This is a genomic window from Rhodococcus sp. NPDC057529 (assembly GCF_042802055.1).
Lineage (GTDB): Bacteria > Actinomycetota > Actinomycetes > Mycobacteriales > Mycobacteriaceae > Rhodococcus_F.
Genome location: NZ_JBHVEY010000011.1, coordinates 262,172 through 317,440, shown reverse-complemented (window position 1 = coordinate 317,440; position 55,269 = coordinate 262,172). Strand labels below are relative to the sequence as shown.

Here is a 55,269-nt window from a genome sequence, read left to right as displayed (position 1 = left end):
GGCGCTGGCGAACATCCTTTGGTTCGTCCAGCTGGGATTGTGCTCGATGTCGACGCTACCCGGCACCTCGTCCACGGTGCAGAACCTGGTCGAGCTCACTCCCGCGGGCGCCCTCGCCGACGCGCTCCACCAGGCGAACGACGGCAGCCTCGCGCTGTCGGGCCTCATAGTTCTGGCGGTGTGGGCCTCTGCTGCAACAGCATTGGCGCGACGGACGTTTTCCTTTTCCTGACCTTCTCGTGTTCGACCGAGCCGTACCGCGACCCGTTCATCTGGGAGAGATGCGACCTGAGGTCCACGGGAGTGTTCGGAATCGTCGCACAATCCGAGCGCAGAATGACAAGACGTGACTGCGTCGAATAGCACAGGATGTGAGTGCAGTCACAAAGCGGAACGTGTGTGTCCTACACCTCGGCACGGCACCGGTACCGCTCGATCTTCGGACACCTCGGACAAATTTTCCGTGGATGCACCGCAAGGCATTCGGAGATCACCGAATCCCGTCGGACTCCACCACTAGCTACACCGCGACCGGCTCGATGCGCGAGCCGGCGAACAGATAAGGAGATGAGATACATGACCGACAAGCTGAAGTTCTTCTCGCAGGAGTGGTGTGACGCCGCACGCGAGGCTGTCAACGCGAACCCGGATGTCCTCGCCGGATTCAAGGACGCGTCGTCGTTCACCAACAAGATGGAATTCGGCGTGATCGGCCGCGACGACGTCGCGAGCCACCTCGAATTCAAGGAGGGCAAGGTCGTCTCCTGGTCGCCGCGCGTCTTCGACCAGAGCGAGCTGTGGCTGGTCATCAACGGCAGCTTCGAAACCTGGCAGACCGCGGCCGCCGGCGAGGAAGAGGGCGGAAAGCTCCTCATGAAAGGTTTGATCAAGTTCGCCAAGGGGCCGATGTCCGCGGCGATCGAGAATGCCGGCGCCCTCAACGCGTTCCTGCGTACCTGGGGACAGATCCCCACCGACTGGGACGTGTAATCGACCGCCGTCAATTCGCTCACACCAGTTAGCCCCTCGCGCGGGACTCATGTCCCTGCTGGAACGAGTCCCGCGCGGGTCCGAACCGTCACCGAACACCATGCTTGGAAAGGCCTTGACCCATGACAACCGTCGAGAAGGGCTACGCCGTCACGATGTACGACGGCCAAGACGCCAACGGCGTCGCCGGTATCGTCGGGATGCTGCTCGGGCAGAATCTCGAGAACTTCCCGTCCCGCGTGAAGTTCGCGCGCCGCATCTCCCGGCCGGTGGCGATCTACAGCACCGACACCGAGACGGCCTGCACCATCATCTTCGGCAGTGACGAGGCCGTCGTCTACAACGACATCGTCGGCAAGCCCGCCGTCACGGTCATGGCGTCCGTCGATCAGATCCTCGATGTCTCCCAGCTGCCGATGAAGGCCGGTGGCCTGGTGCCGGTCGGATTCTTCACCGGCCGGGGCATGTCCGTTCTCGGGGAAATACTGAAACACAAGCTCGTCGTCAAGGGGCTGCTGACCCATACCGTGACAGCGCTGCGCACGATCGCGTTGGTCTCGGTCGTCGACGCATGACCGCGCTTTCGGGCCGAGGGCGCCCGTCAAGCCACGCCCTCGACGACCGCACCGACGTCTTCGAACTGCCGTACGTCGGTGACCCCGAGGCTTTCGAACCGGAACCGCCGCGGGCGTCGGCGAAGATGCACGTCGCCCGCGGGCTGCTCGTGCTCGCGTTGATCCCGATCGGCGCGTTCTACCTGTATCCACGGATCTACGACCTGACCGCGACGCCGTACCGGCTCGATCAGGCGGTGGTCTCGGCGGGCAATTACAACCCGGCCCTGGACCAGATCGTCGAGCACGAGAAGGTCACTCTCGCCGCGTTCGATTCGCTCGAAAAGATGAAGGCCTCGCTGGCGAGTGTGCTGAGCACCGACGCGGCGGTGACCGCGGAACTGAATACCTTGACCGGGCAGATCAGCGGCGATGTCCAGGCGACTCTGAATCAGGCCGGGGCGAACGTGACCGACCTGGTCGCTTCCCTCGACACCTTGACCGCGCACATCAATTCGCTGCAACCCGCGGCCGATGGTGCCACGGCGGCCGTTACCGGTAACCGGGCCACCTTGGATGCGATCCTCGCCGACGCCCGCTCGACCGCCGAGAAGGTCCACAGCGCCCGTCTGTCCGCGGAAGAATCCGCCAACGATTTGTCCGGAAAGTAGGAGATGTACCCGTGATTTTCTTCGGACGCCGTGGCGGTCCGGCTCGATTGGTGCTGTCGGTCGTCGCGGTAGGCGTGCTCGGCCTGCTCTCGTTCGTGGTGTTCAACCTCAACACCCGACTCGACAACCAGCAACGGGCCAACGAAACGAGTATCACCGCCTCCTCGGCGATTGTCGATGTGAACGACCGGCTGACCAATCAGCTGCAGCAGCTGACCGAGCTCACCCACACCGCGCAGACCGCGCTCGACTCCACGGCGGCGCTCGGCCCGTTGCTGGTCAAGCTGGACGAGGCGATCTCCCCGGCCGCGCAGATGCTGGCCAGTAACACCGAGGGGGCCCAGCTGACCAATGAGCAGTTGACGAACATTCAGGGCATCCTCGGCGAGGTTCAGAACACCGTGTTGCCACTGGTGGAATCCGCCCGCGCCTTCGGTGATCAGGGACAGCAACTGTTGGCGGTCGTGCAGGGCCTGGTCAGTGACCTGCAGGGGTCGGTCGCTGCGGCGCAGACGATCAACCAGATGCTGCCGCTGCCGGGCTGATCGACCTTCCCCTCCCCTGTGAACCGACAACCGATCGACGACTGGACGAGACATGAAGATGGGCACCGACCTGCCGGACGAGGCATATCCACGCCGCGGCCTGGCCCGATTCCAGCGTTTCGATGTTCCCGCATCAGCGCTGCCGTACCGCAAGGGCGTGATACCGCAACGACCGGACGTGCCGATGACCGTGGCCGCGGACAACGGCTTCACCGTGGCCACCGAATGGATGGGCCGATTGGCCGCGGTCCTGGCACTGATCCTGTTCGCCTTGGTCCTCATGGCCATACACAAAGGCAAGCTCGTACAGGACAGTGCCCGCACCATCGTGGACAATTTCCGGACCACCAACGAGTACTTCGCCCAGCGTGCCGACCTGACCGCGCCGGCGACCGCCCGCCGACAACTCGACGAACTCGCCGGGGTATTGGCGGATCTCAACACGGCCACCGCGACCGATGTCGACCACCTTGCGGCGCTGCTGCCGGATGCACGGGCGTTGCTCGCCGCCGGGCAGGGTGACACCGCGATCGCCGGGCAACTCGAAGGTGTGGCCACCACCCTGCAGGGGTCGGCTGCGTCCTTGCACCAGATCTCCGCGGACGCCAACACCACGGTCTCCGCTGTCAACAACGAACTCGCCACGGCCATCGACCTGGTCAACCAACTCAACGGTGAACTCACCCGCACGACCAACAAGCTGGCGCTCATTCCCGCCCAAGACGCCATCATTCCTGCACCGGGAGGCAACTGAATGATCACCAAGAAGGCATGGCTCGGGGTTGTCCTCGGTCTCGGCGTGGCACCGGCGGTGTTGCTGTGCGCCGTCAACGGGTTCCTTCCCGGTCTCGACGACGTCGTCGACCCTCTTGGTCGGCCATCTCAGCTCAGTCTCGAGGTCATCGACTCCGCCGGCCAGTTCGACACCCTCACCGGCATCCTCGTTCCCAAGCACGCCCAGCTCTCCGGAGACATCCAGACCCTGGGCCCGTTGGCCGACGACCTCGAGGGTCTCACCGACAAGGCCGGTGAACTGACCGGGCAGGCGAAAACTCTCAATTCCTCCACCGGCGATGTCAGTACGATCGCCGGTCCGCTTCCGGATCTGGTCGCGAATGTGACCGGTCGCGCCAATCAGGCCGGTCCCACCGTCGCGGGCCTGTCCACGGCGGTCGGGTCGGTGACGACTCAACTCGAGGCTGTCAACGATGGCTTGATCACGGTCGGAGGCACTCTGAGCACGCTCGGGCCGAAGGCCACCGCCATCGCCGCGACCCTGGCGAACGTGGAGGAGGAAGCACGCCACGTTCAGGAGTTGGGTCCGGTGCTCGCCGTAGTCGGACCTCCGGTCAACTCCCTCAACCTTCCAGCACTCGGTGTCGCACCCACTCCCACCCCGTAACGCTCGACGCGGCCACTCGGCCGCACCCGAGTGAAAGGCAGAACACAGACGATGTTTCGGCTCTCCTGGGCAATCGCCGCAGCCTTCACCATCGCGCTCCTGTGTGGCATCTTGATCGTCACACGCGACCTCGCCATCACCAACGACATCTTCAAAGACGGTGTGGCACAGGCGCAGACGGTGGACAAGACCACCAATGACGCATTGGCAGGTGCGCAAGAACTACCTCCCGCCAACGCCGCCATCAACCAGGGTCTGCCCGAGGTGGTGGGAGTCCTCGATTCCCTCACCCGTGCCGACCACACCCTCGGCGACCTCGGCACGCAACTGCAGGCACTCGGTGACGCCCTGACGGCCGCCGACGCCCCGCTGGGCGGCATCATCGACGCCGGCGCCGCGGCGACGGATCAGGCCAATGCCGCCGCCGTGCCGGCAGAACAGATCGTGCAGACCCTCGCCGACGCCGACGGCAAGGTACAGACATTGGGTCCGCTGCTGGACCAGTCCCTCGCCCTCGGCCAGGAAATCGACTCGAAACTGCGGATCGCGCTGATTTTGCCCGTCATCGGGGAGTAACTCGATCAGCTGGCATCCGGCCCCCGTGCTCACCGGTTGCCCACGCAGCACGGTGAGCACGGCGGGCGTCGCTCGTGCTCGTCGGAGGAGCACGAACGAGACCGCACCTCGTGCGGAAAACCTCACGCATCAACCATCCGGAGTACGACGGAGAACGACATGGATCCCTACGACCAGGCCCTGCTCGAGCACACCCTGAGGTGGTGCAACTACGGGGGCGGCGACGAACATATTTTCCCCGAGTTCGGACTCACTCCCGAGATGTTCTACCGTCGTGTCCTCACCGTGGTCGACAGCCGCAGCGAACTCGAGTTCCCCGCCAAGCAGTACCTCCGTGCGTACTGCTCCGAGAAAGTGACCAGTTCCGCTCGCCGCCGCAGGACCCACCCGTTCGGGCTCTGACCATCGGACAGCCCGCCGTCTACCTCTGGCGGAAACACCGGGGGCGGGTCGGACTCGGCACAGGAGAAATCATCATGGTGTTCGCAGCGAGAATGGTTGATGCCGAGCCCGGTACCCACCGCGGTGGATTCGAGCGGCGCCTTCGGGAATGTCGGGAGTTCTTCGCGATGCCCGAACTGTCGCATCTTCCGGCCACGCGATTGCGGCAGGCGCTCTACGAGTTGTATGCGACCGGAACGTACACCCACACCGCCGAGGAGTTGCTGATCGGCGCGAAGGTCGCATGGCGCAACCATGCTCGGTGCGTGGGCCGACGGCACTGGCGGACACTGAAATTGCTCGATGCCCGACACGCAACCACCGCGGAGGAGATCGCAACCGCATGTTGGAAGCATCTGCGCATCGCGACCAACGGCGGAGCGCTCCAATCGGTCATCACGGTCGGACCGCCGCCCCGCGCGGACGGTCGGGAGTACCGAATCCACAGTCCGCAACTGATCCGCTATGCCGGATACCGGCAACCCGATGGCAGCATCCTCGGCGACCCCGCCCATTTGGAGATCACCGATACAGCGCTCGAGCTCGGGTGGCGCGGGGCGGGGACGGCCTTCGACGTCCTGCCGCTGCTGGTCTCCACCCCGGATGAACCACTTCGCCACTTTCCGGTGCCCCCCGAACTCGTGCTGGAAGTCGACATCTCCCACCCCGACTATCACTGGTTCGGCGAACTGGATCTCAAATGGCACGCCGTTCCTGCTGTCTCGAACATGGACCTGTCCATAGGTGGCGTGATCTACCCGTGTGCGCCGTTCAGTGGCTGGTACGTCAACACCGAGATCGGTGCCCGCAACCTCTGCGACGAAGACCGCTACAACATGCTCCCCGCCATCGCCGCCGAACTCGGACTGGACACCAGTTCGGCCCGCACCCTGTGGAAAGACCGCGCCCTGGTCGAACTCAACCGCGCTGTCATTCACAGCTTCCGCACCGCCAAGGTCATCATGGTCGATCACCACACCGTAGCCGCGCAGTTCATCGACCACGTCGAACGCGAAGCCCGCGAGGGGCGCCCCTGCCCGACCGACTGGTCCTGGATAAACCCGCCGATGTCCGCCGGCTTGACCCCCACCTATCACCGGGTCTTCGACCGCCCCGATCCGACGGTACGACCCAATTTCCTCGCCCGACCACCGGGCGCCGGGTGTCCAGCCTCCGGAACGACGTGATCGATATGCAACCGCGTCCACCCGCTACCAGCGTCGCTTCCAAAGGCTGCAACTCATGACTTCCTCATCCAGACAGCGCCGACTCCGTGACCGAACTCAGGTTGTGCCGGACAGCAGGCGAAGCCGCGGGCGCGGAAATTCCTTCGAGCATTCCCTGCCGGATCGAATTCGCTGCACCCGCCCCTTGGCAGTGAGCGACGCGTCATGCTGAGAACAGACCTCGTATGTCCAATTCCGGACACCACGAAAATGGAGGTGGAAACAATGGAAACCCTGCAGAGGAAAATGGCTGGGCACGGCATCTTGATGATCTTCTCCACACTGATCGCGGGCCTTGTTCTATGGGCAAAGCTCCTCGGAGGATGGGAAGTTCGCCCCGGGAAGATCGTCAAATTCGATGTCCCGGGAACCGACGAAGGGTGGGCTCGCGCGCATACCGGTCCCGCTCTCAACGGCATGATGGTCATCGCCGCCGCGTCGGTCATGCCGCACACCGGTCTGCCCGCCAAGACCGCGAAACGTCTCGGATGGATCGTCGTCGCCGACGGTTGGGCGAACGTCCTGTTCTATTTCGCGTCGAACTTCACCGAGAACCGGTCGCTGAGCTTCGGCCCGAACAAGCACGGGAAGCAGAACATCTTCTCGACCATCGGACTGCTGCCCGCCTACGTATTCGGCGTCCTGGTCACCGTGGCGATGCCGATCATCGGATGGAAGGCTCTCAAAAACAACCAGACGGCGAACAAGATCCTCGAAAAGATCTGAGACGCCACCTCCCGCGACCAACGGGTAGCGGGAGGCACGAGTTCAGCCCAGTTAGGTCGTAGGAACTCCGTGGGCGCCGCCCGAACAGGGGTGGTGCCCGCGGGTCCTAGGCGGGCGTGAAACACGTTCCGCCGACGGATGAAACCCGTCACCGCTCTTCTTCTCGCCGAGGACCCCGTACCCGAGACCACCACAGTGGAATCGTCACCGGACCTCCTATCTCAGTATCGAACAAAGACAAAGGCAACGATTGTCGTGGATCCCCTGACGACTTCACTGGTCAAATCGAGCTTCAAATCCATTGGTGCGACTCCCGGGGGCGAAAACGCATTCGCGCAATCCTTCTATGCCATTCTGTTCGCCGCGCGCCCCGAGATCCGCCAGTACTTTCCGGCGGCCATGGACTTACAACGCGACCGCCTGATGCGCGCTGTCGGGTACGTCGTCGAGCGGCTCGACTCACCGGAGACCGTACTGCCGTTGCTCGCGCAGCTCGGACGTGACCACCGCAAGTACGACATCTCAGATGACCATTACGAAGCCGTGGGCGAAGCGCTGGTCACCGCACTGGCCGGCTTGGCCGGTCCTGAACTGTGGACCGATGAGACCGAACGCGCGTGGCGTAGTGCGGTTGAACTGATCGTTACCACGATGACGGACGCCGCGCACGGCGAGCCTGGACCGCCGACGTGGGTGGGCACAGTGCTAAACCATCGCCGCGTCCTCGATGACCTGGCGATCGTACGACTTCAACTCGACCAGCCGATGCCTTATGCTCCAGGTCAATACGTCAGCGTGCAGATACACAGCCGCCCGAAGATGTGGCGCTATTTCTCATTTGCGACCCCACCCAACTCAGACCGAATCGTCGAGTTCCATGTGCGACGAGTATCCGGCGGCTGGGTGAGCCCGGCGATCATCGGAGAAACCGCCGTCGGCGACACCTGGTTGCTCGGCGCCCCGCTCGGTGGCGTCGGCGTGTGGCAAAACCCCGAGCGGAGTCAACTGATGATCGCCGAGGGAACCGGGATCGCACCACTGCGAGCACAACTGATGAATATGCCTCGCCTCGACGGCAATCCTCCGACCCACCTGTTCTACGGCGGTACCTACCCCTACGACCACTATGATCTTGACGTGCTGTGGGCACTGTCTCGGACGAGTCCGTGGCTCACCGTCGTCCCCGTCGCAGAGAACCGTGACAATCCGTGGTGGTTTCCGGGAATATCCACGGTTCCGGCGGGGATGCACGAACGAGTCACCGGCCAAATCGGACGCGTCGTCGCCGAGTACGCGGACTGGGCCGACCACGACATCCAAGTCGTCGGCGCACCGTCCATGATCCGCACCACCAAGTACCGGTTGATGGCCGCGGGCATCGATTCTCGCGACATTCACCACGACCCGCTGTATTGAAGGAGTCCTGACTGATGCTCAGATACCTACTCGAGGCGGTGCTGGTCCTGGCCGGCCTCTCCCGAAATGGTGGCTATATCTGCCTCGACGATGCCGCCGCCAGTGGGTCGACCTCCGAATCCTCCGCGGCTCAGATCAACTGACGTCGACACCGACGCTCGGCCCTTCAGATGCGCGCGAGGCCTTCGGCCGCGGCCTCGGTGGCGACCGGGGCGGTCTCGGCCCACCACCGGTCGCTGAGGACTTCGACCTCCACGAGTCCCCGATAGCCGGCGCGCTCGCACTCGGCGACGAATTCGGTCATGTCGATGCAGCCCTCGCCGGGCATGCCGCGGCTGCTCAACTCACCGTGGATGGGAGTGACCCAGTCGGCGAGCTGGACGGAGAACAGCTTGTCGCCGGCCCGGGCGATCTGGTCTGGCAGCGCCGCGTCCCACCACACGTGGTACGAGTCGATCCCGATCCCCACCAGGTCGGAGTCGATGGACTGGACCAGGTCGTTCGCCTCCTGCAGCGACGTGATGACGGATCGGCTCGACGCCATCATCGGGTGCATCGGTTCGACGGCGAGCCGCACCCCGGCCGCTCGCGCGTAGGGCTCGAGTTCGGCGATGCCGTCCGCGACCTGCCTTCGGGCGCCTGCGAGGTCGCCGTACGCGGGGCCGCACACCAGGTACAGGCATTCCGCATTCAGGGCGTGTGCCTGATCCACGGCAAGCCGATTGTCGTCCATGGTCTTTCGTCGCAACGTGGCCGTCGGTTGCGGGAACATTCCGCCGCGGCAGATGCTGCTGACCCGCAGCCCCGACTGCCGCAGCCGGGTGGCCGCCGCGGTCAGGTCCAGGTCTCCGAGCACGTCCCGCCACAGGCCGACGCCGCCGAACTCCCACTTCTCGGCGAGGTCGGCCACCTCCGTGAATCCCGATCCCTTGACGGTGACGGAGTTCAGGCTGCACCGCGCGAGGTCCATGTCAGCGGATCCCGTGCACCGCGAAGTACGCCGAGGCGCGTGCGGCGGTGAAGTCGGGATCGATGAACAGGCCGATCGCGTCGGCGGCGCGGACCAGTTCGGCGAGATGGGTCAGGCTGCGCCCGGTTTCGAAGCCGCCGATCATCCGGAAATGGTCCTGCTTGCCGCCCAGGTACGCCAGCCACGCCACCCCGACCTTGTAGTACTGCGTCGGTGCGGCGAACAGCAGCCGGCTCAGGGTTTCGGTGGGGCCGAGGATGTTCCGGAAGCCCTGCTCGTCGCCGTCGTCGAGGCGGGCGAACGCGGCGGATGCGAACGGGCCGAGCGCGGCGAACGCACCGAGGAGGGCGTCGCTGGTGTGGGTGCCGTCGCCGGCGATCAGGTCGACGTAGTTGTAGTCGTCGCCGGTGAACACCCGGACGCCGTCGGGCATCCGCCGCCGCAGGGCGATCTCGAGGGCCGGGTCGAGCAGCGACACCTTGATGCCGCGCACCCGCTCGCGGTGGTTGCCGATGATCTGCAGGACGGTGTCCATTGCCGCCGAGGGGTCGGAGAATCCCCAGTAGCCGTCCAGTGCGGGATCGAACACCGAACCCAGCCAGTGCAGCACGACCGACCGGGTGGCCGCCGACAGCACCGCGTCGTAGACGGAGAGGTAGTCGTCGGGGCCGCCGGCCGCCCGGGCGAGGTGCCTGCTGGCCATCAGTACCACGTCGCCACCGGCGGATTCGATCGCCTCGACCTGCTCGAGGTAGGCGTCGCGGATCTCCTCCAGTGAGGGCGAATCGGTCTTCAGTTGATCGGTGGCGACACCCACCACTACCCGACCCCCGACCGACTTCGCCTCGGTGAGGGTGCGGACGGCGAGTTCGCGCGCGCCTGCCCAGTCGAGTCCCATGCCCCGCTGCGCGGTGTCCATCGACTCGGCCACCCCGAGACCCAGCGACCACAGGTCGCGGCGCAATTGCAGGGTGGCGTCCCAGTCGATCTGGTCCGCGGCGTTCTCGGCGGACGCGCGCAGCGGATCGGCGACCACGTGCGAGGCCGCGTACACCGCCCTGCTGGTCGGTGCCGCGGACCGGGTGTCCAGCCTGGCGGGCGCACCGAGCACGAGGGCGCCGGTCGAACGATCGAGGTCGGGAAGAACAATCGAGGCCATGAAAACTCCTGAAATCGCTTTCTTGCTGAAGTAGGGATCACGATATACCGTGATGAATAGCAAGGTCCAGACCGCATGAGGTCTGAGTGCAACCACAGAAAGCATTTTCCGACGCGGATCGGTCAGTAACGTCGACCGTCGCCGCGCCACCCGAAGGGAGCCACACCGTGGGCGCATCAACGCAGGTCACCGAACTGAAAGGTAAGGCCGCCATCGTCACCGGCGCGGCCGGAGGAATCGGATCCGCTATCGCCCGGGCGCTCGCGGCGCAGGGCGTCATCGTGGTGGGAGTCGACGCCGACCCGAAGATCACCGAGGTCATGGACGGGATCGGCGGGCACGGGCTGTGCGGGGATCTCACCGATCCAGCCTTCAGCGCCTCCGCCGTCGACCTCGCCCAGCAGGTGGCCGGAAGCCTTGACATCCTGATCAACGCGGCAGGCATCCAGCTGCGGACCCCCGCGATCGACGTGGAGGAGGACGGCTGGCAGCGGCTGGTCGACGTGAACCTGTCGGCCGTGTACCGGCTGACCCGGCAGGCGATGAAATCGCTGATCGCGTCGGGCGGCAGTGTCGTCAACATCGCCTCGCTGTCCGCCGACCGCGCAGTGCCCGGCATCGTGCCCTACGGCGCGACCAAGGCCGCGCTCACCCAACTCGGCAAGGGACTGGCGGTCGAACTGGGGCCGCAGGGCGTGCGCGTGAACACGATCGCGCCGGGCTACATCGAGACCCCGATGACCGCCGAAGTGCTCGGCCAGGAGGAGTTCCGCGCCCAGAAGCTGAGCCGGATTCCGTTGCAGCGGTTCGCCGACGGTGACGACGTCGCCGACGTCGTGCTGTTCCTCGTCTCCGACGCCGCCCGTTACGTCACCGGCGTCGTGCTGCCCGTCGACGGCGGGTACTCGATCACATGACCGACGCAACGACGATTCCGTCGGTCACCCTGAGCAACGGGGTCGTGATGCCCGCCATCGGATTCGGGGTGTTTCAGATTCCCGACGACGCCATGGGCACCACCGTCCTGCACGCACTGGAGGCCGGGTACCGGGCCTTCGACACCGCTCCGATGTACGGCAACGAACGCTCCCTCGGGCGCGCCCTGACCGATTCCGGCGTGCCCCGCGAGGAACTGTTCGTGACCACCAAGGTCTCCAACGAGGACCAGGGCCACCGGTCGACGCTCGACGCCGTCGAGAGCAGCGTTGCCCGCCTCGGCCTGGACTGCGTGGACCTGTGCCTGATCCACTGGCCGGCCCCCGCTCGTGGCGCGTACCTCGACACGTGGCGGGCACTCGAACAACTCCACGCCGCCGGCCTGGTCCGTGCGATCGGAGTCTCGAACTTCCAGGCCGATCACCTCGACCGGCTGCTCGAGGTCGCCGCCGTGCGTCCGATGGTGAACCAGATCGAAATACATCCACTGCTGCCCCAGCAGTCGATGGTGGAACTGCACCGGAGTCTGGGCATCCACACCCAGGCATGGGCACCGCTCGCCCGTGGCCGGCTGCAGGAGAACCCGGTCCTCACCGCACTCGCACGCCGGCACGATGTGTCCCTCGCCCAGCTCGTGCTGCGGTGGCATCTGCAGCGCGGCACCATCCCTCTGCCGAAATCGTCCTCGGCGGAACGGATCCGCGCGAACATCGACGTGTTCGATTTCGCGCTCGACGCCGACGAGATCGCGCAGATCTCCGCGCTGGACCGGAACGAGAGGACCGGACCTCACCCCGACGACGTCAACTGAACCAGGACCTGTCGTGGACCCGCCGATGAGTTCGTCCCGCTCTCGGAGTCTCTTCCTCGTTACCATCGTCGGGAGCGCAGGAGGAACCGAGTGAGTCAACTGCTGAGAGTCCAGAACTTCAACGTGTCGCGCGACGGGTTCGGTGCCGGCGACGGCCAGAGCCTCGAGAGACCGTTCGGTCACGCCGACCCCGGTGTCCTGTTCGCGTGGGCGGGTGCCACGGCGAGTTGGCACATGCGCACCGGTCCCGGTGGGAGCCGCGGCATCGACGACTACCTGATACGCGACTACGACCGCAACATCGGCGCCGAGATCATGGGCCGTAACAAGTTCGGTCCGCACCGCGGGCCCTGGGCGGATCACGAGTGGCGCGGCTGGTGGGGCGACGAACCCCCGTTCCACACCCCGGTATTCGTGCTGACCCACCACGTCCGTCCGTCGTTCACGCTCTCCGACACCACGTTCCACTTCGTCGACACCGATCCGGCCACGGTCCTCGAGCAGGCGCGGGAGGCGGCGCAGGGTAAGGACGTCCGGCTCGGCGGCGGGGCCACCACCATCCGCGAGTTCCTCGACGCCGACCTCGTCGACACCCTGCACGTGGTGGTGTCGCCGATCGAACTCGGATCCGGTGCGCGACTGTGGGAATCTCCCGACGATCTGCTCGACCGCTTCCATTGCGACGTCGTGCCCAGCCCGAGCGGCGTGACGCATTACCTGTTCTGGCGAAAATGACACCGGCGCATTTCGATATGGTGGAGGTATGAGGGCCCTACTCGTCCTGCTCTCGGTGCTGCTCGTCCTCGTGGCGGGCTGCTCCGGAAATGACGACCCGCCGTCGACGGGTGGTGACACCACCGGAACCAGAATCGCGGTCGGTGGCGGCGACGCCCTGCAGTGGGGCGACGGCGAATACGGAGTGGTGCTGGCCCACGGTGCCGTCTTCGACGCCGCCAGCTGGGAGAATCAGGCCACGGCGATCGCCGACCAGGGCGCCACCGTCATCGCCGTGGAGAACATCGCGCCGGAGTCGATCGCGGCCGCCGTCGCGAAACTCCACGACGACGGGCATGCCGACGTCGCGCTCGTGGGCGGAAGCGCGGGCGCCGACGCGATCCTGCAATTGGCCTCGCAGCAGCCCGGCCTGCCCGACCAGCTGGTGCTGCTCTCCCCCAACAAGGTCGTCGACGGCCTCGGCGACGAGCCCAAGCTGTTCATCGCCAGCGAAGACGAGCCCGTCGCCGACGTGTCGCGGCAACTCGCCGACAGCTCACCGGGCCAGAACAACGACGTGATCCTGCTGCCCGGGTCCGATCACGCGCAGAACATCTTCGACGGCGACAACGCCGACGCGGCGATGGGTGCGATCCTCGAGCGGCTGGCCGGCTGATTCCCCGGCGGACCTCAGTCCGCCCCGGCCTCGGTCAGCGCACGCGTGATGCTCAGTGCAGTGGTGTGCACGGCGGGCCCGACGCGCCGGATGTCGACCTTGCCGATCCACCCCGACGCCGAGACGGCGGCCACCGGCGGTCCGTCGTCGATGCGGACGGCGCTGGCGACGCACGCGACGCCGGGCGCCGACTCCTCGTGCTCGTAGGCGATGCCGGTCGACGCGATCCGCCGCAACTGACGCACCAGCGCCCCGGGCGCGGTGATGGTGCGCGGACCCACCCGCGACAGCCCGGCCGCGACCACGGCCTCGAACGCCGCGGGCGGTGATCCCGCGAGCAGAGCCTTGCCCACCCCCGTCGCGTGGGCGGGGAGACGCCCACCCACGCCGGACGGCAGCCACGGCACATCCCGCCCCGGGAGGATCTCGACGTACACCACCTCGGCCCCGTCGAGGATCGCCAGGTGCACCGTCTGCCGCGTCGCCTCCCGCAGGTCGGCGAGGAACGGCAGCGCCACCTCCCGGACCGAACGTCGCCGCGACGCGCGTTCCCCGAGTTCGAACAGCCGCAGTCCGAGCCCTACCTTGACGCCGCTGCGCTCGAGAAACCCGACGCCTTCCATCTCCTTCACCAACCGAGACACCGTCGCCTTCGGGATCCCGGTGCGCCGGGTCAACTCGTTGACACCCAGCGTCGTGTCGGTGGGACCGAACGCCGCGAGCAATTCCGATATCCGCCGGACCACCGAGGTCGGCTCGTCACCCGCCGAAGAAGTGTTCCGTTCTACGGGACTCATTCGTTGAGTATCACCATCGAGCCCAGCACAGTACAAGCAGCAACGCCCGCAACGTCCCACTCGAACCAGCCACAGCGAGGTCATCGATGCCCACCACTACCTCTACGGCCCTCCCGAATTCGTCGATTCAGGCCGCCGCGGAGCGGCTCACGGCCGCAACCGCCCGACCGTGTGCGCCCGTGCGGGACTTGCTCGGGACCACCGACATCGGCGCGGCGTATGCCGTGCAGCAACTGCTGACCGACCGGCGTCTCGCCGCCGGGGAGAAGATCACCGGCCGCAAGATCGGGCTGACCTCCCCCGCCGTGCAGCAGCAGTTGGGGGTGGACCAACCGGACTTCGGGGTGCTGTTCGCCGACATGGACGTCACCGCCCTGCCCGAGGTGCCCAGCGGCCGGTTGCTGCAACCGAAGGCCGAGGCCGAGATCGCATTCGTGCTCGGCGCCGACCTGATCGACGGCGACCTCGACGACGCCCAGATCCGCCGTGCCGTCGCCCGCGCCGCCGCCGCGCTGGAGATCGTCGACTCCCGCATCGCGGACTGGGACATCACCATCACCGACACCGTCGCCGACAACGGCTCCTCCGGGTTGTACGTCCTCGGCGAAACCTTGCTCACCCTGGACGAATTCGAACCCCGCGACGTCGTGATGCAGCTGTACTCGGGCGACGAACTCGTCTCCGAGGGCACCGGCGCCGCCTGCCTGGGCGACCCCCTCGCCGCCCTGGCCTGGCTCGCCCGCACCGCCCGCGACTACGGGCAACCGCTGCGCGCCGGGCAGGTCATCCTCTCCGGCGCCCTCGGCCCGATGGTCCCCACCCCGCCCGGCACCACCGTCCGCGCCGAACTGTCCACACTCGGCACCGTGACCGCCACATTCTCGAAGGAACAGTGACATGACCAAAACTAAGACCAAGGTCGCGATCATCGGCTCCGGCAACATCGGCACCGACCTGATGATCAAGGTCCTGCGCAACTCCGACATCCTCGAGATGGGCGCGATGGTCGGCATCGACCCGAACTCCGACGGCCTCGCCCGCGCCGCCCGCCTGAACGTCCCTACCACCGCCGACGGCGTCCAGGGGCTGATCGGTCTCGACACCTTCGCCGACATCGACATCGTCTTCGACGCCACCTCCGCCGGGGCCCACCGGGCCAACGCCGCCGCCCTCGCCCCCTACGGGAAGAAGCTGGTGGACCTCACCCCGGCCGCGATCGGCCCGTACGTGGTGCCGCCGGTCAACCTCGAGCAGCACCTCGACGGGGACGTCGACAACGTCAACATGGTCACCTGCGGCGGGCAGGCCACCATCCCCATCGTCGCCGCCATCTCCGCCGTCACCCCGGTCGCCTACGCCGAGATCGTCGCGTCCATCGCGTCGAAGTCCGCCGGCCCCGGCACCCGGGCGAACATCGACGAGTTCACCGAAACCACGTCGCACGCCATCGAACAGGTCGGCGGCGCCGCCCGCGGCAAGGCGATCATCGTCCTCAACCCCGCCGAACCACCCCTGCTGATGCGCGACACCGTCCTCGCCCTCATCGGCGACGCCGACCACGACACCATCCGCGCCTCGATCACCGAGATGGCCGCCCGCGTCGCCGAGTATGTGCCCGGGTACCGGCTCAAGCAGGACGTCCAGTTCACCCCGATCCCCGACGGCGAACCCGTCCACACCCTGCTCCCCGACGGCGCCGGACCGGTCACCACCAAGGTGTCGGTGTTCCTCGAGGTCGAGGGCGCCGCCCATTACCTGCCCGCCTACGCCGGCAACCTCGACATCATGACCTCCGCCGCCCTGCGCACCGCGGAATCCATCGCCCGACGCATCCAGACCACGATCCCCGCGGAGGTCGCACCATGACCAAGCTCTACATCCAGGACGTCACCCTGCGTGACGGCATGCACGCCGTCCGGCACCGCATCACCCCCGACGGCGTCGGCCGGATCGTCGCCGCCCTCGACGCCGCCGGGGTCGACGCCATCGAGGTCGCGCACGGCGACGGTCTCGCCGGCGGCTCCCTCAACTACGGGCCCGGCTCCAACACCGACTGGGAGTGGATCGAGGCCGCCGCCGACAACCTCACCCACGCCACCCTCACGACCCTGCTGCTGCCCGGTATCGGCACCATCGCCGAACTCGAACACGCCCACAAGCTCGGGGTCCGCTCCATCCGGATCGCCACCCACTGCACCGAGGCCGACGTCGCCGCCCAGCACATCACCAAGGCCCGCGAACTCGGCATGGACGTCTCCGGGTTCCTGATGATGAGCCACATGACCCCCGCCGACAACCTCGCCAAGCAGGCGAAGCTGATGGAATCGTATGGGGCGCACTGCGTGTACGTCACCGACTCCGGTGGCCGGCTCACCATGAACGGTGTCCGCGACCGGGTCCGCGCCTACCGCGACATCCTCGACCCCGGCACCCAGATCGGGATCCACGCCCACGAAAACCTGTCGCTGTCCGTCGCGAACAGCGTCGTCGCCGTCGAAGAAGGCGTCACCCGCGTCGACGCCTCCCTCGCCGGACACGGCGCCGGGGCCGGCAACTGCCCGATCGAGGCGTTCATCGCCGTCGCCAACCTCCACGACTGGGAGCACGGGTCCGACCTGTTCGCGCTGCAGGACGCCGCCGACGACCTCGTCCGGCCCCTGCAGGACCGGCCCGTGCGCGTCGACCGGGAAACCCTCACCCTCGGCTACGCCGGCGTCTACTCCAGCTTCCTCCGGCACGCCGAAACCGCCTCGAAGAACTACGGCATCGACGTCCGTACCATCCTCCAAGAAGTCGGCAAACGCGGACTCGTCGGCGGGCAGGAAGACATGATCACCGACATCGCCCTCGATGTGCTTCGCACCCGTGAGTACTTGTTAACCGCGGGCGGTTAACAAGTACTCACAAGGCGCCGAGTGCTTCGCATGCCTTTCGCACACCTTCGCCGTATGCGGGATCGGCTTGGGTGCAGTGGGCGATGTGGCGTTCGATGACGGCAACCGATGCCCCGGTGATGGCGCGGGCGGTGTTCTCGAACAGCACGGTCTGCTGCTCGGCGTTCATGCTGCGGAAGAGGTTGCCGGGCTGTTCGAAGTAGTTGTCGTCGTCTGCGCGGTAGTCGAACCGGTCGGCGACGGCACCCACTCCGAGCGGCGGCTCGGCGTAGCTGCGCTGGTCGGCGAACCGGCCGTGGGAATTGGGTTCGATACTTGGGATGCTGCCCTGGTTGCCGTCCACTCGCATGGCACCGTCACGGTGGAAGGAATTGACGTGTGTTGCGCCTCTCGGGCAGTTGACCGGGATCTGGTGATGGTTGACGCCCAGGCGGTAGCGGGCGGCGTCGCCGTATGAGAACAGTCTGCCTTGGAGCATGCGGTCCGGGGAGAATCCGATGCCGGGAACGATGTTCGCCGGGGAGAACGCCGCCTGTTCGACGTCGGCGTGGTAGTTCTCCGGGTTGCGGTTCAGTTCGAGTTCGCCGACCTCGATGAGGGGGTAATCCTTCTTCGACCACACCTTGGTGAGGTCGAAGGGATGGTAGCGGTAGGTCTGGGCGTCCGCTTCGGGCATGATCTGGACGGAGAGGGTCCACTTCGGGTAGTTGCCCTCCTCGATTGCGTTGAAGAGGTCGCGCTGCGCCGACTCGCGGTCGCCGGCGACGACGACGGCAGCTTCTTCGTCGGTGAGGTTCTTGATGCCCTGCTGGGTGCGGAAATGGAATTTCACCCAGGAGCGTTCCCCGGCGTCGTTGACGAACGAGTAGGTGTGTGAGCCGAAGCCGTGCATGTGCCGATAGCCGTCGGGGATACCGCGGTCGGACATCACGATGGTGATCTGGTGCAGGGCCTCGGGGAGATTGGTCCAGAAGTCCCAGTTGTTCTGCGCCGAGCGAAGATTGGACTTCGGATCGCGTTTGACCGCGTGGTTGAGATCGGGGAACTTGAGGGGGTCGCGGAAGAAGAAGACAGGGGTGTTGTTGCCGACGACGTCCCAGTTTCCCTGTGCGGTGTAGAAGCGGACGGCGAAGCCGCGGATGTCGCGTTCGGCGTCGGCGGCGCCGCGCTCGCCCGCGACGGTGGAGAATCGCAGGAAGATCTCGGTCTGTTTGCCGACTTCGGAGAAGACGTCGGCATTGGTGTGCGCAGTGACGTCGTGGGTGACGCGGAAGGTGCCGAAGGCGGCGGAGCCTTTGGCGTGCATCCGGCGTTCGGGGATGACTTCGCGGTCGAAGTGCGCGAGCTTCTCGAGGAACCAGACGTCCTGCAAGAGCATCGGACCGCGCGCGCCGGCGGTGAGACTGTTCTGGTTGTCGGGTACCGGTGCACCGGCGACGGTGGTGAGTCCGTTGGGGTTGGTCATCGATTTCTCCTGTCTGTCACCCGGGGCTGGTCGGGTGAATGTGGTTCGGCGAGAGCTTCCCTCAGGACCGAGCGCGATGGCGTCTCAATTTGACATCCCCCGGTGAGCCCGTTCATGGAGGGCGAGGGCGTCGACGATCGCTTCCGCCGCCCGCCACCGCATGGATGTGACAGTCGTCTCACACTGAGACGGTCGAGAGCTGGGTCACGCGGTTCAATCAATCGCACAACGTCCCCCGCAGCCGGCACCCGGCCGGCTCTTGATCCAGGAGGCGCACATTGAGTAGGCAAAGCCTGACAAAGGCCCACGCGAAGATCACCGAACTGTCCTGGGATCCGACATTCGCAACCCCGGCCACCCGGTTCGGCACCGACTACACCTTCGAGAAGGCTCCGAAGAAGGATCCTCTCAAGCAGATCATGCGGTCCTACTTCCCGATGGAGGAGGAGAAGGACAACCGTGTGTACGGCGCCATGGACGGTGCCATCCGCGGCAACATGTTCCGCCAGGTGCAGCAACGGTGGCTCGAATGGCAGAAGCTGTTCCTGTCGATCATTCCGTTCCCGGAGATCTCGGCCGCCCGAGCGATGCCGATGGCCATCGACGCCGTGCCCAACCCGGAGATCCACAACGGTCTCGCGGTGCAGATGATCGACGAGGTTCGTCACTCGACGATTCAGATGAACCTCAAGAAGCTGTACATGAACAACTACATCGACCCGGCCGGGTTCGACATGACGGAGAAGGCGTTCGCGAACAACTACGCGGGCACCATCGGCCGGCAGTTCGGCGAAGGATTCATCACCGGTGACGCGATCACCTCGGCCAACATCTACCTGACCGTGGTCGCCGAGACGGCGTTCACGAACACCCTGTTCGTCGCCATGCCCGACGAGGCCGCCGCCAACGGTGACTACCTGTTGCCGACCGTCTTCCACTCGGTACAGTCCGACGAGTCGCGGCACATCTCCAACGGCTACTCGATCCTGCTGATGGCCCTCGCCGACGAGCGGAATCGCCCACTGCTCGAACGCGATCTGCGGTACGCATGGTGGAACAACCACTGCGTCGTCGACGCCGCAATCGGCACGTTCATCGAATACGGCACCAAGGACCGCCGCAAGGACCGGGAGAGCTACGCCGAGATGTGGCGTCGCTGGATCTACGACGACTACTACCGCAGCTACCTCATCCCGCTCGAGAAGTATGGCCTGACGATTCCGCACGACCTGGTCGAAGAGGCGTGGAAGCGCATCACGGACAAGGGCTACGTCCACGAGGTGGCCCGGTTCTTCGCCACCGGTTGGCCGGTCAACTACTGGCGTATCGATGCCATGACCGACAAGGACTTCGAGTGGTTCGAGCACAAGTACCCGGGCTGGTACTCGAAGTACGGCAAGTGGTGGGAGGAGTACAACCGGCTCGCCTACCCCGGTCGCAACAAGCCGATCGCATTCGAAGAGGTCGGGTACCAGTACCCGCACCGGTGCTGGACCTGCATGGTGCCCGCCCTCATCCGCGAAGACATGGTCGTCGAGAAGGTGGACAACCAGTGGCGGACCTACTGCTCGGAAACCTGCTACTGGACCGACGCCGTCGCGTTCCGTGAGGAATACCAGGGTAAGCCGACCCCGAACATGGGACGGCTCACCGGGTTCCGTGAATGGGAGACCCTGCACCACGGCAAGGACCTCGCCGACATCGTCTCCGATCTCGGTTACGTCCGCGACGACGGCAAGACCCTGGTCGGTCAGCCGCACCTCGATCTGGACGACCCGAAGAAGCTGTGGACCCTCGACGACGTGCGGGGCAACACCTTCCAGAGCCCGAACGTGCTCTTGAACCAGATGTCCGACGCCGAACGCGACGCTCACATCGCCGCCTATCGCGCAGGCAGCACCGTTCCTGCCTGATCCAGGCTCGGTGGGTGGCGCCGCGGCCACTTCCGGCGCCACCCACCGCTTCACCATTCACTTCACAAGCCCAGGAGAATCCCCCGTGGCCGACAAGCACCGTATCAACTTCGAGCCCGTCGACATCGAGATGGAAGTCGGCGAAGACGAGTACATCCTCGACGCCGCATTCCGGCAAGGCATCCACCTGATGCACGGCTGCCGCGAGGGGCGGTGCTCGGCCTGCAAGTCGTTCGTCCTGGACGGCGATATTCAGATGGAGAACTACTCGACATTTGCGTGCAACGAATCCGAGGTCGACGAGGGGATGGTATTGCTCTGCCGCTCAACCGCTTACAGCGACTGCACGATCGAGCTGCTCAACTTCGACGAGGACGAACTCCTCGGCGGTGTCCCCATCCAGGATGTACGCACCCAGGTGACCGGGATCGAGTCGATGACCAAGGACATCGTCTCGCTGCGATTGCAGCCCGTCGAACCCGCCGCCTACGAGTTCAGGCCCGGCCAGTACGCGGACCTGAAGATTCCGGGGACCGAGGAACATCGGTCCTTCTCGATGGCAACGACACAGTCGACACCCGGCCATATCGAATTCCTCATCAAGAAGTATCCGGGCGGAAAGTTCGCCGGGCTGCTCGACAATGCCATCTCGGTCGGCGACGAGATCAGCTTGACCGGTCCCTACGGGTCGTTCACCCTCAAGGAAGGTCATGTCCTGCCGATCGTGTTGATCGGCGGCGGAGCCGGAATGGCCCCCGTCCTCTCACTCCTGCGGCACATGAGCGAGACGGGCAGTACCCGCTCGGTGCACTTCTACTACGGTGCGCGGACGCCCGCCGACCTGTTCTACGTCGACGAGATTCTCCGGCTCGGAGAAGGACTCACGGATTTCACGTTCGTGGCCTGCCTGTCGAAATCGATGGTCCCGCAGCCCGCGGGGTCGATCGTCGTCGAAGAAGGCAATGTCACCGACGTCGTGAGCCGCCGCGAACCGGACATCGGCAGGACCGAGGTCTATCTCTGTGGACCACCACCGATGGTCGACGCGGCGCTCGCCCTGCTCGAGGCCACCGGCACCCCGAGCGATCAGATCTTCTACGACAAGTTCACCAGCCCCGCCTTCGAGTAGCCCACCACAGGAAATCACAGCCCTCTTTCACCGACAGAACTGAGAAACGAGATGACCGCAACCTCCGAGCCCAAGCAGCGGAGCTTTCCGAAGATCGAGTTCACCGACTCCGAAGCCGGTGCGCTGGAGTTCCCCAGCTCCCGCAGCCGTACGTTCAACTATTACACGCCGGCCAAGAAGCGGTCGACGATGTACGAGGACGTGACCGTCGACGTCCAACCCGACCCGGACCGCCACCTCTCCCAGGGCTGGATCTACGGATTCGGCAATGGACCGGGCGGATATCCGCAGGACTGGACCGTCGCGAAGTCGTCGAACTGGCATGCCTTCCTCGACCCGAACGAGGAGTGGGACCAGACGATCTTCCGCAACAACTCCAAGGTCGTCCACCAGGTCGAATTGTGCCTCTCCAACGCCAAGCGCGCCCGCGTCTACGACGCCTGGAACACCCCCTGGTTGACGTTCATCTCCCGCAACCTCGGCGCGTGGATGCATGCCGAGAACGGTTTGGCATTGCATGTCTTCACGTCCATCCAGCGGTCCGGGCCGACCAACATGATCAACACGGCCGTCGCGGTGAACGCCGCCCACAAGATGCGCTTCGCCCAGGACCTGGCGTTGTTCAACCTGGACCTGTCCGAGGCCACCGAGGATTTCGACGGCGACGCGCACAAGGCCGTCTGGCAGTCGGCGCCCGAGTGGCAGCCCACCCGGGAGGTCGTCGAGCGGCTTACCGCCGTTCCGGATTGGTGTGAGCTGCTGTTCGGCTCCAACATCGTCTTCGAACAGCTGGTCGGTTCGCTGTTCCGCACGGAACTGGTCATGCAGATCGCCGCAGGCAACGGCGACTACATCACCCCCACGATCGTCGGCACCGGCGAGCACGACTACGACCGCGACCTCGCGTACACCCGCAACCTGTTCCGGCTGCTCACCCGCGACCCCGAGCACGGTGAGTCGAACAAGGAACTGTTCGGCACGTGGCTGGCCACCTGGGTGCCCCGCTGCCTCGACGCCGCCCGCGCGCTGCAGCCGATCTGGTCGCAGCCCGCCGACAAGGCCGTCACCTTCGCCGACAGCCTCGACGCCGCCACGGCGAAGTTCCGTTCCCTGCTCGAGGAGATCGGGCTCGACATCCCGAAGGAGTTGGACCAGTGACCATGCAATTCGGATCGTCCACCGAGTTCTCCAACATGTGCGGTGTCACGTTGATGAACACCCCGATCGGCCGGGTCGTCGCGGAGGTGATGGGCGCGAAGGACGGTGTGGAGCTGACCGAGTACCCGTCGATGATCCGCGTCGACGGCCAGAAGCTGCTCGACTTCGACTACGACGAACTGACCGACGCCCTGGGGCAGGATTTCGACGGCTCGATCTTCGAGGAGATCAGCTCCACCCACTACGGGCGCATGGTCCACCTCGACGAGAAGACCCTGCTGTTCGCCAGCCCCGAGGATGCCGCCGAGTACATCGGATTCGACCTCACGGAGAACTAGCCCGCAGCTGTCCGGGGCCACCGCGATAGGTGGCCCCGGACAACCCCCATCCCACCCGGAACCAGGACCAAGCGAGGACGCGATGTATCAGAAGGACGGTCAGAAGTATTTCATCGTCGATGGGCACGTGCACATCTGGGACGGCCGCGCGTCGAACCAGAAGAACGTGCACGGCAAGCAGTTCATCGACTGCTTCTACGACTACCACAAGAACCTCAGCCCCGAAGAGGTCGTGTGGGACTACGACACCTACACGTACTACGGCAGCGAACGCTTCGAGCGCGACCTCTTCGTGGACGGATACGTCGACCACGCGATCTTCCAGGCCACCCTGCTCAGCGACTTCTACCACAACGGATTCGGACAGACGGACGAAGCGCTCGCCCTGGTCGCCAAGAATCCCGGCAAGCTCACCTACAACCACGCCTACGACCCGCGCCACGAGGAGGCCGGTCTCGAACAGCTCCGCAGGGACGCGGACCGGATGAACCTGCAGGGCGTCAAGCTCTACACCGCCGAATGGCACGGCGACTCCCGCGGCTACAAACTCGACGACCCGTGGTCGCGGCGCTATCTCGAAGAGTGCATCACGCTGGGAATCAAGAACATTCACGTTCACAAGGGCCCGACGATCCGTCCCCTCGACCGCGACGCGTTCGACGTTTCCGACGTCGACAAGGTCGCCACCGACTACCTGGACCTGCGATTCGTCGTCGAGCACGTGGGTCTGCCGCGGCTCGAGGACTTCTGCTGGATCGCCACCCAGGAGTCGAACGTGTACGGCGGTCTGGCAGTGGCGTTGCCGTTCATCCACACCCGGCCCCGCTATTTCGCCCAGATCATCGGCGAACTGCTCTACTGGATCGGCGAGGACAAGATCCTGTTCGGCAGCGACTACGCGCTGTGGACACCGAAGTGGCTGATCGAGAGGTTCGTCGACTTCCAGATCCCCGAGGACATGCAGAGCGAGTACGCCCCGATCACCGTGGAGCAGAAACAGAAGATCCTCGGCCTCAACGCGGCAGCGCTGTACGACATCGACGTTCCCGCCGACCTGCAACTGGCCGAGCCGGCCGGGCAGGAAGGTGTGGAGGTCGCCGCCGGGGCGCGAGAGCCGGAATCCGTGCCGTCATGACCGCCGCCGTCGTCTGCACCGAACAGGACGTCCTGATGGCCCTGTCGACGGTCACCGACCCGGAACTGGACGAACCCATCACCGATCTCGGGTTCGTCCGGTCGGTCACCCTCGACGACGACGGGGTCACCGTGCACCTGCGGTTGCCCACCGCGTTCTGTTCGCCGAACTTCGCCTACCTCATGGCCTCCGATTCCCTCGACGCCCTGCGCCTGATCGAGGACATCGGTGAGGTGCGGGTGCTGCTCGACGACCATCACGACAGCGACAAGATCAACGCCGGCCTCGCCGCCGACGCCGGATACGTCGGGACGTTCGGTTCCGAGGCGGAGGACAGTCTGCACGAGTTGCGCCGAACGTTCCTGTCCAAGGCGCATGCCGCCGCGATGGAACGCTGCGTGGAGGCGCACCTGAAGACCACCGATCTGGGTGTGAACGAGATCTACCGGCTCACCCTCAGCGATCTCGCTTCGGGAAAGTCCAAGGCCGCGTTGCTGCGCCGCCGGATCGGCATCGGGTTGAGCATCTGCCCGGCCAGTCGGGTGTTCGTCGACGACGACGGCAAGCGGATCCCCCCGGAGTCGGTGCCGATGCGGCTGCGCTTCGCCAAATCGGTGCGCATCTCGATGGAGGGCAACGCCCACTTCTGCCGCGGACTGCTCGCCACCCGCTACGCCGACAGCGAATCCGTCGGCACCACACCGCGAATCATCAACGTCAGAACCAGGAGCCCGCGATGAAGGCCGTGCAAGTGGTGGGATACCACACCAAACTGCAGCTCACCGACATTCCCGAACCCACGGTCGAGGGCCCCCTCGACGTCGTCGTGCGCATCGGCGGCGCAGGTGTGTGCCGCACCGACCTGCACATCCTCGAGGGGCAGTGGGAGGAGAAATCCGGTGTCGCGCTGCCGTACACGATCGGCCACGAGAACGCCGGCTGGGTCCACGCCGTCGGCGATGCCGTCACCAACGTCGCGGTCGGCGACAAGGTGATCCTGCACCCCCTGATCACGTGCGGGCTGTGCCGGGCTTGCCGATTCGGTGACGACGTCCACTGCGAGAACAGCCAGTTCCCCGGTATCGATGTCAACGGCGGCTACGCCGAGTACCTGCGCACCACCGCCCGCAGCGTCGTGAAGATCGACGACACACTCGAACCGGCGGACGTCGCCGCACTCGCCGACGCCGGCCTGACCGCGTACCACGCGGTTGCCAAGGCCGCGAACACGACCCGGCCCGGGGACGTCTGCGTGGTGATCGGGGCCGGCGGCCTCGGCCACATCGGCATCCAGGTCCTCAAAGCCATCTCCGGCGTCACCGTCGTCGTGCTCGACCGCAACCCCGCAGCCGTCGAACTGGCCGTGAAGATCGGCGCCGACCACGGCATCGTCGCCGACGGCACCCACATCCAGCAGGTACTCGACCTCACCGGCGGACACGGCGCCGAGGCTGTCGTCGACTTCGTCGGCGAAGGCGGCGCCACCCGCGAAGGCATCGCGATGCTGCGCCGCGCCGGGAACTATTACGTCGTCGGATACGGCGAGAACATCGACGTCCCGACCATCGATGTGATCTCCACCGAGATCAACTTCATCGGAAACCTCGTCGGCTCCTACAACGACCTCCAAGAGCTCATGACCCTTGCCGCCCAGGGCAAGGTCACGTTGCACACAACCCGGTACCGGCTCGAGGACTTCCAGCAAGCCCTCGACGATCTCGATGCCGGGCGGGTGCGCGGCCGGGCGATTCTCGTCCCGTAACACGCCGCATTCTCCGCACAAGGAAAAGTAGGAAAGGACCATCAGCCATGGCAAAAGAGCTGCGGTACAACACGGACGCCCGAGCCCGACTCGAACACGGCGTCAACGCCCTCGCCGACGCGGTCAAGGTGACCCTCGGCCCCAAGGGGCGCAACGCGGTGCTCGAGAAACTCACCGGGCCGCCGACCATCACCAACGACGGCGTGACCATCGCGCGCGAGATCCAGCTCCGCGAACCGTTCGCGAACATGGGCGCCCAGCTGGTGAAGGAGGTGGCGATGAAGACCAACGGTGTCGTCGGCGACGGCACCACCACCGCAACCGTGCTCGCCCAGGCCATGGTCCGTGAGGGGCTGCGCTCCGTCGAGGCCGGAGCCAACCCCATGCGGGTCCGACGCGGCATCGAACGAGCCGTGTCCGTCGTCGTCGACTCCCTCCGCGAACAGGCCACCCAGATCGGCGGCCAGAGCGATCTGCAACGCATCGCGACGCTCGCCGCCAGCGACGACGACGTGATCGGACACGCCATCTCGAAGGCCGTCGACTACGTCGGCAAGTCCGGAGTCGTCACCACCGAGGAAAGCGACACCCTCGGGTTGTCCGTCGACATCGTCGACGGCATCGAGTTCGACCACGGCTACACCTCGGGATACATGGTCACCGACCCGGAGCGGATGGAAGCGGTCCACGCCGATCCGCTGATCCTGCTGACCAACAAGAAGATCACCCAGGTCCAGGAGATCATGCCGGCCGTCGAGGTCGCCAAGCGCGCCGACCGGCCGCTGGTGGTGCTCGCCGAGGAGGTCGACGGGCCGGCCCTGCAACTGCTCGTCGGCGGCAACATGCACAAGACGATGCAGTCGGTGGTCGTCCGGGCGCCCGGTTTCGGGCACCGCCGGGTCGCCGAACTCGAAGACCTCGCGGTGGCGCTCGGTGGGCACGTGATCGCCAAGGACACCGGGATCGAACTGTCCGAGGTCAGCGTCGAGCATCTCGGTTCGTGTGACCGGATCACGGTGACCGAGAACGAGACCACGATCGTGGGTGGCCACGGCGACCAGCGCCTACTCGACGCCCGCATCGCCCAGCTGGAGTCCCAGCTCGAGCGCGCCAAGATCGAGGCAGATCAGGAAAGCCTCGAACTGCGCATCGCCCGGCTCACCGGGAGGGTCGCCGTCATCCGCGTCGGCGGCGCGACCAGTGTCGAACTCAAGGAGCGGATGCTGCGCGTCGAGGACGCCCTGGCCGCGACCCGCGCGGCGGTGGAGGCAGGCATCGTCTCCGGCGGTGGCACCGCGCTGGCACAGTCACACCGGGCACTGGCCGACCTCGACCTGTCCGGAGACGAGGCCATCGGGTGCGACGTCGTACGGCGCGCCCTCGCCGAACCGCTGCGCTGGATCGCGATCAACGCCGGATTCGACGGCGACGACGTCGTCGAGGTGGTCGCCGGTCTGCCGCTCGGGCACGGGTTCAACGCGCTCACCGGTGAATACGGAGACATGTTCGACGACGGGGTGATCGACCCGTTCAAGGTCACCCGCGCCGCACTCGAAAGTGCGGCCTCGATCGCGGCACTGCTGATCACCACCGAAACCGCTGTGGTGGAGGAGATCATCGGCAATCCCGGCGCCATCATGGCGCCCGGCTTCGGCGATCTCGCCGAAGGCATGGTCCGCCCGTCGAACATCTACTGACGCAGCCGAGTGGGTCGCCGCCACGACCGTCTGACGAGGCGGTGACCCGCTCTCCCTGCTCGCGCAAGCCCACCCCTCCGGCGTCCGTATGTCCGAAAGAAAGTGAAGCATCGTGATTTTCATCGTGCTGAAGTTTAAGGTCCTCGACAAGCATCAGAACGACTGGCTGCTCGTCACCAAGGAGTTCACCGACGCGACCCGATCCGAACCGGGCAATCTGTGGTTCGAGTGGCACCGCAGCGCCGACGATCCCGCCGAATTCGTATTGATCGAGGCGTTCCGGGACGGGCAGGCCGGCTCCGACCACGTCGCCGCCGACCACTTCCGGAAGGGACTGGACGCGATGCGTCCCGCGCTGAGTGAGACACCGCGCATCATCCACACGGAGATACCGGGGGAGGACTGGTCGCGGATGGGAGAGCTGGAAGTCACGCAGGCCAAGGCATGACGGTCGTGACGGGCGGTCCCGTCGCGGATTTGATCGCGGAACTGGGCGACGCCGTGATGACCGACGGCGACACCATGATCTCCTACACCCGCGATCAGGCGTTACTCTGCCCGTCGGGGCTTCCGCTTGCCGTCGTCCGCGCCCGGACCGTCGACCATGTCGTCGCGACTCTGAAAACAGCGCACCGACATGGTATTCCGGTCGTGACGAGAGGTGCGGGCACCGGGCTGGCCGGCGGAGCCAACGCGGTCGACGGCTGCATCGTGCTGAGTACCGAGAAACTCGACCGGATCCTCGCCGTCGACGAACAGTCCCGCACCGCCACGGTCGAGGCGGGAGTGATCAACGGCGACCTCGCGGCCGCGGTGGCAGTACACGGACTGTGGTACGTCCCCGACCCCGGCAGTCGTGCCATCTCCACGATCGGCGGGAACCTCGCGACCAATGCCGGCGGGCCGTGCTGCGCAAAATACGGGGTCACCGGCGACCACGTCGCCCGGATCAAAGCGGTCCTCGCGGACGGACGCATCATCCACACCGGCGCTGCCACCCGCAAGAACGTGGCCGGCCTGAACCTCACGCAATTGTTGGTCGGGTCCGAGGGCACCCTGGCGGTGATCGTCGAGGCAACCGTGCGGCTGCGCCGGACCCCGGTGCACACGGCCACCGTCGTCGCCGCCTTCCCCGATACCGTCCAGGCGGTCGACGCGGTGCTGGCGATTCAGGCGGTGGCCGACCCGAGTCTGGTCGAACTCATGGACCGCACCACCATCGCGGCCGTCAACGACATGACCCGCATGGGTCTCGACGAGACGGCCGGAGCGCTGCTGCTGATCCAGTGCGACGGTGACGCCGCCGAGGCGGAAGCCCAGCGCAGCGCGGACGCCTGCCGCGCCGCCGCGGCCACCGAGTTGTACGTGAGCACCGACGCCGCCGAAGGTGACGCCCTCATGCAGGCGCGCCGTGTGGCGCTGACCGCCCTGGAACGCCGCGGCAGCACCCTGCTCGACGACTTGGCCGTGCCGGTCCCCCGGCTACCGCACATGCTCGACGCCATTACCCGGATCGCCGATCGCCACCGCCTGCTCATCGGTACGTTCGGGCACGCCGCCGACGGGAACCTCCACCCCACGATCGTGTTCGACGCGGCCGACCCCGACGCCGCCGACCGGGCCCATCGGGCCTTCGACGAGATGGTGACGCGATGTCTGGCGCTGGGCGGATCGATCACTGGCGAGCACGGCGTCGGCAGCCTCAAACGCCGCTACCTCGAACCCATGATCGGCTCGGTGGAGAGATCCCTGATGTCAGGAATCAAGGCGGCGTTCGACCCGACCGGAATTCTGAACCCGGGCCGCGCGATATGACGACCACGGCCCTGCATCCGCCCCACCCCGCGACGAAAGGCCCCGACCATGACAGCGCACCCCGGACGGCGGCGCGGCCGTCCCCGCACTCAACCCGGCCCTCCTCCGGTTCCGGGCACCCTCACGCCGGCCGACCTCGCGAGCGTCCTCGAAGTACTGACCGGTACCCGGGCGCCGGTCGAACACCCCCCGACGGACCGTCTCATATTGAGACGCGTCTCACATCGAGACGACGTACGCTCAGGTTCATAGACCTGTGGAGAAACGGGGCGTAAACACGGCATGACCACCAAGGACCTGCAGAAGGCGCGGGAGTTGTTTCTCGCCGACAACGATCTCGACAGCTCCGTTCGCCAACCCATCTCGTTCTCCTGGCAACGATCGAAGTCGCTCGAGGTGAGCCCTGATCAACTCGACCTCCCGTTCGTCCGAGAGCCGAATCTGGACTGTCCTCTCGTCGCGGCTGCCGAACCCGTGTTGCGACAACTCGCGGACGGCCTGGTCGACGAACCGGTCAGCGTGATCCTGACGTCGGCTGACGGAGTGATCCTGACCAGGATCACCGCCAGCCGGCAACTCAATCGCACCCTCGACGACGTCCAACTGATACCCGGTTACAGCTACTCGGAAGAGTTCGCCGGCACCAACGGCATCGGCACGACCCTGGAGACGCGCCAGCCCACCCTCGTCACGGGTGCCGAACACTATGCCGGCTGCCTCGGGCAACTGGCCTGCGCGGGTGTCCCGATCACCCATCCGATGTCCGGCACTCTCGTGGGGGCACTCGATCTCACCGGCTGGGTAGAGGACGGGGGCCCGTTGCTGGCCACGCTCGCCAAATCCGCCACGGCTCAGATCGAAGGCCGTCTCCTGGCGCAGGCCAGCGCCGACCAGACCTCGTTGCTCAACGCGTATCTCAAGGCGTGCCGCCGATCGCCGCAGACCGGGGTGCTGGCGCTCGGAGACGATGTCGTCCTCGTCAACCGGCGACTTCGCGTGGCGCTGGACGCCCTGGATCAGGCAGCGCTACTCGAACACGCCGTCGACCTGAGCAGCGTCAACGCCGCCTATCGGCATATCGTCGCCCTGCCGAGCGGTCAGACGGCCAGGTTGTCCTCGATCGAGGACTTCGGGCTCGGAGCCCGCAGGCCGATGGCCTTGTTCTACGTACATCTCCTCGACGTCCCCACGTCATCTGTCGCCTCCGCACTGGCAAGCACCGTGCTTCCCGGCGTCACCGGCACCAGCGCGTCCTGGCGCCGCACCTGCCAGCAGATCGCCCGCTGCGCACGCGAGCAGCAGTGGGTCATCGTGTCGGGTGAGCCCGGAAGTGGGCGCGGAGCCGCTCTCAAAGCTGTTGCCGTCGAGCATATTCCCATTCGAACCCGGATCTTCACGGCAGCCGAACTCGCCGACGACGGCGCCGCGCTGCCGGCCCTCGAACAGGAACTCGACCAGGAACGATTCAGCGTGATCCTGCGCGACATCGACCTGCTCAGCGAGCCACAGCAGCGGGTTGTCGCCGACCTGATCCAAGGGCGCGAACATGCCGGCTGGGTCGGCGCGACCATCGGCGGCACCGATCACAGCACCGATCTCGATGCACTGCTCCTTCCCCACTTCAGCCACACCGTCACGATGCCGGCCCTGCGGCATCGCATCGACGATCTGCACAGTCTGGTACCGCATCTGCTACGACAACTCGGTCGCGGCGCGGAGCTGTCCCTCTCGCCTGCGGCAATGCGCCAACTCTGCAAGTACAGCTGGCCCGGAAACGTCACCGAACTCCGGCAGGTCCTGCACGAGGTCGTCCAACGTCAGCGCTCCGGTGTCGTCGAAGTCGAGCAGCTGCCCCCGATGTGCAGGGCCCTGAGCCGGCACACCCTCACCCAGATCGAAGCGCTCGAACGCGACGCTATCGTGCGCAGCCTCGAGGAGAACCACGGCAACAAGAAAGCCGCGGCAACAGCTCTCGGCATCTCGCGTGCCACGATCTACCGCAAGATCAAGGAATTCGGCATCGACGTCTGACGCGCCGTTCGTCATCCTCCGTTCGTGTCAGGAAATGAGACAGTCATCGCGCCGCCGACGGCGGAACATGAGGTCAGACAGACAAACCCACGCGGATCTCGACTCGTCGAGGAGCAATCTCCTTCGGGTACAAATCCGCGGCCGGAGTGGACTAGGACGACCCATGAACACGAATCCGTCTGGCGCAGTGACCCACTCGGAATCGCGCTGCAAGACCGCTCGCGTGTGGCTGGTCGCCGGGCTGGCGCACACGTCCGAACCCGCCGACCGTCCCGCCGTACGTGACGATCTGATGCGAACCTGGGTTCCGGAGCCGGGCAGCGGCTACCGCACTCCCGACGGCCGGCGTCGCACGACGTGGGCGCAACTGCATTCCCGGTTCGATCTCGTCGAGGTGACCCCGTGACAACTCCCTGCACGATCCGGCAGGCCCCGCGCCTTCGCCACGCGACACTGAGTGATCAACTCGCGCGGGAGGACGCCGCCGAGGACGCGCAGCGCCTATCCCCGGACGACCGCACGACGTGTCCGTTGCACCGGCGGTGGATCCACCAGTGCGTCGCGTCGCCGGTCCACGTCAACGCAATCACCCGGCACCGCTGGTGCCGTCGATGCGGCGTGCCGCTCACGGTGACCGTGGACGAGGTGGCACGGACGGTCGCGATGGTCTGCCCGGCCTGCGGTGACGGTGGCAGCCCCGCCACCGCGCGTCTGGTGGTCGCCTGTCGTGCCAGCTTGGGCTTCGCCCCGTGAGTACTTATTAACCGCCCGTAGTTAACAAGTACTCACGGGCGCGGAGCGCATGGCGGGGAGGGCCGCGGAGGCGAGGAGGACCACGGCCATCCCCGCCCACTGAGCTGGGGACAGTTGCTCGCCCAGCAGGACCTGTGCGGCGAGCACCCCGACCACCGGTTCGAGCAGTCCGAGGAGGGCGACGGACGCGGATCCGAGTGCGCGCACGGCGATGAAGGAGCAGCCGATTCCGATGGGCATCAGGAGGAGTCCCTGGACCAGGATGGACCCCCACCCGCTGGGTGCGAACGTCCAGGACTGTCCGTCGACGACGGCGATCGCGCCGGTGGCGATTCCGGCGCCGAGTGATGCGAGTGCGCCCGCGGCGACGGGGCTGACCTGGTGCACCCATCGTTCCCCGACCACCAGGTACAGCGCGTACCCGGCGGCGCTGAGGAGGGCGAGCACGGCCCCGTTCACGGCGACCGCGGAGGCGCCGGCGCCCGCGACGAGTGCGATGCCGCCGGACATCGCGACGGCCAGCACCAGCTGACCGCGGTTGATCCTGTTCCGGGTGACCACCCAGACGAGTGCCATCACGAACAGCGGGTAGATGTGGACGATCACGACCGCGATCTGGGCGCCGGTGACCCGCACTGCCGCGAAGAAACACAGCAACTGGATGCCGAAGAGTGGGCCGCAGATGCAGCACAGTCCGACGGCGGACTTCCCGGTGACGCCCTTCAGCCTTCCGGTGGACCAGGCGAGAAGGAACAGCAGTGCGGCGCCGACGAGGCTGCGGAGGCAGACGAGGACGGCCGGTGACACGCCGCCGGCGTAGCCGATCGCGGCGAACGTGGGGGTGAGTCCGTAGGCGATCGCGGAGGCGGCGCCGCATCCCCAGGCGACCGCACCGCCGCCGCGCGTCCGCCGTTCCGTGGAGCTAGCGACCATCGGCCCGAACGCGCCGGGCGGCCCGCGGAGGCCGGGTCACCATGTGCGCGGCGCGACCAGTTCGTCGTGGACGAACTGCACGAGTACCTCTTTCATCGCGGCGACGGTCATGTTCGGTGCGCCGGTGAGGACCTGGATGGCGGTTCCGTCGGTGAGCGCGGTCAGCCTCTGCGCGATGGTCTCCGGGTCGACGTCGGTGCGGAAGATGTCCTGCCGTTGTCCGCGCCGGACGATCTTGACGACGGTCTCGTGCCAGCGCGCGTAGTACGTGTTGTGGAACGGGCGGAGTTCGGGCCGAAGCGTGGCCTCGGCCCAGAACTGCAACCAGATGGACCACTCGTCGCGCAGTGGCCCGACTCGGGGCAACTGCATGTCGATCAAGCGGAGCAGTCGTTCGTGGGCGTTGTCGATCGCCTTCAGTTCGCGGCTCTGCCGGTCGAAGGCGTTGTCGATGGCGTGGCGGAGGGCGGCGGTCAGGACGTCGCTCTTGCCGGGGAAGTAGTAGTGCACCGCCCCGGTGCTGGTGCCGACGACCTGGGCGATGTCGGAGATGCGGACCGAGTGGTATCCGCGCTCGGCGATCAGTTGAGCCGCAGCATCGAGTATCGCCGTTCGGCGCGCGTCCTCGGTGAGTTGAGCGGTCACTGTCCCTCCTTCGATTGTCATCTGACTGATCCATCAAATCATACGACACAAACTGACGCATCAGTCAGACGACGGCTACCGGCCTCGAAAACGATCCGCAGCCGATCGCGAGCGGCATAACCGCAGCTAAACGCCACGAAACAATCGGGGACCACATCTGACCCTCGGATCAGTTTCGGCAAAAGCCTTGACATTTGTGGGCTGAATCACGGTATAACTGATGCATCAGTCAGACCCCCGTTGGTCGGAACCGTAGCGACGAGAGGCGAACGCTCGATGGAATGTGAGAACCCAGGTGGAGGCGCCGGGCAGGTGCTGCGACCCGACGTCCATCGCGGGCGGGTGGCACTGATCACCGGTGGAGGCACCGGGATAGGGCGCGCGATCGCACTGGACATGGCGCGGTGTGGAGCCGACGTAGTGATCAGCGGCCGCAGGCCCGAGCCCCTCGAGAAGACCGTCGCCGAGATCGAGGCACTGGGCGGACGGGCGCTCGCGGTGCCCGCGGACATTCGCGAAGAAGAGCAGGTGACCGCCCTGGTCGATCGGGCCCTGGAGCGGTTCGGCCGCATCGACATTCTGGTCAACAACGCCGGCGGTCAGTTCGCGGCGCCGGCCGAGGACATCACGAGCAAGGGGTGGCGCGCCGTTCACCGTCTCGCCGTCGACGCCACCTGGGCGGTCACCCGGGAGGTCGCCGTCCGCGCGATGATTCCGCAGCGGTCGGGATGCATCTTCTTCATGGCGTTCTCCCCGCGCCGGGGAATCGCATCGATGGTCCACGCGACGTCGGCCCGCGCGGCCCTGGAAAACCTCGCCTCCGGACTGTCGCTGGAGTGGAGCCGGTACGGAATCCGGTCGATCTGCATCGCCCCCGGCACCATCGCGACGGAGGGCATGGAGGAGAACTACACGGAAGAGGCCCGCGCGCAGTGGACGTCCGCGGTGCCGCTCGGACGCCTGGGCACGGCCGAGGACGTGTCCGGGGTCGTCACGTTCCTCGCCTCGCCCGCAGGCAGTTACGTCACCGGGACCACGCTGGTGATCGACGGCGGCGCCGACGCCTGGGGCGCCGGCCATCCCGCACCGAAGGTCGAGGAGACCCGATGAGCACGATCACCGGCCGCGACCTCACGGCACTGTTCGATCCGCGGTCGGTCGCCGTCCTCGGTGCGAGCAACGACGAAACCAAGTACGGCAACTGGATCAGCGTCCAGGCGCTCCGGATGACCGGCCACCGGTCGGTCCACCTCGTCAACCGGCGCGGCGAGCGCATTCTCGGTCAGCCGTCGCTCCGGAGCCTGTCGGAACTCGACGAACGAGTCGACCTCGTTGTGATCACCGTGCCGGCACAGGGTTTCGAGGAGGCCGTCGACGACGCCCTCGCAGCCGGCGCCACCGCAATCGTCGGCGTCACCGCCGGTTTCGCCGAACTCGGCGCTGCCGGAAAGGCGGTGCAGGATCGGGTGGTGGCGCGGGTGCGGGAGGCCGGCGCGGTCCTCCTCGGTCCGAACTGCCTGGGCGTGCTGGACTCGAGCACCGCGCTGACGCTGGCGTCGAACCCGCTGCCCGCCGGAAGGGTCGCGCTGCTCTCCCAGAGCGGCAATATGGCACTCGAACTCAGCCAGTTCCTCGAGGCCCGCGGACACGGGTTCTCCCGGTTCGCCTCGCTGGGGAACCAGGCTGATCTCGGCGCCGCCGACCTCATCCGGTCGTGCGTCGAGCACGACGACACCGAACTCATCGCCGTGTACTGCGAGGACTTCGGCGACGGGCGGGCGTTCGTCGATGCCGCCGCTCAGGCGTCGCGGGCCGGGAAGCCGGTGCTGCTGCTGACGGTGGGCGGCAGCGAGGCCTCCATCCGCGGGGCGCAGTCCCACACAGGATCGCTGACGTCCGACAGCGCGGTCATCGACGCGGCCTGCCGCGCGGCCGGGGTGTACCGGGTGTCGAGCCCGCGGCAACTCGCGGACGTCGCCGCGACCCTCCTCGGGTACGGACCCGCGGACGTGCGCCGGGTCGGTGTCGTCGCCGACGGCGGCGGGCACGCGGGTGTCGCGTCCGACGTGGTGGAGGCGGCCGGACTCACGGTTCCGGAGTTCCCCGCCGACATCAGCGGCGCGCTGCGCGAACTGTTGCCGCCGTCCGCAGGAGTGACCAATCCGGTCGACCTCGCGGGCGCCGGGGAACAGGACATCACCTCGTTCGTCTCCGTTCTCGACACCATCCTGCACAGCCCGGCGGTCGATTCCGTGCTTCTCACCGGATATTTCGGCGGCTACGGCAGCTACGGTGAGAACCTGGCGCGCAAGGAGATCGAGACCGCCCGAGCGATGGCGGAAACGGCTCGTGCCCACGGCAAACCGGTCGTCGTGCACACGATGCATCCCGACAGCGCCGCGGCGAGGGTGCTCGCCGACAGCGGGGTCCCGGTCTTCCGCGCGGTGGAGGACGCCGCCGGGGCGCTCGGCGTCATCGCCGAAACCACTGCGCCGCAGGATCAGGCGGGTACGGACAGTCTGCCGCCCGCGCCGGTGACCAGCGACGCGTACTGGGATTCGCGTGAACTGTTCCGCGGCGCCGGCGTCGAATTCCCCGCGGCGCGTCTGGTGCGGAACTGTGCGGAGGCGGTGGCGGCGGCCGAGGCCGTCGGATTCCCGGTGGTCCTGAAAGCGATGGGCCTGCTGCACAAGTCCGACTCCGGCGGGGTCGCCCTGGGTCTGGGGTCGGCGGAACAACTCGCCGACGCGTTCACCCGCATGGACGCCTCGCTCGGAGCGTCCGCCTACTGCGTCGAGGCGATGGCCGACCTGAGTGAGGGTGTCGAACTCATCGTCGGGGTCCAGACCGACCCGCGGTTCGGCCCCGTCGCCATGGTGGGTCTCGGCGGCATCTTCACCGAGGTCCTCGCCGACGTGTCCTTCGCGCTGGCGCCGGTCGACGCGGAGACCGCCCGCGGCCTGCTCGACAACTTGCGGGCGTCCGCTCTGCTCCGAGGGGTGCGCGGCAGGCCGCCGATCGACATCGACGCGGCCGCGGACGCCATCGCCGCGATCACCGCCGTGGCCACCGCGCATCCCGAGATCGCGGAACTCGAGATCAACCCCCTGCTCGTCACCCCGAAGCAAGCCCTCGGACTAGACGCGCGCATCGTCCTGAACTCATCGAACACCAACTGACACAAGGAAGTTCTGAACCATGGAATTCGCATACAGCCCCCGCCTCGCCGACCTCAAGGAGCGCGCCCGCGCCCTGACCGACACGATCATGCAGTTCGAGGACGAGTGCGAACGCAACAACGGGATCTCCGACGAATCCCACGCCACCATCAAGGCGGCCGTCCTCGCAGCGGGACTTCAGGCGATCAACACCCCCGTCGAATACGGCGGAGCCGGACTGACGGTGCTCGAGCAGGCCGTCGTGCAGGACGAACTCGGCAAGCTCACCAATGCGCTGTGGGACACGGTGTGGCGGCCGGCGAACCCGCTGACCCACGCGACCCCCGAGCAGCGGGAGCGGTACCTGATTCCCGGCGCCCGCGGTGACCGCCGCGACGCCGTCGCCATCTCCGAGGCCAACGCCGGTTCGGACTTCTCCGCGGCGAGCACCACCGCGACCCCCGACGGCAACGGCGGATACATCATCAACGGCGAGAAGTGGTTCGTCACGGTCGGTGACGTCGCCGACTACCTCATCGTGCTGGCCAACGTCGAACCCGACAACGCCGCAACGATTTTTCTGATCGACGTCGACACCCCGGGCGTGAAGATCAAGCACATCCCCCGCTACACGCACACGTTCGTCTACGAGCACCCCGAGTTCACGTTCGAGAACGTGCGAGTCGGCGCGGACGCCGTGCTCGGCGGCATCGGGCAGGGCCACGACCTCACCCGTGACTGGTTCACGGAGGAGCGGTTGATGATCGGCGCACGCACGATCGGTGCGGCCGAGCGGGCGCTGACCCTGGCCGTCGACTGGGCGCGGGAGCGGGTGCAGGGCGGCGAGCCGCTGATCAACCGGCAGCTGATCCAGGGCATGATCGCCGATTCCGTTGTGGACATCACCACCAACCGGGCGCTCACCCACCAGGTGGCATGGGAGTTCGACCAGGCCGACCCGAACGATGCCGATCTGCGAAAGACCCTGCACGCCAAGGCTGCGACCGTGAAGCTCGCCGCGTCCGAGGCATCGAACCGGGTGGTCGACCGGGCCGTCCAGATCTTCGGCGGCCGCGGCTACATCCGCGACTACCCCGTCGAGCGGCTGTGGCGCGAACTGCGCGTCGACCGCATCTGGGAGGGCACGTCGGAGATCCAGCGCCTGGTCATCGCGAACGAGGCCAACAAGCGGGGTCTCGAGAACCTGCTGTCCTTCCGCTACGAGGCCGGGGAGAAGTAACACGATGCCGACCGAGAACACCGGAACCGTCGACGTGCGCCGGGACGGCGACGTCGCCGTCGTCACCCTGCGGCGCGAACGGAAGCGGAATGCGCTGTCCACGCACATGGAAGCCGCGCTGCTCGCCGCGCTGGGCTCACCCGAGGTGAAGTCCAGTCGGGCCGTGGTCGTCACCGGGGGCGACTCGGTGTTCTCGGCCGGCGCGGACGTCACCGAACTGCGGGAGATGACGCCGGAGGCGATCGCCGAGTACTACCGGACCTCCGGGTCGGTGTACGAGGCGCTCGCGGCGCTCCCGCAGCCCACGGTGTCCGCGATCACCGGCTACTGCCTCGGCGGCGGCCTCGAACTGGCCCTCGCGACCGACATCCGGGTCGCCGATCCGGCCGCGGTCTTCGGGTTCCCGGAGATCGGCATCGGGATCCTCCCCAGCTCCGGCGGCGTCACCCGCATCATCCGCATCGCCGGTGCCGGCCGTGCCCGCGACCTCGTGCTGCGCGGTCGGCGCTTCGATCACGCGGACGCCGAACGCTGGGGCGTCGTCAGCGAGATCGCCCCTCCGGCGGAGCACGTGAAGCAGGCATTGAGCATCGCGCACGAACTCGCGGCGTATTCGCCTCTGGCGCTGAGCATCACCAAGCAGGTGCTGGACGTCAGCGCGGACGCCCCGCACCACGCGTCGCTGCTGCTCGAGCAGCTCGCCTACTCGGCGCTGAACAAGACAACCCCTTAGCGGTTCCGGCCGAGTGCGGCCGACTCGACCGCCACCCCGAGGGTGACGGCACCAATCTACGTAGTGGAGACGACATGAGTTCCTTCGACGTGATGGACAGACCCGCCAAACGCGGGTTCCACACCAAGCTCCTGATCGCGTGCTGTGGCGGACCATTCCTGGACGGGTACGTCATGAGCATCATCGGCGTGGCCCTGCTCGGCGTGCACGAGCAGCTACACCCGACGACGGCCGAGGCCGGGTTGATCGGTGCGGCCTCGCTGATCGGTATCTTCTTCGGCGCCACCGTGTTCGGCTTCCTCACCGACCGGGTGGGCAGGGAGAAGATGTACGCCCTCGACCTGGTGGTGCTGGTCGTCGCATGCGTGCTGTCGGTGTTCGTGCAGTTGCCGTGGCAGCTGATCGTGCTGCGGTTCGTCATCGGCGCGGCCATCGGCGCGGACTACCCCATCGCCACCTCGCTCCTCACCGAGTTCACTCCGACCCGCAAGCGCGGCGCGATGGTCGGGATGTCCGCCGTCGCATGGTCGGCGGGTGCCGTCGCCGCCTACGTGGTCGGGGCGCTCGTCGTCGGGATCTCCGGCGGCAACGACCACTGGCGTCTGCTGCTCGCGTCGAGTGCGGTCCTGGGTCTGATCGTGATCCTCGTGCGGCGCGGAATCCCGGAGTCGCCGCGGTGGCTCCTGAAGAACGGCCGGGTCGCGGACGCCGAGGCCGTGGTCGAGCAGATCTACGGGGAGAAGCTGGATCTGAGCACGGTCACCGTCGAAGACACCGCCGACAAGCCGAAGGCCGACATCGGGATCTACTTCCGGGGCCAGTATCTCGCCCGGCTGATCATGTGCAGCGCCCTGTATCTGGCGGTCGTCACCCCGCTCTACGCGCTGCTGACGTTCCTGCCCACGATCCTGTCCGGATTCTCGATCTCCGGCGACGGTTCCGCGGGGCTGATCGTCGAGACCGTCATCATCGGACTCATCGTCGCCGGATCCATTCCCGCGCTGTTCCTGGTCGAGAAGTGGGGCCGGCGCCCGATCGCGGTGATTCCGTTGGCGCTGATGGTGATTCCGCTGGCCGGGTTGTGGTTGTGGGCGGACGGGCCGCTGTGGTTCATCGTCGCCGCGTTCTGCGCGTACGCGTTCATCTCCGGCGGTCCGAGCATCCTGGTGTGGATCTACCCCAACGAGCTCTTCCCCACGGAGTTCCGGGCCACGGCCGTGGGCATCGCCACCGCCGTCAGCCGGTTCGGCGCCGCGACCGGCACGTACCTGCTGCCGCTGAGCATCTCCTCGCTGGGCACCGGCACCACGATGCTGTTCGGCGCGGTCCTGACGGCGGTCGCGTTCGTGATCTGCTTCTTCATGTCGCCCGAAACGAAGGGCAAGTCGCTGGAGGAGGTGTCGTCCGTGTCCGCCGCGCCGGTGACGGCGACGAGCGCTCCGCGGACGGAGAAGCTGGAGGAGGCGTCCGCGCCGCGAACCTGACCGATCGCCTCCCTTCGCCCCTGCCGACGTTCGTTCCCGTCGGCAGGGGCGGACCCCTGTGCGGCCATCTCCCGCTGCCCGGGAGAAGGGTCTCCCCACCGGCGACGTGCTGCGCTACTCTCTCGGCTAGAACACGTTCTATTCGACCGAGGAGTCGCATCATGGCACCGTCCGCAGAAGACATCCGCAAGACCGTCGAGAGGTACATCGAGGCGGTGGCCACCGGGACCGCCGACGACGTCGTCGCGCTGTACGCCGACGGCGCCACCGTGGAGGACCCGGTGGGCACCGATCCGCGGACCTCGGTGGAATCCCTGCGCGAGTTCTACGGGGTGATCGAACCGCTGAAGCAGACCGGTGAACTCCTGACGCTGAAGATCGCCGGCAACTCGGCGGCGTTCCACTTCTCCCTCGTCACCGATCTCGGCGAGCAGAAGCTCGAGATCGCGCCGATCGACGTCATGACCTTCGACGACGAAGGCAAGATCACGTCGATGCGGGCGTTCTGGTCGCAGGAGGACATGATCACCAGCTGACCGACGGCCGGGCCGGCAACCACACCGCAATACGGCCCGGCCGATCGGCGACTGTGCCTACGATGGCGGGGTGGCCACCGACGATGCCGGGCCGGCTGCACGGCGTGCCCGACGCAGACGAGTCGTTCGAGCCGGTACGCGCCCCGGGCGCGCACCGCGTAGCTGGCTGGCGGTCCTCGGAGTCCTGACCGCGGCGGTGACCGTGGCGTGCTCCTCCGGTTCCGGGGGCAACCCCGACCCGATCGACCTCGATCGGGCCACCGACCAGGGGCAACTTCCGTGGACCGAGGTGCTGCTCCCGCCGCAGACACCGACGACGGTCCCGTTCGGCCCGCCCGGAACCGACCTGCCGGGTGAGCCCCGGGCCGCCGGTATCCGGGTGGTCGGTGACCGCGCCGGACTCTACGGCGGAAGCCCCGACCGCGTGCTCTGCGACCGGCAGCGCCTCGTCGACGACCTCGAGGGGGATCCCGCGAGGTTGGAGGCCTGGTCGAGTGTGTTCCAGGTCGACGACGTGCGCAATTACGTCCGGACCCTCACCCCCGTCCTGCTCCGCGCGGACACCCGCGTCACCAATCACGGCTTCGACGACGGCCACGCGACGGCATTCCAGTCGGTGCTCCAGGCCGGGACCATCGTGCTGATCGACGACCACGGCGTTCCCCGCGTCCGGTGCATGCGCGGCAGCCCGCTGCTGTCCCCGGTGGTGAACCAGGACGCGAAACTCGAGGGCGATCCGTGGCCGACGTTCCAGCAGGACCGGCTGTACGTCGTGCAGCCCTCCAACCTGGCGATGACCGAAGTGGCCGTGGTCGACCTGATGACCGGCGGATTGTCGTCGGTGCCGATCGGGTCCGGTCCGCAGCAGCCCGCGGAGCGTCCGAATCCGGTAGCCCCCGTGGAAGCCCAGGCGCCGGTGGTCGATTCGCCGCCCGCCGTGGTGCAGCAGGCCGCTCCCCGGCCCGCGCCTGTCCCCTCTCCGGAACCCGCGCCGGCGCCACCGCCGCCGCCACCTCCCCCGCCGCCGGCACCCGTCGCCGTGCCGCCGCCCGCACCCGAGCCGCCGGTGTACAACCCGCCGCCCGCTCCCGCGCCGGTGCCCGCTCCGCCGCAACAGATTCAGGTGCAGATACCGGGTCTGCCGCCGATCGTCATCCCGATCCCGAACTGACGCCCGGCTCCGTCAGAGGGCGATAAGCGCCGCGTGCGCCACGACCGCCTGGGTGAACAGCGTCCAATCGTTGATGATGTGCGCGCCCGTCGAGACCCACAGGTTCTTGGTGCGGATGTACGCGAGCGTGAGGACCAGCCGGGCCCCGCCGATCACGATGAACGCCTGAGCGAAGTTCCAGTCGTAGGTCTGGAGGTGGGCGGCGCCGAACCACACCGCGCTGAGCAGCCAGGCCAGGACGATCGCCGTCTTCCGGGACAGCCTCGCCTTGGCGACCAGGAAATACATCATTGCGAGGAACGGGACGATCGTGAAGACTTCCTCGCCGACCAACTGGATCCCGGTTCCCACGTAGAACGCGACCGTGTCGAGCGCACCACGCTCGCCCACGCCGTCGACGGCCTTGTTGGACGCCACCCCGAACACGGCCTGCACGAGCAACGCCAGTGTGAACGTGACGGCCAGGTTGAGCAGCGCGAACCCGATCATCGTGAGAACGTCGCGGCCGCGCACCCTGCGGAACAGTGCGGTCCAATGATCGCGCGTCACCAGCGCCAGGACGGTGAGCGGGATGCCGACGAACAGGATCCGCGGAATCAACGCCACCAGATTGGTGGGTTGCGGGATGAGGACCAGGGCCGCGAAACCGACGGCGACGGACACCCACATCAGGATCCACTGCCGCGCCGACAGCGCGGTGGGCGTCCCGTCGTAGAACGGGAAGTCGGCGTCGTCGCGGCGTTCGATCAGGGGTCCGAACCGGTCGCCGGGCGATGCCGGTTCGTAGACCGAAGCTGCGCTGGATCCGGAAGCACCACTCATCGACTTCCCCTCTGCGGTGGGTGGACGCGAGAGGCAATTTTCGCAGCAACCACCTGCCGGTGCCACCCGGCGCGCCCGCACCGACGCGCAACGGACGGTGAACGGACGGAAACTTATCTATACCTGTGGTGAATTCAAACCACTTGTATTGACAAGTTGAGCGTCCAGGGACCAAGGTGGAATTCATGACACATCAACGACGCTACGACGTGGTGGTTGTCGGCGCCGGAATCGTCGGTCTCGCGCACGCCTACCACGCGCTCGACCGCGGTCTGTCGGTAGCGGTGATCGATCATGCCGACCGCGTGGCGGGCGCATCCGTCCAGAACTTCGGTCACGTCTGCATCACCGCCCAATCGGGTGTCGCTCGCGACTACGCGCTGGCCGGCCGGGAGCACTGGCTCGACCTGGCGCGAAAGGCGGGGTTCTGGATCTCAGAGTCCGGAACGTATTGTGTGGCACGGCACGACGACGAAATGGCCGTCATGACCGAGTTCGCGGACAGGCGCGAACCGGCCGAGGTGGAACTGCTGCCGCGCGAACGGATCCTCGCTGCACTCCCCGTCTCCGGCGATCGCGTCGTCGGCGGGATGTACCTGGCCGGCGACCTCCAGGTGGACCCGCGGGAGGCGGCCCCCGCCGTCGCGCGGTGGCTCGAGGCGTCCGGCGTCGACTTCTTCTGGCGCACCGCCGCAGCCGGATTCGGCCCCGGGGTGGTCCACACCTCGCGGGGCGATCTGCATGCGGGGACGGTGTTCGTCACCGTCAACCACGACATCGACCGCCTGTTCCCGGAGCAGGCCGAGCGCGGAGGGCTCCTGCGGTGCCGGCTGCACATGCTGCGCGCGAGGATGCCGCTGACCGCACCGTTGCCCGGGCCGCTGTTCACCGGCTGGTCGCTCGTGCGGTACAGCGGTTTCGCGGACCTGCCCGCGACGGCGGCGCTCGCGGCGCGGTTGCGCGAGGAGCATCCTGACTACGCCGACCTCGACCTCCATCAGATGTACACCCCGCGGCCCGACGGCTCGATCCTGCTGGGCGACACCCACATCCGTGATGTGTCGGCGGAGCCGTTCCAGTCGGAGCAGGGGTTCGAGGTGCTGGTCCGCGAGGCCGCCGCCCTGTTCGGCGTCCCGGACGTCACCGTCACCGAGCGCTGGCAGGGCGTGTACAGCTCGGCCCCCGACTCGGAGTTCCTGATCGAGGAGCCCCTCGACGGGGTGCACATCGTCACCGTCACCACCGGCATCGGCATGACGACCGGCATGGGTCTGGCGAAGGACCGGATCGACCACGTCTTCGGCAGCGAACCTGCGCTGACGCACTGAACACGGTATCCCACACACACATTCACCGAACCTCGAGAGGAACACGACAATGGGAACACAGGAACCGGACATCGGCCTCGTCGTCTTCGACATGGCAGGCACCACCGTGGAGGACAGCGGACTGGTGCAGCAGTCCTTCCTGGCCGCGGACGCGCACGCCGGCCTGTCGAAGACGGACGACGACCGGCGGCGGATGCTCGAGTACGTCTCCGACACCATGGGCCAGTCCAAGATCGTCGTCTTCCGCCACCTCAGCGGCGGACACGAGGAACAGGCGCAGGCGGCGAACAAGGAATTCGAACGCTGCTACGCGCAACTCGTCGACGACGGCCGGTGCAGCGCCGTTCCCGGCGCCGAGGAACTGCTCGGCTCGCTGCGGGAGCAGGGCATCAAAACGGCGCTCACCACCGGGTTCGCTCACGAGACGCAGATGTCGATCATCCGCGCACTCGGCTGGGAGGACGTCGCCGACATCGTGCTCTGCCCCGGTGACGGCGTCCGCGGCCGCCCCTTCCCCGACATGCCGCTGACCGCGCTGATGCGCGCCGGCGCCCCGTCCGTGCAGTCGATGGTGGTGCTCGGCGACACGACGTCGGACATCATCACCGGCCTGCGCGCCGGAGCGCTCGCCTCCGTCGGCGTGCTCACCGGCGCCCACGACGCCACCCAGCTGTCTGAGGCCGGGGCCACCCACGTCCTCGACAGCGTCGCGGACCTGCCCGGTCTGCTCGACCGGCTGCGCAGCGCCTGATCCTCCCCCGCTTCCGCGACGAACGGGACGGTCGTTGCGTCAGATCGAACGAGCGTCCCGTTCGTCGCACCGGAATTGCATGCCGGCCGCCGACGATCAGGGGCCGTTGCTGTCGCCCGACGGACCCCGCGGGTCGACGGTCCGGGCGTTCACGATGCTGAAGGCGACGAGGTCGGGCCGGTACCGGTCGTCGGCGTACTCGAAGATGTCGCCGTGCTGATCCCGCGACGTCCGGCGTTCCCGCAACAGCGGGCTGCCGGGGGCGATGCCGAGGTGTTCGGCCTCTGCCTCGGTGGCGGCGACGGCGTCGAGTACGTGCTCCATCGATTCGAACCGGACGCCGCGGGAGGTGAGATAGTCGGTGATCGACCCGGAGTCGACGTCGAACTCGAACAGCAGGGAACCGACGCGGTCGGTGAACGTGCTCCGCTCGAGCATCGTCGGTTCGCCGTCGAGCAGCCGGACGCGGAGAACCTCGACGACGAAGTCGTCCGGCCCCGCCCCCAACGCGGCGGCGGCGGGCTCGGACACCCGGCGGCGGGCGATCTCGAGCGTGCGGCTGCCCGCGGTGCGTCCGGTGCGGTGCGCCCACTGGGTGAACGGGGTGAACGTGTCCAGCGTCTGAGTGATGTCGTGGCTGCGGACCACGGCCGGTTTGCCCTGGGACAGCTGGATGAGCCCCTCGTTCTTCAACGTCGCGAGGGCCTGGCGCACCGGGCCGCGCGACACCTCGAATTCTGCGCACAGCATGCTCTCGCTCGGCAGCGACTCGCCCACCGCATACCGCCGCTGCATGATGCGCTGCCGCAACTGGACCGCGACGAACTCGTGGCGGGAGCGTGCCTCCACCATTGCGCATCACCCCACTTCCCCGGCCGGTCGACGGTTACCACTGCGAATCACGTGCATTCTAGTGGCGTCGCCGTTACGGTACACTGCGAGAACGCGTTCCAGCCGGTGGAGGGATTCGGAGCATGGCGACGTCGACGGGACGATCGGTCACGGCCGACGGATTCCGTTGGCAGGTCAGCGAACTGGGTGACGGTCCGCCCGTGATCCTGTGTCACGGGTTCCCGGGCCTCGGCTACAGCTTTCGGCACCAGATGCTGGCCCTCGCGGCGTCCGGGTACCGCGCGATCGCCCCGGACATGCCCGGTTACGGCGGCACCGACGTACCCCGCGACATCGACGACTACACCAACGAGCGGGTGTCGGACGCGCTGATCGGCCTGCTCGACGCGCTCGGACTCGACCGTGCCGTGTTCGTCGGCCACGACTTCGGCGCTCCGGTGGCCTGGACCGTCGCGCTCCGTCACCGCGAACGGGTATCCGGGCTGGTGCTGCTGGCCGTTCCCTACATGCCCGACCGCTTCCCGCTGCGCCCGTCGGAGCTCTATGCGTCGCTGGCGCGCAAGCACTTCCTGCACATCCACTACTTCCAGAAACCGGGGGTCGCAGACCGCGAACTCGACGGCGACCCCCGCGGCTTCCTGCAGCGGCTGTTCTACGCATTGTCGGGCGACTACCGCTACCTGGACATCTGGCAGCACCCGTCGGAGGGCAACGGGTACCTGGATGTATTGCCCGACGCCCCACCCCTGCCGTGGTCGTGGCTGACGGAGGACGAGTTCGAACACTATGTGGAGGTCTTCACCCGGACGGGTTTCACCGGCGGCCTGAACTGGTACCGGGCGTACGACGCCAATTGGGAACGGTCGGCGAGAGTCCGGGTTGCCCAGATCGAGGTGCCGACGCTGTTCGTGGCCGGTGCACGCGATCCCGTCCTCGCGATGAGCGGTGCGCAGGCCCTCGACCGGATGCGCGACACCGTTCCCGACCTGCGCGGCATCCACCTCCTCGACGGCGCCGGCCACTTCGTCCAGCAGGAGCGGGCCGAAGAGGTGAACGAGCTGCTGCTCGACTTCGTCGCACGCTGAAGCCGCCGCCCCACCGGACCGCCTGCGCAGCAATGCCTTCGATGCGGCCCTACTCGGTATCTCCTGCGTAGCGGATTCGTCACATCGCACACACGTTTCAATCACGTTGTCCGACAGCCGGGCTCGGTAGCGGCACGATTGTGTCACGCGCTAGCATCGTCTGCATGACGTCACCGGGTGCCGCACTGTCGTATGTCGAACTGCTCGACGCTGTTGCCGAATCGCACCGGACGGTGGAGGCCGCGCTGTCGGGGTTGACCGACGATCAGGCGCGGGAGCCGTCGCTGCTGCCGGGATGGAGCCGGGGACACGTCGTCACGCACCTCGCGAGGAACGCCGATGCGCTCAACCGGTTCGCCGTCGGGGTGCTCACCGGTGAGGCGGCGCCGGAGATGTATCCGGGCGGTCCGGCCGCGCGGGCCGCGGCGATCGAGGAGGGGGCCGGACGTCCGGCGGAACTGTTGGTGGCCGATTTCCGCTTCGCGGGACGGCGGGTGATCGAGTCACTGCGCGGGATCACCGAAGATCGGTACGAGACGCCGGTGAACTGGCGTCAGCGGGTGCCGGCGCGTCAGGTGCCGGTACTGCGGTGGCGTGAACTCGAGATCCACCACGTGGACCTCGGCCTCGACTACTCGGTGGCCGACTGGCCGGAATTGTTCGTGGAGCAGACCTTGGAATCGGAGCTGCCCGAGTTGGCCGCCCGGCATCCGGACGTCCGGGTGCCGGATCTTCCGCGCACCGAACTGCTGGCCTGGGTGATCGGACGCCCCACGCGGGAGGGCCTGCCGCCCGTCCCCGCGTGGCCGTTCTGACCGTCAGGCGTATTCGACGCTCTCGAACGTGTCGGCGTCGTCGAGCGCGTCCCAGATGATCGCGTAGCGCTTGTGGGTCATCTCGTCGGCATCGACGAGGAGCGCGTCGAACAGGGACTTCGGGTTCTCCTGCCACTGCTGAACCAGGGCCGCGACCGCCTGCGGGGTGAACAGACCGGACCGCGCTGCCGCCTCGATCCACTCGTCGAACTCACCGCCGTGAATCCGCTCGACCGCGTCGCGATCGACCTCGCCGTCACCGAGATCGAGAGTGAACATCGTCGCGAAGACGTCGCCGTCGACTGCGACGACGGTGTCGCTGTGCATACGCTGTTCGGTGTTCATCGTGGGAATACCTCCTGGGAGTCAGCTCGGTGGAACCGACTCGCGTTTGCGATCTCTGCTGATGAGAAGAACTGTAGGGCGACTGATTGTGAGCAGCTTAAAGCCTTTCTGTGAGATCAATCTGTGATGTATCTCACGCAGGTTTCTCCGCTGTCAGCGCACCCGCAGCACGACTTCTGTGGGGTGCGCGTCACGCGGCGTCTCCACCGCGGTACGCACGGCTTTTGCGACGGTCGACGGCTGCAGGTACTTCTCCGGCCGGTACTCGTCGCCCTCGCCGGCCACGATGGCACGCTGCATATCGGTGTCGATCCGGCCGGGGTGAACAGATGTGACGCGCAGTAACGGCTCCTCGAGCCGCAGCGCGTCCCCGAACGCCCGGAGCGCGAATTTGCTCGCCGCATACGACGCCCAGCCGGCGTTCGCGCGGATGCCGGCACCCGAGTTGATGAGCACCACGTGGCCGCCTGCGGCGCGCAGAGCGGGCAGCAGCAGTCGCGTCAGTTCGGCCACCGCGATCACGTTCGCCTCGAGCGTGTGCCGCCACTGTTCGACGGTCGACTCCGCGACGGTCGCGAGGTCGGCGACGCCGGCGTTGTGGACGAGGACGTCGAGTCGGTCGATCGGTGCGCACGCCGCCGCCACCGCGTCGTAGTCGGTCAGCTCCACCGGCCAGGGGGTGGCGCCCGGCAGCTCGGCGAGGATGCCGGCGAGCGACCCGGCGGACCGGGCGCCGAGCAGGAGGTCGTGGGTCGGTGCGAGTTCGCGGGCGATGGCGGCTCCGAGGCCACGGCTGGCGCCGGTGATCAGGGCTGTGGGCATGCGCACGAGGCTATCGCCCTGTGAGTACTTCTTAACCGCCGGCGGTTAACAAGTACTCACAGGGCGGACCAGTGATGCCACCTCAGGTCGCGGATCGCGATCGCCGGTCCGTCCGGGCGGCGGTCGACGTACTGCGGATACTTCGCGGCGAGGACGTCGAGCGCGGCGGTGCCCTCGTCGGAGTCCGGGTCGAGGATCCGCGCCCGGCCGTCGACCCGCACCCACCACAGGTGGTCCCAGTTCTCGTCGTAGTGATCCACCAGCAGGGAGACGGCGGGATTGGCCGAGATGTTCTTCAGGCGCCGCAGGGCCGTGGTGCGTTTGGGTTTGTGGTCGACGCAGGAGTAGATGGCGTCGGAGTCGAGCGCGAAGACGAGCGGGACGAGGTGCGGCACCCCGTCCGCCCCGACCGTGGCGAGCCGGGCGACGCGGGCGGCCGCGAATCGTGCGACGGGGTCCATCACGGTTCCATCAGGTAGTCGCCGCTCACCGGTTCGGGGAGCGCGGGGATGCCCAGCGGGCGCGTGAAGTACGCCCACGGGAACCACAATGTCCCGACCTTCTGCCAGCCGTCGGCCTCGAGTTTCTCGCGGCCGGCGAGCGCCGACGTCCGAATGTGCTCCCACTGTTCGTCGGACTTTCGGACGGTGTGGAACAGGGTGCCGAATCCGACGGAGTGCCAGCCGTACGAGCCGGCGCGGTTGAGGATGCGCATCTCGTTGAACGCGGTCAGTGGGGTGAGCCGGCGGGTGCGGCCGTCCGGGTCCGGTTCGGGGGCGTCGCCGATCCGTTTGCCGAAGCGTTGTTGCGCCGCCTGCCGGGACATGCCGAGTGCGGCGCCGACCGTGTCCCAGCTGTGACCGGCGGAGCGGGCGGCGGCGATCGCGGAGATCAGCAGTTCGTCGACCGACTCCCGTGCCTGCGCCGTGAGCCGGACGAGGGCGAGGTAGGCGGCGGGGTCGTGGTCGAGCCCCGGGTCGATCCGGGGGTCTGCCTTGGCGATCGCGTCCGACAGCAGCTGGGTGAGCGCGACATCCGACATCTGTCAAGTATTGGTTGACAAGATGCGCTCTGTCAATAAAAAGTTGACTAGCCGGTGACGAGGGTGATGCCGAGGGCGAGCATCAGCGCGGCGATCCCGGCGTCGAGCACGCGCCACGCGTTCGGGCGGGCGAACACGCGATGCAGGAACTGGGCGCCGTAGCCGAGCGCGAGGAACCAGGTGACACTCGCGGTGGCGGCGCCGAGACCGAACAGCCACCGCCCCGAATCGCCCTGGTTGTTGGCCACCGAGCCGAGCATCAGCACCGTGTCGAGGTAGACGTGCGGGTTGAGCCACGTGAGCGCGAGGCAGGTGAGGATCGACGTCGCGAGGGTCGCCGATCCGACTTCCATCGTGGCGTCCAGCGTCCCGGGGCGCAGCGCGCGGCGCGCGGCGAGCACGGCGTAGGACACGAGGAATGCCGCTCCCGCCCACCGGATCACGGTGATCGCGGCGGGAGCGTGGGCGAGCACCGCCCCGATCCCGCTGATCCCGACGGCGATGAGCGCGACGTCCGACACCGCGCACAGCACGACCACCGGCAGGACGTGCCTGCGGACGATCCCCTGTCGCAGGACGAACGCGTTCTGCGCGCCGATCGCGACGATCAGCGACAGGCCGGTGCCGAAGCCGGCGGCCGCCGTGAGCAGGGCAGGGGTGAGGTGCATGGAAACCACGCTACGAACCCCGTAGTCATCAATCCAGCTCATTATCCTTCATTGCCATTAGCATTGCTTCATATGGATCTGGACCTGGCCGCTCTCCGCACGTTCGCCGCCGTGATCGACGAAGGCACCTTCGACGCCGCGGCCCGGGTACTGCACATCACGCCGTCCGCGGTGAGCCAGCGGATCAAGGCGCTCGAGCAGCAGGTGGGACGCGTCCTCGTGCAACGGGCCAAGCCGGTCCGGGCCACCGACTCCGGACACGTCGTGCTCACGCTCGCCCGCCGGATGGCGCACCTCGAGCGTGAGGCCATGTCGTCCCTCAATCCTGAAGAGGCCGCGACGAGCACGCTGCCGCTCGTCGTCAACGCGGATTCGCTGTCCACGTGGATCATTCCCGCTCTCGCCCGGCTGGCGCCGGAGTACCGGGCGCTGTTCCACCTGCACCGGGAGGACGAATTCCACTCGACCACCCTGCTGCGGGAGGGCACGGTGATGGCCGCGGTGACGTCCGTCCCCGAGGCGGTGCAGGGCTGCACCGTCGAGAAGCTGGGGTCGATGCGGTACCGCGCGCTGTGCAGCCGCGACTACGCCGAACGCTGGCTCCCCGACGGCCCGACCGCGGACGCCCTCGCGGTGGCACCGATGCTCGACTTCGATCGCAAGGACGAACTGCAGGCCCGGTTCCTGCGCGGATTCACCCGGCGCCGGTTGCACCCGCCGCGGCATTTCGTGCCCGGGTCCTCGGCGTTCTCCGACGCCGTCCGCTACGGACTGGGCTGGGGGCTGCTGCCGGAATTGCACACCGGCGACGACCACGGTCTCGTGGAACTCGACCCGTCCCGTCCGATCGACGTCCCGCTGTACTGGCAGCGGTGGAAGCTGGATTCGCCCATTCTCGCGGCGCTCACGACCGCGGTTCGGGACGGGGCGCGCGAAGCGTTGCGGTGACGTCCGCGTGGGCGCAACACTGGAGTCATGGACGCCGACAGCCCGATGGACCCGGTGCAGGCCCTGCGAGAGACAGCGTTCTGGCTCGAACGGTCGCGGGCGGAGACGCACCGCGTGAAGGCGTACCGGCGGGCGGCCGACGTGGTCGCCGAATTGTCGGACGAGCAGCGGGACGTCCGCCGGCGCACCGACAGCTGGAAGGACCTGCCGGGCATCGGACCGAAGACGGCGACGGTGATCCGGGAGGCGCTCGACGGGGTGCCCGTCTATCTGGCGGAACTGCGGGAGAATGCGGAGCCGATCGGCGGCGGCGCCCTGCGTCAGGCGCTCAAGGGCGACCTGCACACCCATTCGGACTGGTCCGACGGCGGCAGCCCGATCGACGAGATGATGCGCAGCGCGGCTCTCATCGGCCACGAATACTGCGCTCTGACAGACCATTCCCCACGGCTGACCGTCGCGAACGGGCTGTCGGCGGAGCGGCTGCGGTCTCAGCTGGAGGTGATCGCCGAGCTGAACGAGGAACTCGCGCCGTTCCGCATCCTCACCGGCATCGAGGTCGACATCCTCGAGGACGGGTCGCTCGATCAGGATCCGGACCTGCTCGACGAACTCGACATCGTCGTCGCCAGCGTGCACTCCAAGTTGCGGGCGGAGCGCGGGGCGATGACCCGGCGGATGGTCAGAGCCGTCGAGAACCCGCTGGTGGACGTGCTGGGTCACTGCACGGGCCGGCTCGTCGAGGGCGGGCGCGGGACCAGGCCGGAGTCGACGTTCGACGCCGAGCAGGTGTTCACGGCGTGCCGCGACCACGGCACCGCCGTCGAGATCAACAGCCGTCCCGAGCGCCGCGACCCCCCGAGCCGGCTCATCGATCTGGCCATGGATCTGGGGTGTCTGTTCTCCATCGACACCGACGCGCACGCCCCGGGTCAACTCGCCTGGCAGGGTTACGGATGCGAGCGCGCGATGCGGTGCGGGGTCGACGCCGACCGCGTCGTGAACACCTGGTCCGCCGACGACCTGCTGGAGTGGGCCAAGTGACGCCTGTGAGTGGTTAGCGAGTGCAGGGACTCGTCAACCACGCACGGGCCGAAGGCCCATCGTGAGCATCCCGCTCCCCGCCCCCGCGATTTCGCCTGCGGCGGGTGCCAATTCGATCCGGGCCCGTTCGATCAGCCGAGTGTCGCCGACGGCGGCCGCGGCGTGTTCGATCAGCGACCACAGCGCCTCGACGAGCAGATCGCGTGGCGGATCGGGGATCCGGCGCAGGGCGGCCGCCGCGTCGTCCGGGCGACCCTCGGCCAGCAGGAGGTGGGGCCGCGCCCACGGTTCGTACGGTCCCCAGTCGGTGCCGGCGTCGAACGTTGCCGGCAGGCCCCGCGACACCCGCAGGCACAGCAGCGCCAGCGGCAGGATCCCGTCCTCGAGGCCGGGCATCCCGCTGCCGTCGAGGAGCTTCGCCGCCGCCCGGTAGCCGGCCTCGGCGTCCGCGTCGGACGCACCCGTCGCCGCCGCGCGCATCGCCCGGTACCACGTCGTGAACACGGCGACGAGCGGTCGCTCGTGCCGTGCGGCCAGGTCGTCCGCGGCGGCGGCGTGCTCGTCGGCGCCGGCGAAGTCGCCGAGCGCCCCGAGCGCCTGCAGCCGAACGAGATGCCCGAGTACCTCGAAGTTCACGAACCCGTGGCGGGCCGAGAGCGTGATCAGTTCCCGGCCGATCGCGTCTCGCTCGGGGGCGAGGCCCGAGCGGTGGAACGTGTGCATGAAGACGCCGTTCAGCGCGGAGGCGAGCAGCCGGGCGCGGGCGGTGTCGTGGTCACCGGGCGACAACCGCGCGAGCGTGCGTTCGGCGGCGGCGACGATCAGGGCCGCCTGCTCCGGGTCGTCGGAGCGCGTCCAGATGGCGGGGACGTCGTAGGCCCCGATCACGCGGGCGGTGAGTTCGGGGTCGCCCAGTCGTTCGGCGGCGACGATCGTCGCGAGCCGTTGCTCCCGGGCCGCCGCGAGACCGCTGCCGCCGGCCACGGCGAGGCTGCGCAGCAGCCCGACCGTCGATTCGAGTCGCGCCCGGGCACCGGACGCCACCGTGCGGTCGTAGGCGGCGGCCGCGCGCTCCCACATCCGGTCGGGGTCGAGTTCGAGGCGGTCGTCGCGGCGCAGGATGTCGGTCTCGAGGGACGTCAGCTCCGGGCTCGGGTCGATTCCCAGCTCCCCGGCGAGCAGCTCCCGCGCCCGGCGCAACACGGCCAGCGCCTCACCCTGGCGGCCGGAGCGGTAGAGGGCGAGGGCCAGCAGCCGCCACGCCCCTTCCCGCCAAGGGTGTTCGGCCACAAAGGCATCGAGGTCCGGTACGGCCTCGACGGCGAGCCCGACGGCAAGCCGGGCCTCCGCCCGCCGCTCCACCGCGGACAGTCGCAACTCCTCGAGCCGCGTCCTCTCCGCGTGGGCCCACGACTCCCCGGCGAACTCCGCGTACGACGGGCCGCGCCACCACCCCAGCGCTTCGTCCAACAGCTCGAGGGCCCGCCCCGGTGCGGCGGTCGCGGCCTCGGCGACCGTGTTCTCGAACCGCCACGCGTCCACGGACTCCGGGCCGGCCCGGAGCGCGTACCCGGGGCCGTCGGTCACGAGAAGCGTCGCGGCGGAACGGGCCGCGCGCTGCGGCTCGAGGGCGCGCCGCAGCGCCGAGACGAACGTCCGGACAGCGCCCTTCGCTCCGGCAGGCGGGTCGACCCAGAGGTCGTCGACGATGACGCCGACCGGCACGACCCGTCCGCGGGCGACGATCAGGCGGGCGAGCACCGCCCGGTGACGTGGGCCCTTCAGCTCGACGGGTCCGCCCGTCTCGTCCCACGCGACCACCGGCCCGAGCACACCGAACGTAGGAGTCACTCCGCCACGGTATAGCGCTCATCGAATGCTCATCGACCGCCCCGAGACTGGACGAGAACCACCCCGAGCACGGAAGGCCACCACCCATGACCCCTGTCATCCCCGGATTCGACTACCAGCGCGTGACCGTCGCCGACGACGTGGACCTGCACGTCGCGGTCGGCGGTTCCGGCAGCCCGATCGTCCTGCTGCACGGCTTCCCGCAGACGCACCTGATGTGGCGGCACGTCGCCACCGACCTGGCCGCCGAGCACACCGTCATCTGCCCCGACCTGCGCGGTTACGGCGCCAGCGGC

At 67.4% G+C, this 55,269-nt stretch carries 61 protein-coding genes (2 of these 61 only partly in view); 47 read left to right on the top strand and 14 right to left on the bottom strand.

The features are described 5' to 3' along the window. From ACFU5V_RS23445 to ACFU5V_RS23385, 13 genes are all read left to right on the top strand, one after another. Positions 1-232, top strand: the 3' end of a protein-coding gene (locus ACFU5V_RS23445) for a multidrug ABC transporter permease (RefSeq protein ID WP_378702288.1). The gene continues 554 nt to the left of window position 1, outside the view; only the last 232 of its 786 coding nucleotides appear in the window; the start codon falls outside the window, past its left edge; its stop codon occupies positions 230-232. Between the two features lie 344 nt (positions 233-576). After that, a complete protein-coding gene (locus ACFU5V_RS23440; RefSeq protein ID WP_378702286.1) occupies positions 577-990 on the top strand; it encodes a hypothetical protein in 414 nt (137 codons plus the stop codon). A 122-nt stretch (positions 991-1,112) separates the two neighbouring features. Beyond that, positions 1,113-1,565, top strand: a complete 453-nt coding sequence (locus ACFU5V_RS23435) for a hypothetical protein (protein ID WP_219455329.1) — start codon at positions 1,113-1,115, stop codon at positions 1,563-1,565. Continuing rightward, positions 1,562-2,215, top strand: coding sequence for a hypothetical protein (locus ACFU5V_RS23430; protein ID WP_378702284.1), 654 nt, complete (start codon positions 1,562-1,564; stop codon positions 2,213-2,215). Before ACFU5V_RS23435 ends, ACFU5V_RS23430 begins: the two co-directional genes overlap by 4 nt. An 11-nt stretch (positions 2,216-2,226) precedes the next feature. Continuing rightward, positions 2,227-2,760, top strand: coding sequence for a hypothetical protein (locus ACFU5V_RS23425; protein ID WP_219455325.1), 534 nt, complete (start codon positions 2,227-2,229; stop codon positions 2,758-2,760). A gap of 52 nt (positions 2,761-2,812) precedes the next feature. Next, positions 2,813-3,514: a hypothetical protein gene (locus tag ACFU5V_RS23420; protein WP_378702282.1), complete on the top strand. Its 702-nt coding sequence runs from the start codon at positions 2,813-2,815 to the stop codon at positions 3,512-3,514. Further along, positions 3,515-4,162, top strand: coding sequence for a hypothetical protein (locus ACFU5V_RS23415; RefSeq protein ID WP_378702280.1), 648 nt, complete (start codon positions 3,515-3,517; stop codon positions 4,160-4,162). Between the two features lie 51 nt (positions 4,163-4,213). Beyond that, entirely contained in the window at positions 4,214-4,738 is a 525-nt protein-coding gene (locus ACFU5V_RS23410) for a hypothetical protein (protein ID WP_378702278.1), read from the top strand. Between the two features lie 159 nt (positions 4,739-4,897). After that, the gene (locus tag ACFU5V_RS23405) at positions 4,898-5,140 is read left to right on the top strand and encodes a hypothetical protein (protein WP_065493725.1); all 243 of its coding nucleotides are present in this window, start codon (positions 4,898-4,900) and stop codon (positions 5,138-5,140) included. 92 nt (positions 5,141-5,232) lie between these two features. Then, positions 5,233-6,366: a nitric oxide synthase oxygenase gene (locus tag ACFU5V_RS23400; RefSeq protein ID WP_378702331.1), complete on the top strand. Its 1,134-nt coding sequence runs from the start codon at positions 5,233-5,235 to the stop codon at positions 6,364-6,366. Between the two features lie 264 nt (positions 6,367-6,630). Beyond that, positions 6,631-7,131 (top strand): styrene-oxide isomerase StyC, encoded by a 501-nt coding sequence (styC, locus tag ACFU5V_RS23395; RefSeq protein ID WP_378702276.1) that lies wholly within the window; start codon positions 6,631-6,633, stop codon positions 7,129-7,131. Positions 7,132-7,386: 255 nt separating this feature from the next. Further along, a complete protein-coding gene (locus ACFU5V_RS23390; protein WP_378702329.1) occupies positions 7,387-8,547 on the top strand; it encodes a globin domain-containing protein in 1,161 nt (386 codons plus the stop codon). Between the two features lie 14 nt (positions 8,548-8,561). Then, positions 8,562-8,690 carry a hypothetical protein gene (locus ACFU5V_RS23385; protein WP_378702274.1) on the top strand — a complete coding sequence of 43 codons (129 nt, stop codon included), beginning with the start codon at positions 8,562-8,564 and terminating at the stop codon, positions 8,688-8,690. A 23-nt stretch (positions 8,691-8,713) separates the two neighbouring features. On the opposite strand, the gene ACFU5V_RS23380 is transcribed toward ACFU5V_RS23385, so the two are convergent. Next, entirely contained in the window at positions 8,714-9,517 is an 804-nt protein-coding gene (locus ACFU5V_RS23380; protein ID WP_378702272.1) for a sugar phosphate isomerase/epimerase family protein, read from the bottom strand. 1 nt (position 9,518) lies between these two features. Beyond that, positions 9,519-10,676 carry a dihydrodipicolinate synthase family protein gene (locus ACFU5V_RS23375; RefSeq protein ID WP_378702270.1) on the bottom strand — a complete coding sequence of 386 codons (1,158 nt, stop codon included), beginning with the start codon at positions 10,674-10,676 and terminating at the stop codon, positions 9,519-9,521. 167 nt (positions 10,677-10,843) lie between these two features. Between ACFU5V_RS23375 and ACFU5V_RS23370 the strand changes: the two genes are divergently transcribed. From ACFU5V_RS23370 to ACFU5V_RS23355, 4 genes are all read left to right on the top strand, one after another. After that, complete coding sequence (locus ACFU5V_RS23370; RefSeq protein ID WP_378702268.1) at positions 10,844-11,593, top strand: SDR family NAD(P)-dependent oxidoreductase; 750 nt, start codon at positions 10,844-10,846, stop codon at positions 11,591-11,593. After that, complete coding sequence (locus ACFU5V_RS23365; RefSeq protein WP_378702266.1) at positions 11,590-12,423, top strand: aldo/keto reductase; 834 nt, start codon at positions 11,590-11,592, stop codon at positions 12,421-12,423. Before ACFU5V_RS23370 ends, ACFU5V_RS23365 begins: the two co-directional genes overlap by 4 nt. Before the next feature lie 90 nt (positions 12,424-12,513). Next, entirely contained in the window at positions 12,514-13,158 is a 645-nt protein-coding gene (locus tag ACFU5V_RS23360) for a dihydrofolate reductase family protein (protein WP_378702264.1), read from the top strand. Positions 13,159-13,186: 28 nt separating this feature from the next. Further along, entirely contained in the window at positions 13,187-13,813 is a 627-nt protein-coding gene (locus ACFU5V_RS23355) for an alpha/beta hydrolase (protein WP_378702262.1), read from the top strand. Between the two features lie 14 nt (positions 13,814-13,827). On the opposite strand, the gene ACFU5V_RS23350 is transcribed toward ACFU5V_RS23355, so the two are convergent. Then, positions 13,828-14,610, bottom strand: a complete 783-nt coding sequence (locus tag ACFU5V_RS23350; RefSeq protein WP_378702260.1) for an IclR family transcriptional regulator — start codon at positions 14,608-14,610, stop codon at positions 13,828-13,830. Between the two features lie 86 nt (positions 14,611-14,696). Between ACFU5V_RS23350 and ACFU5V_RS23345 the strand changes: the two genes are divergently transcribed. The 3 genes from ACFU5V_RS23345 to dmpG are packed head-to-tail and all read left to right on the top strand — an operon-like array spanning position 14,697 to position 17,504. Continuing rightward, entirely contained in the window at positions 14,697-15,506 is an 810-nt protein-coding gene (locus ACFU5V_RS23345) for a 2-keto-4-pentenoate hydratase (RefSeq protein WP_378702258.1), read from the top strand. Between the two features lies 1 nt (position 15,507). Beyond that, a complete protein-coding gene (locus ACFU5V_RS23340) occupies positions 15,508-16,476 on the top strand; it encodes an acetaldehyde dehydrogenase (acetylating) (protein WP_378702256.1) in 969 nt (322 codons plus the stop codon). Next, on the top strand, positions 16,473-17,504 hold the full coding sequence (gene dmpG / locus ACFU5V_RS23335) for a 4-hydroxy-2-oxovalerate aldolase (RefSeq protein WP_378702254.1): 1,032 nt from the start codon (positions 16,473-16,475) through the stop codon (positions 17,502-17,504). Before ACFU5V_RS23340 ends, dmpG begins: the two co-directional genes overlap by 4 nt. Before the next feature lie 7 nt (positions 17,505-17,511). Here the strand turns inward: dmpG and ACFU5V_RS23330 are convergent, their stop codons facing one another. Then, the gene (locus ACFU5V_RS23330; protein ID WP_378431200.1) at positions 17,512-18,969 is read right to left on the bottom strand and encodes a catalase; all 1,458 of its coding nucleotides are present in this window, start codon (positions 18,967-18,969) and stop codon (positions 17,512-17,514) included. A 278-nt stretch (positions 18,970-19,247) separates the two neighbouring features. Here ACFU5V_RS23330 and ACFU5V_RS23325 point away from each other — a divergent pair, with 278 nt between their 5' ends. The 13 genes from ACFU5V_RS23325 to ACFU5V_RS23265 all read left to right on the top strand — a co-directional run bounded on the left by ACFU5V_RS23325 (position 19,248) and on the right by ACFU5V_RS23265 (position 32,700). Next, positions 19,248-20,882, top strand: coding sequence for a methane monooxygenase (locus tag ACFU5V_RS23325; protein WP_072942602.1), 1,635 nt, complete (start codon positions 19,248-19,250; stop codon positions 20,880-20,882). 85 nt (positions 20,883-20,967) lie between these two features. After that, positions 20,968-22,011 (top strand): FAD-binding oxidoreductase, encoded by a 1,044-nt coding sequence (locus ACFU5V_RS23320; RefSeq protein WP_378702252.1) that lies wholly within the window; start codon positions 20,968-20,970, stop codon positions 22,009-22,011. Positions 22,012-22,062: 51 nt separating this feature from the next. After that, positions 22,063-23,169, top strand: coding sequence for an aromatic/alkene monooxygenase hydroxylase subunit beta (locus tag ACFU5V_RS23315; protein WP_072942598.1), 1,107 nt, complete (start codon positions 22,063-22,065; stop codon positions 23,167-23,169). Continuing rightward, positions 23,166-23,507: a propane 2-monooxygenase effector subunit MimD gene (gene mimD / locus ACFU5V_RS23310; RefSeq protein ID WP_179220255.1), complete on the top strand. Its 342-nt coding sequence runs from the start codon at positions 23,166-23,168 to the stop codon at positions 23,505-23,507. Before ACFU5V_RS23315 ends, mimD begins: the two co-directional genes overlap by 4 nt. An 82-nt stretch (positions 23,508-23,589) precedes the next feature. Beyond that, a complete protein-coding gene (locus tag ACFU5V_RS23305; RefSeq protein ID WP_378437549.1) occupies positions 23,590-24,642 on the top strand; it encodes an amidohydrolase family protein in 1,053 nt (350 codons plus the stop codon). Next, the gene (locus ACFU5V_RS23300; RefSeq protein ID WP_378437547.1) at positions 24,639-25,382 is read left to right on the top strand and encodes an iron-sulfur cluster assembly protein; all 744 of its coding nucleotides are present in this window, start codon (positions 24,639-24,641) and stop codon (positions 25,380-25,382) included. Before ACFU5V_RS23305 ends, ACFU5V_RS23300 begins: the two co-directional genes overlap by 4 nt. Next, entirely contained in the window at positions 25,379-26,404 is a 1,026-nt protein-coding gene (locus ACFU5V_RS23295) for an NAD(P)-dependent alcohol dehydrogenase (RefSeq protein WP_378437545.1), read from the top strand. The genes ACFU5V_RS23300 and ACFU5V_RS23295 overlap by 4 nt, the downstream gene beginning before the upstream one ends. Before the next feature lie 47 nt (positions 26,405-26,451). Beyond that, complete coding sequence (groL, locus tag ACFU5V_RS23290; RefSeq protein WP_378702250.1) at positions 26,452-28,101, top strand: chaperonin GroEL; 1,650 nt, start codon at positions 26,452-26,454, stop codon at positions 28,099-28,101. A gap of 112 nt (positions 28,102-28,213) precedes the next feature. After that, positions 28,214-28,549, top strand: coding sequence for a putative quinol monooxygenase (locus ACFU5V_RS23285; RefSeq protein WP_378702248.1), 336 nt, complete (start codon positions 28,214-28,216; stop codon positions 28,547-28,549). Continuing rightward, complete coding sequence (locus tag ACFU5V_RS23280; protein ID WP_378702246.1) at positions 28,546-29,916, top strand: FAD-binding oxidoreductase; 1,371 nt, start codon at positions 28,546-28,548, stop codon at positions 29,914-29,916. Before ACFU5V_RS23285 ends, ACFU5V_RS23280 begins: the two co-directional genes overlap by 4 nt. Positions 29,917-30,198: 282 nt before the next feature. After that, positions 30,199-31,947, top strand: a complete 1,749-nt coding sequence (locus ACFU5V_RS23275) for a sigma-54-dependent Fis family transcriptional regulator (protein ID WP_378437537.1) — start codon at positions 30,199-30,201, stop codon at positions 31,945-31,947. A gap of 163 nt (positions 31,948-32,110) precedes the next feature. After that, positions 32,111-32,353 (top strand): hypothetical protein, encoded by a 243-nt coding sequence (locus ACFU5V_RS23270; protein WP_378702244.1) that lies wholly within the window; start codon positions 32,111-32,113, stop codon positions 32,351-32,353. Then, positions 32,350-32,700 (top strand): hypothetical protein, encoded by a 351-nt coding sequence (locus tag ACFU5V_RS23265; RefSeq protein WP_378702242.1) that lies wholly within the window; start codon positions 32,350-32,352, stop codon positions 32,698-32,700. The genes ACFU5V_RS23270 and ACFU5V_RS23265 overlap by 4 nt, the downstream gene beginning before the upstream one ends. A gap of 21 nt (positions 32,701-32,721) precedes the next feature. On the opposite strand, the gene ACFU5V_RS23260 is transcribed toward ACFU5V_RS23265, so the two are convergent. Both ACFU5V_RS23260 and ACFU5V_RS23255 read right to left on the bottom strand, forming a co-directional pair. Next, positions 32,722-33,633, bottom strand: coding sequence for a DMT family transporter (locus tag ACFU5V_RS23260; RefSeq protein ID WP_378702240.1), 912 nt, complete (start codon positions 33,631-33,633; stop codon positions 32,722-32,724). A 36-nt stretch (positions 33,634-33,669) separates the two neighbouring features. Continuing rightward, the gene (locus tag ACFU5V_RS23255) at positions 33,670-34,299 is read right to left on the bottom strand and encodes a TetR/AcrR family transcriptional regulator (RefSeq protein ID WP_378702238.1); all 630 of its coding nucleotides are present in this window, start codon (positions 34,297-34,299) and stop codon (positions 33,670-33,672) included. A 255-nt stretch (positions 34,300-34,554) separates the two neighbouring features. On the opposite strand from ACFU5V_RS23255, the gene ACFU5V_RS23250 reads away from it, so the two are divergent. The 7 genes from ACFU5V_RS23250 to ACFU5V_RS23220 all read left to right on the top strand — a co-directional run bounded on the left by ACFU5V_RS23250 (position 34,555) and on the right by ACFU5V_RS23220 (position 42,600). After that, the gene (locus ACFU5V_RS23250; protein WP_378702236.1) at positions 34,555-35,388 is read left to right on the top strand and encodes an SDR family NAD(P)-dependent oxidoreductase; all 834 of its coding nucleotides are present in this window, start codon (positions 34,555-34,557) and stop codon (positions 35,386-35,388) included. Then, on the top strand, positions 35,385-37,457 hold the full coding sequence (locus ACFU5V_RS23245) for an acetate--CoA ligase family protein (RefSeq protein WP_378702234.1): 2,073 nt from the start codon (positions 35,385-35,387) through the stop codon (positions 37,455-37,457). Before ACFU5V_RS23250 ends, ACFU5V_RS23245 begins: the two co-directional genes overlap by 4 nt. A 19-nt stretch (positions 37,458-37,476) precedes the next feature. Then, on the top strand, positions 37,477-38,676 hold the full coding sequence (locus ACFU5V_RS23240; RefSeq protein WP_378702232.1) for an acyl-CoA dehydrogenase family protein: 1,200 nt from the start codon (positions 37,477-37,479) through the stop codon (positions 38,674-38,676). Positions 38,677-38,680: 4 nt separating this feature from the next. Next, positions 38,681-39,409 carry an enoyl-CoA hydratase/isomerase family protein gene (locus ACFU5V_RS23235; protein WP_378702230.1) on the top strand — a complete coding sequence of 243 codons (729 nt, stop codon included), beginning with the start codon at positions 38,681-38,683 and terminating at the stop codon, positions 39,407-39,409. 74 nt (positions 39,410-39,483) lie between these two features. Beyond that, a complete protein-coding gene (locus ACFU5V_RS23230) occupies positions 39,484-40,893 on the top strand; it encodes an MFS transporter (RefSeq protein ID WP_378441700.1) in 1,410 nt (469 codons plus the stop codon). A gap of 161 nt (positions 40,894-41,054) precedes the next feature. After that, a complete protein-coding gene (locus ACFU5V_RS23225) occupies positions 41,055-41,429 on the top strand; it encodes a nuclear transport factor 2 family protein (protein ID WP_378441757.1) in 375 nt (124 codons plus the stop codon). Between the two features lie 70 nt (positions 41,430-41,499). Then, positions 41,500-42,600 carry a DUF6777 domain-containing protein gene (locus ACFU5V_RS23220; RefSeq protein WP_378441759.1) on the top strand — a complete coding sequence of 367 codons (1,101 nt, stop codon included), beginning with the start codon at positions 41,500-41,502 and terminating at the stop codon, positions 42,598-42,600. A gap of 12 nt (positions 42,601-42,612) precedes the next feature. Here the strand turns inward: ACFU5V_RS23220 and ACFU5V_RS23215 are convergent, their stop codons facing one another. Next, complete coding sequence (locus ACFU5V_RS23215) at positions 42,613-43,422, bottom strand: CPBP family intramembrane glutamic endopeptidase (protein WP_378702228.1); 810 nt, start codon at positions 43,420-43,422, stop codon at positions 42,613-42,615. Positions 43,423-43,607: 185 nt separating this feature from the next. Here ACFU5V_RS23215 and ACFU5V_RS23210 point away from each other — a divergent pair, with 185 nt between their 5' ends. Beyond that, the gene (locus ACFU5V_RS23210; RefSeq protein WP_378702226.1) at positions 43,608-44,750 is read left to right on the top strand and encodes a TIGR03364 family FAD-dependent oxidoreductase; all 1,143 of its coding nucleotides are present in this window, start codon (positions 43,608-43,610) and stop codon (positions 44,748-44,750) included. 49 nt (positions 44,751-44,799) lie between these two features. Beyond that, a complete protein-coding gene (locus ACFU5V_RS23205) occupies positions 44,800-45,501 on the top strand; it encodes a phosphonatase-like hydrolase (RefSeq protein ID WP_378702224.1) in 702 nt (233 codons plus the stop codon). A 96-nt stretch (positions 45,502-45,597) separates the two neighbouring features. Here ACFU5V_RS23205 and ACFU5V_RS23200 read toward each other — a convergent pair whose 3' ends face one another. Next, positions 45,598-46,353, bottom strand: a complete 756-nt coding sequence (locus ACFU5V_RS23200) for a GntR family transcriptional regulator (protein WP_378702222.1) — start codon at positions 46,351-46,353, stop codon at positions 45,598-45,600. Between the two features lie 122 nt (positions 46,354-46,475). Here ACFU5V_RS23200 and ACFU5V_RS23195 point away from each other — a divergent pair, with 122 nt between their 5' ends. Both ACFU5V_RS23195 and ACFU5V_RS23190 read left to right on the top strand, forming a co-directional pair. After that, positions 46,476-47,438, top strand: a complete 963-nt coding sequence (locus ACFU5V_RS23195) for an alpha/beta fold hydrolase (RefSeq protein ID WP_378702220.1) — start codon at positions 46,476-46,478, stop codon at positions 47,436-47,438. 164 nt (positions 47,439-47,602) lie between these two features. After that, positions 47,603-48,253, top strand: a complete 651-nt coding sequence (locus tag ACFU5V_RS23190; protein WP_378442013.1) for a maleylpyruvate isomerase family mycothiol-dependent enzyme — start codon at positions 47,603-47,605, stop codon at positions 48,251-48,253. A 3-nt stretch (positions 48,254-48,256) separates the two neighbouring features. Here the strand turns inward: ACFU5V_RS23190 and ACFU5V_RS23185 are convergent, their stop codons facing one another. The 5 genes from ACFU5V_RS23185 to ACFU5V_RS23165 all read right to left on the bottom strand — a co-directional run bounded on the left by ACFU5V_RS23185 (position 48,257) and on the right by ACFU5V_RS23165 (position 51,130). Next, positions 48,257-48,598: a hypothetical protein gene (locus tag ACFU5V_RS23185; protein WP_378442015.1), complete on the bottom strand. Its 342-nt coding sequence runs from the start codon at positions 48,596-48,598 to the stop codon at positions 48,257-48,259. A gap of 153 nt (positions 48,599-48,751) precedes the next feature. Beyond that, the gene (locus tag ACFU5V_RS23180) at positions 48,752-49,420 is read right to left on the bottom strand and encodes an SDR family oxidoreductase (protein ID WP_378702216.1); all 669 of its coding nucleotides are present in this window, start codon (positions 49,418-49,420) and stop codon (positions 48,752-48,754) included. A 56-nt stretch (positions 49,421-49,476) separates the two neighbouring features. After that, the gene (locus ACFU5V_RS23175; RefSeq protein ID WP_378702214.1) at positions 49,477-49,881 is read right to left on the bottom strand and encodes a TIGR03668 family PPOX class F420-dependent oxidoreductase; all 405 of its coding nucleotides are present in this window, start codon (positions 49,879-49,881) and stop codon (positions 49,477-49,479) included. Beyond that, on the bottom strand, positions 49,881-50,462 hold the full coding sequence (locus ACFU5V_RS23170; protein WP_378702212.1) for a hypothetical protein: 582 nt from the start codon (positions 50,460-50,462) through the stop codon (positions 49,881-49,883). The genes ACFU5V_RS23175 and ACFU5V_RS23170 overlap by 1 nt, the downstream gene beginning before the upstream one ends. A gap of 47 nt (positions 50,463-50,509) precedes the next feature. Continuing rightward, positions 50,510-51,130, bottom strand: coding sequence for a LysE/ArgO family amino acid transporter (locus ACFU5V_RS23165; protein ID WP_378702210.1), 621 nt, complete (start codon positions 51,128-51,130; stop codon positions 50,510-50,512). A gap of 72 nt (positions 51,131-51,202) precedes the next feature. On the opposite strand from ACFU5V_RS23165, the gene ACFU5V_RS23160 reads away from it, so the two are divergent. Together ACFU5V_RS23160 and ACFU5V_RS23155 are read left to right on the top strand one after the other, a co-directional pair. Next, a complete protein-coding gene (locus ACFU5V_RS23160) occupies positions 51,203-52,078 on the top strand; it encodes a LysR family transcriptional regulator ArgP (protein WP_378702208.1) in 876 nt (291 codons plus the stop codon). A gap of 45 nt (positions 52,079-52,123) precedes the next feature. Continuing rightward, entirely contained in the window at positions 52,124-53,122 is a 999-nt protein-coding gene (locus ACFU5V_RS23155; protein ID WP_378702327.1) for a PHP domain-containing protein, read from the top strand. Positions 53,123-53,155: 33 nt separating this feature from the next. On the opposite strand, the gene ACFU5V_RS23150 is transcribed toward ACFU5V_RS23155, so the two are convergent. Beyond that, on the bottom strand, positions 53,156-54,973 hold the full coding sequence (locus ACFU5V_RS23150) for a BTAD domain-containing putative transcriptional regulator (RefSeq protein ID WP_378702206.1): 1,818 nt from the start codon (positions 54,971-54,973) through the stop codon (positions 53,156-53,158). A gap of 86 nt (positions 54,974-55,059) precedes the next feature. Here ACFU5V_RS23150 and ACFU5V_RS23145 point away from each other — a divergent pair, with 86 nt between their 5' ends. Next, a protein-coding gene (locus ACFU5V_RS23145; RefSeq protein WP_378702204.1) for an alpha/beta fold hydrolase crosses the window boundary here: on the top strand, positions 55,060-55,269 show its beginning. Its footprint extends 669 nt past the window's final position; only the first 210 of its 879 coding nucleotides appear in the window; it begins with the start codon at positions 55,060-55,062; its stop codon lies beyond the right edge, outside the window.

Bases quoted from the DNA above. Each gene is read 5' to 3' on its own strand.
- ACFU5V_RS23440 (WP_378702286.1), top strand. From the start codon at position 577: ATGACCGACAAGCTGAAGTTCTTCTCGCAGGAGTGGTGTGACGCCGCA.
- ACFU5V_RS23435 (WP_219455329.1), top strand. From the start codon at position 1,113: ATGACAACCGTCGAGAAGGGCTACGCCGTCACGATGTACGACGGCCAA.
- ACFU5V_RS23430 (WP_378702284.1), top strand. From the start codon at position 1,562: ATGACCGCGCTTTCGGGCCGAGGGCGCCCGTCAAGCCACGCCCTCGAC.
- ACFU5V_RS23420 (WP_378702282.1), top strand. From the start codon at position 2,813: ATGAAGATGGGCACCGACCTGCCGGACGAGGCATATCCACGCCGCGGC.
- ACFU5V_RS23415 (WP_378702280.1), top strand. From the start codon at position 3,515: ATGATCACCAAGAAGGCATGGCTCGGGGTTGTCCTCGGTCTCGGCGTG.
- ACFU5V_RS23410 (WP_378702278.1), top strand. From the start codon at position 4,214: ATGTTTCGGCTCTCCTGGGCAATCGCCGCAGCCTTCACCATCGCGCTC.
- ACFU5V_RS23405 (WP_065493725.1), top strand. From the start codon at position 4,898: ATGGATCCCTACGACCAGGCCCTGCTCGAGCACACCCTGAGGTGGTGC.
- ACFU5V_RS23400 (WP_378702331.1), top strand. From the start codon at position 5,233: ATGGTTGATGCCGAGCCCGGTACCCACCGCGGTGGATTCGAGCGGCGC.
- styC (WP_378702276.1), top strand. From the start codon at position 6,631: ATGGAAACCCTGCAGAGGAAAATGGCTGGGCACGGCATCTTGATGATC.
- ACFU5V_RS23385 (WP_378702274.1), top strand. From the start codon at position 8,562: ATGCTCAGATACCTACTCGAGGCGGTGCTGGTCCTGGCCGGCCTCTCC.
- ACFU5V_RS23380 (WP_378702272.1), bottom strand. From the start codon at position 9,517: ATGGACCTCGCGCGGTGCAGCCTGAACTCCGTCACCGTCAAGGGATCG.
- ACFU5V_RS23375 (WP_378702270.1), bottom strand. From the start codon at position 10,676: ATGGCCTCGATTGTTCTTCCCGACCTCGATCGTTCGACCGGCGCCCTC.
- ACFU5V_RS23365 (WP_378702266.1), top strand. From the start codon at position 11,590: ATGACCGACGCAACGACGATTCCGTCGGTCACCCTGAGCAACGGGGTC.
- ACFU5V_RS23355 (WP_378702262.1), top strand. From the start codon at position 13,187: ATGAGGGCCCTACTCGTCCTGCTCTCGGTGCTGCTCGTCCTCGTGGCG.
- ACFU5V_RS23350 (WP_378702260.1), bottom strand. From the start codon at position 14,610: ATGAGTCCCGTAGAACGGAACACTTCTTCGGCGGGTGACGAGCCGACC.
- ACFU5V_RS23345 (WP_378702258.1), top strand. From the start codon at position 14,697: ATGCCCACCACTACCTCTACGGCCCTCCCGAATTCGTCGATTCAGGCC.
- ACFU5V_RS23340 (WP_378702256.1), top strand. From the start codon at position 15,508: ATGACCAAAACTAAGACCAAGGTCGCGATCATCGGCTCCGGCAACATC.
- dmpG (WP_378702254.1), top strand. From the start codon at position 16,473: ATGACCAAGCTCTACATCCAGGACGTCACCCTGCGTGACGGCATGCAC.
- ACFU5V_RS23330 (WP_378431200.1), bottom strand. From the start codon at position 18,969: ATGACCAACCCCAACGGACTCACCACCGTCGCCGGTGCACCGGTACCC.
- ACFU5V_RS23315 (WP_072942598.1), top strand. From the start codon at position 22,063: ATGACCGCAACCTCCGAGCCCAAGCAGCGGAGCTTTCCGAAGATCGAG.
- ACFU5V_RS23305 (WP_378437549.1), top strand. From the start codon at position 23,590: ATGTATCAGAAGGACGGTCAGAAGTATTTCATCGTCGATGGGCACGTG.
- ACFU5V_RS23300 (WP_378437547.1), top strand. From the start codon at position 24,639: ATGACCGCCGCCGTCGTCTGCACCGAACAGGACGTCCTGATGGCCCTG.
- ACFU5V_RS23295 (WP_378437545.1), top strand. From the start codon at position 25,379: ATGAAGGCCGTGCAAGTGGTGGGATACCACACCAAACTGCAGCTCACC.
- groL (WP_378702250.1), top strand. From the start codon at position 26,452: ATGGCAAAAGAGCTGCGGTACAACACGGACGCCCGAGCCCGACTCGAA.
- ACFU5V_RS23280 (WP_378702246.1), top strand. From the start codon at position 28,546: ATGACGGTCGTGACGGGCGGTCCCGTCGCGGATTTGATCGCGGAACTG.
- ACFU5V_RS23275 (WP_378437537.1), top strand. From the start codon at position 30,199: ATGACCACCAAGGACCTGCAGAAGGCGCGGGAGTTGTTTCTCGCCGAC.
- ACFU5V_RS23270 (WP_378702244.1), top strand. From the start codon at position 32,111: ATGAACACGAATCCGTCTGGCGCAGTGACCCACTCGGAATCGCGCTGC.
- ACFU5V_RS23260 (WP_378702240.1), bottom strand. From the start codon at position 33,633: ATGGTCGCTAGCTCCACGGAACGGCGGACGCGCGGCGGCGGTGCGGTC.
- ACFU5V_RS23255 (WP_378702238.1), bottom strand. From the start codon at position 34,299: ATGACAATCGAAGGAGGGACAGTGACCGCTCAACTCACCGAGGACGCG.
- ACFU5V_RS23250 (WP_378702236.1), top strand. From the start codon at position 34,555: ATGGAATGTGAGAACCCAGGTGGAGGCGCCGGGCAGGTGCTGCGACCC.
- ACFU5V_RS23245 (WP_378702234.1), top strand. From the start codon at position 35,385: ATGAGCACGATCACCGGCCGCGACCTCACGGCACTGTTCGATCCGCGG.
- ACFU5V_RS23240 (WP_378702232.1), top strand. From the start codon at position 37,477: ATGGAATTCGCATACAGCCCCCGCCTCGCCGACCTCAAGGAGCGCGCC.
- ACFU5V_RS23235 (WP_378702230.1), top strand. From the start codon at position 38,681: ATGCCGACCGAGAACACCGGAACCGTCGACGTGCGCCGGGACGGCGAC.
- ACFU5V_RS23230 (WP_378441700.1), top strand. From the start codon at position 39,484: ATGAGTTCCTTCGACGTGATGGACAGACCCGCCAAACGCGGGTTCCAC.
- ACFU5V_RS23225 (WP_378441757.1), top strand. From the start codon at position 41,055: ATGGCACCGTCCGCAGAAGACATCCGCAAGACCGTCGAGAGGTACATC.
- ACFU5V_RS23215 (WP_378702228.1), bottom strand. From the start codon at position 43,422: ATGAGTGGTGCTTCCGGATCCAGCGCAGCTTCGGTCTACGAACCGGCA.
- ACFU5V_RS23210 (WP_378702226.1), top strand. From the start codon at position 43,608: ATGACACATCAACGACGCTACGACGTGGTGGTTGTCGGCGCCGGAATC.
- ACFU5V_RS23205 (WP_378702224.1), top strand. From the start codon at position 44,800: ATGGGAACACAGGAACCGGACATCGGCCTCGTCGTCTTCGACATGGCA.
- ACFU5V_RS23200 (WP_378702222.1), bottom strand. From the start codon at position 46,353: ATGGTGGAGGCACGCTCCCGCCACGAGTTCGTCGCGGTCCAGTTGCGG.
- ACFU5V_RS23195 (WP_378702220.1), top strand. From the start codon at position 46,476: ATGGCGACGTCGACGGGACGATCGGTCACGGCCGACGGATTCCGTTGG.
- ACFU5V_RS23190 (WP_378442013.1), top strand. From the start codon at position 47,603: ATGACGTCACCGGGTGCCGCACTGTCGTATGTCGAACTGCTCGACGCT.
- ACFU5V_RS23185 (WP_378442015.1), bottom strand. From the start codon at position 48,598: ATGAACACCGAACAGCGTATGCACAGCGACACCGTCGTCGCAGTCGAC.
- ACFU5V_RS23180 (WP_378702216.1), bottom strand. From the start codon at position 49,420: ATGCCCACAGCCCTGATCACCGGCGCCAGCCGTGGCCTCGGAGCCGCC.
- ACFU5V_RS23175 (WP_378702214.1), bottom strand. From the start codon at position 49,881: ATGGACCCCGTCGCACGATTCGCGGCCGCCCGCGTCGCCCGGCTCGCC.
- ACFU5V_RS23170 (WP_378702212.1), bottom strand. From the start codon at position 50,462: ATGTCGGATGTCGCGCTCACCCAGCTGCTGTCGGACGCGATCGCCAAG.
- ACFU5V_RS23165 (WP_378702210.1), bottom strand. From the start codon at position 51,130: ATGCACCTCACCCCTGCCCTGCTCACGGCGGCCGCCGGCTTCGGCACC.
- ACFU5V_RS23160 (WP_378702208.1), top strand. From the start codon at position 51,203: ATGGATCTGGACCTGGCCGCTCTCCGCACGTTCGCCGCCGTGATCGAC.
- ACFU5V_RS23155 (WP_378702327.1), top strand. From the start codon at position 52,124: ATGGACCCGGTGCAGGCCCTGCGAGAGACAGCGTTCTGGCTCGAACGG.